This window comes from uncultured Oceanicoccus sp., assembly GCF_963968385.1.
In the GTDB taxonomy this organism is placed as follows: Bacteria; Pseudomonadota; Gammaproteobacteria; order Pseudomonadales; family Dasaniaceae; genus Oceanicoccus.
Map to the genome: position 1 here is coordinate 1 of NZ_CAXAHB010000004.1, position 55080 is coordinate 55080.

General features: G+C 46.0%; 52 protein-coding genes, 1 tRNA gene and 1 pseudogene. 14 read left to right on the top strand and 40 right to left on the bottom strand.

What is annotated here, in order from left to right; genetic code table 11:
- Nucleotides 1-337: pseudogene (locus AACP44_RS00860) on the top strand (hypothetical protein); the annotation flags it as partial.
- Nucleotides 337-2037, top strand: a complete 1701-nt coding sequence (locus tag AACP44_RS00865) for a BatD family protein (RefSeq protein WP_339338061.1) — start codon at nt 337-339, stop codon at nt 2035-2037. The pseudogene AACP44_RS00860 and the gene AACP44_RS00865, both read left to right, overlap by 1 nt.
- 32 nt (nt 2038-2069) lie before the next feature.
- Here AACP44_RS00865 and AACP44_RS00870 read toward each other — a convergent pair whose 3' ends face one another.
- Together AACP44_RS00870 and AACP44_RS00875 are read right to left on the bottom strand one after the other, a co-directional pair.
- Nucleotides 2070-2699, bottom strand: coding sequence for a phosphoadenosine phosphosulfate reductase family protein (locus tag AACP44_RS00870; RefSeq protein ID WP_339338063.1), 630 nt, complete (start codon nt 2697-2699; stop codon nt 2070-2072).
- Between the two features lie 230 nt (nt 2700-2929).
- The gene (locus AACP44_RS00875) at nt 2930-3157 is read right to left on the bottom strand and encodes a SlyX family protein (protein WP_339338065.1); all 228 of its coding nucleotides are present in this window, start codon (nt 3155-3157) and stop codon (nt 2930-2932) included.
- Between the two features lie 115 nt (nt 3158-3272).
- On the opposite strand from AACP44_RS00875, the gene AACP44_RS00880 reads away from it, so the two are divergent.
- On the top strand, nt 3273-3617 hold the full coding sequence (locus AACP44_RS00880) for a translation initiation factor Sui1 (protein ID WP_339338067.1): 345 nt from the start codon (nt 3273-3275) through the stop codon (nt 3615-3617).
- Between the two features lie 37 nt (nt 3618-3654).
- Nucleotides 3655-4164 carry a hypothetical protein gene (locus tag AACP44_RS00885; RefSeq protein WP_339338069.1) on the top strand — a complete coding sequence of 170 codons (510 nt, stop codon included), beginning with the start codon at nt 3655-3657 and terminating at the stop codon, nt 4162-4164.
- 134 nt (nt 4165-4298) lie between these two features.
- Here AACP44_RS00885 and AACP44_RS00890 read toward each other — a convergent pair whose 3' ends face one another.
- On the bottom strand, nt 4299-6074 hold the full coding sequence (locus tag AACP44_RS00890; protein WP_339338071.1) for an acyl-CoA dehydrogenase: 1776 nt from the start codon (nt 6072-6074) through the stop codon (nt 4299-4301).
- A 57-nt stretch (nt 6075-6131) separates the two neighbouring features.
- The gene (locus AACP44_RS00895; protein ID WP_339338073.1) at nt 6132-7745 is read right to left on the bottom strand and encodes a long-chain-fatty-acid--CoA ligase; all 1614 of its coding nucleotides are present in this window, start codon (nt 7743-7745) and stop codon (nt 6132-6134) included.
- 482 nt (nt 7746-8227) lie between these two features.
- Between AACP44_RS00895 and gorA the strand changes: the two genes are divergently transcribed.
- The 3 genes from gorA to AACP44_RS00910 all read left to right on the top strand — a co-directional run bounded on the left by gorA (nt 8228) and on the right by AACP44_RS00910 (nt 13781).
- Complete coding sequence (gorA, locus tag AACP44_RS00900) at nt 8228-9589, top strand: glutathione-disulfide reductase (protein ID WP_339338075.1); 1362 nt, start codon at nt 8228-8230, stop codon at nt 9587-9589.
- 340 nt (nt 9590-9929) lie between these two features.
- A complete protein-coding gene (locus tag AACP44_RS00905; protein ID WP_339338077.1) occupies nt 9930-10388 on the top strand; it encodes a MarR family winged helix-turn-helix transcriptional regulator in 459 nt (152 codons plus the stop codon).
- A 432-nt stretch (nt 10389-10820) separates the two neighbouring features.
- Nucleotides 10821-13781 carry an insulinase family protein gene (locus tag AACP44_RS00910; protein WP_339338079.1) on the top strand — a complete coding sequence of 987 codons (2961 nt, stop codon included), beginning with the start codon at nt 10821-10823 and terminating at the stop codon, nt 13779-13781.
- A 106-nt stretch (nt 13782-13887) separates the two neighbouring features.
- On the opposite strand, the gene AACP44_RS00915 is transcribed toward AACP44_RS00910, so the two are convergent.
- The 5 genes from AACP44_RS00915 to AACP44_RS00935 form a co-directional block, all read right to left on the bottom strand.
- On the bottom strand, nt 13888-14433 hold the full coding sequence (locus AACP44_RS00915) for a regulatory protein RecX (protein ID WP_339338081.1): 546 nt from the start codon (nt 14431-14433) through the stop codon (nt 13888-13890).
- 21 nt (nt 14434-14454) lie between these two features.
- Nucleotides 14455-15498 carry a recombinase RecA gene (gene recA / locus AACP44_RS00920; RefSeq protein WP_339338083.1) on the bottom strand — a complete coding sequence of 348 codons (1044 nt, stop codon included), beginning with the start codon at nt 15496-15498 and terminating at the stop codon, nt 14455-14457.
- Nucleotides 15499-15669: 171 nt separating this feature from the next.
- Nucleotides 15670-16740, bottom strand: a complete 1071-nt coding sequence (locus AACP44_RS00925) for an alpha/beta hydrolase (RefSeq protein ID WP_339338085.1) — start codon at nt 16738-16740, stop codon at nt 15670-15672.
- Nucleotides 16741-16877: 137 nt separating this feature from the next.
- Entirely contained in the window at nt 16878-17534 is a 657-nt protein-coding gene (locus AACP44_RS00930; RefSeq protein WP_339338087.1) for a 3-oxoacid CoA-transferase subunit B, read from the bottom strand.
- 12 nt (nt 17535-17546) lie between these two features.
- On the bottom strand, nt 17547-18248 hold the full coding sequence (locus AACP44_RS00935; RefSeq protein ID WP_339338089.1) for a CoA transferase subunit A: 702 nt from the start codon (nt 18246-18248) through the stop codon (nt 17547-17549).
- 97 nt (nt 18249-18345) lie between these two features.
- Between AACP44_RS00935 and AACP44_RS00940 the strand changes: the two genes are divergently transcribed.
- Nucleotides 18346-19236: a LysR substrate-binding domain-containing protein gene (locus tag AACP44_RS00940; protein ID WP_339338091.1), complete on the top strand. Its 891-nt coding sequence runs from the start codon at nt 18346-18348 to the stop codon at nt 19234-19236.
- Nucleotides 19237-19257: 21 nt separating this feature from the next.
- Here AACP44_RS00940 and AACP44_RS00945 read toward each other — a convergent pair whose 3' ends face one another.
- The 25 genes from AACP44_RS00945 to AACP44_RS01065 all read right to left on the bottom strand — a co-directional run bounded on the left by AACP44_RS00945 (nt 19258) and on the right by AACP44_RS01065 (nt 40457).
- A complete protein-coding gene (locus tag AACP44_RS00945; protein ID WP_339338093.1) occupies nt 19258-20157 on the bottom strand; it encodes a hydroxymethylglutaryl-CoA lyase in 900 nt (299 codons plus the stop codon).
- 1 nt (nt 20158) lies between these two features.
- Nucleotides 20159-22180, bottom strand: coding sequence for an acetyl/propionyl/methylcrotonyl-CoA carboxylase subunit alpha (locus AACP44_RS00950; protein ID WP_339338095.1), 2022 nt, complete (start codon nt 22178-22180; stop codon nt 20159-20161).
- Between the two features lie 4 nt (nt 22181-22184).
- A complete protein-coding gene (locus tag AACP44_RS00955; protein WP_339338097.1) occupies nt 22185-22967 on the bottom strand; it encodes an enoyl-CoA hydratase/isomerase family protein in 783 nt (260 codons plus the stop codon).
- A 10-nt stretch (nt 22968-22977) separates the two neighbouring features.
- Nucleotides 22978-24585, bottom strand: coding sequence for a carboxyl transferase domain-containing protein (locus tag AACP44_RS00960; protein WP_339338099.1), 1608 nt, complete (start codon nt 24583-24585; stop codon nt 22978-22980).
- 30 nt (nt 24586-24615) lie between these two features.
- Entirely contained in the window at nt 24616-25785 is a 1170-nt protein-coding gene (locus tag AACP44_RS00965; RefSeq protein ID WP_339338101.1) for an isovaleryl-CoA dehydrogenase, read from the bottom strand.
- Between the two features lie 48 nt (nt 25786-25833).
- Nucleotides 25834-26214, bottom strand: a complete 381-nt coding sequence (locus tag AACP44_RS00970) for a MerR family DNA-binding transcriptional regulator (protein WP_339338103.1) — start codon at nt 26212-26214, stop codon at nt 25834-25836.
- Between the two features lie 183 nt (nt 26215-26397).
- Nucleotides 26398-26727, bottom strand: a complete 330-nt coding sequence (locus tag AACP44_RS00975) for an SMR family transporter (RefSeq protein ID WP_339338105.1) — start codon at nt 26725-26727, stop codon at nt 26398-26400.
- Between the two features lie 163 nt (nt 26728-26890).
- A tRNA-Lys gene (locus AACP44_RS00980) sits at nt 26891-26966 on the bottom strand.
- Nucleotides 26967-27037: 71 nt separating this feature from the next.
- On the bottom strand, nt 27038-27724 hold the full coding sequence (gene queC, locus AACP44_RS00985; protein ID WP_339338107.1) for a 7-cyano-7-deazaguanine synthase QueC: 687 nt from the start codon (nt 27722-27724) through the stop codon (nt 27038-27040).
- Between the two features lie 36 nt (nt 27725-27760).
- Complete coding sequence (queE, locus tag AACP44_RS00990; protein ID WP_339338109.1) at nt 27761-28405, bottom strand: 7-carboxy-7-deazaguanine synthase QueE; 645 nt, start codon at nt 28403-28405, stop codon at nt 27761-27763.
- A 29-nt stretch (nt 28406-28434) separates the two neighbouring features.
- Nucleotides 28435-29238 (bottom strand): tol-pal system protein YbgF, encoded by an 804-nt coding sequence (gene ybgF, locus AACP44_RS00995; RefSeq protein ID WP_339338111.1) that lies wholly within the window; start codon nt 29236-29238, stop codon nt 28435-28437.
- 28 nt (nt 29239-29266) lie between these two features.
- On the bottom strand, nt 29267-29773 hold the full coding sequence (pal, locus tag AACP44_RS01000) for a peptidoglycan-associated lipoprotein Pal (protein WP_339338113.1): 507 nt from the start codon (nt 29771-29773) through the stop codon (nt 29267-29269).
- A 301-nt stretch (nt 29774-30074) separates the two neighbouring features.
- A complete protein-coding gene (gene tolB, locus AACP44_RS01005; RefSeq protein ID WP_339338115.1) occupies nt 30075-31364 on the bottom strand; it encodes a Tol-Pal system beta propeller repeat protein TolB in 1290 nt (429 codons plus the stop codon).
- On the bottom strand, nt 31361-32002 hold the full coding sequence (locus tag AACP44_RS01010) for a TonB family protein (RefSeq protein WP_339338117.1): 642 nt from the start codon (nt 32000-32002) through the stop codon (nt 31361-31363). The genes tolB and AACP44_RS01010 overlap by 4 nt, the downstream gene beginning before the upstream one ends.
- A 103-nt stretch (nt 32003-32105) precedes the next feature.
- Nucleotides 32106-32525, bottom strand: a complete 420-nt coding sequence (gene tolR, locus AACP44_RS01015) for a protein TolR (protein ID WP_339338119.1) — start codon at nt 32523-32525, stop codon at nt 32106-32108.
- A gap of 7 nt (nt 32526-32532) precedes the next feature.
- A complete protein-coding gene (tolQ, locus tag AACP44_RS01020; RefSeq protein ID WP_339338121.1) occupies nt 32533-33237 on the bottom strand; it encodes a protein TolQ in 705 nt (234 codons plus the stop codon).
- Between the two features lie 28 nt (nt 33238-33265).
- Nucleotides 33266-33682 (bottom strand): tol-pal system-associated acyl-CoA thioesterase, encoded by a 417-nt coding sequence (gene ybgC, locus AACP44_RS01025; RefSeq protein WP_339338123.1) that lies wholly within the window; start codon nt 33680-33682, stop codon nt 33266-33268.
- A complete protein-coding gene (gene ruvB / locus AACP44_RS01030) occupies nt 33675-34757 on the bottom strand; it encodes a Holliday junction branch migration DNA helicase RuvB (protein ID WP_339338125.1) in 1083 nt (360 codons plus the stop codon). The genes ybgC and ruvB overlap by 8 nt, the downstream gene beginning before the upstream one ends.
- A complete protein-coding gene (ruvA, locus tag AACP44_RS01035; protein ID WP_339338127.1) occupies nt 34757-35362 on the bottom strand; it encodes a Holliday junction branch migration protein RuvA in 606 nt (201 codons plus the stop codon). Before ruvA ends, ruvB begins: the two co-directional genes overlap by 1 nt.
- Nucleotides 35363-35387: 25 nt before the next feature.
- Nucleotides 35388-35909, bottom strand: coding sequence for a crossover junction endodeoxyribonuclease RuvC (gene ruvC, locus AACP44_RS01040; protein ID WP_339338129.1), 522 nt, complete (start codon nt 35907-35909; stop codon nt 35388-35390).
- Between the two features lie 109 nt (nt 35910-36018).
- The gene (locus AACP44_RS01045; protein ID WP_339338131.1) at nt 36019-36762 is read right to left on the bottom strand and encodes a YebC/PmpR family DNA-binding transcriptional regulator; all 744 of its coding nucleotides are present in this window, start codon (nt 36760-36762) and stop codon (nt 36019-36021) included.
- A gap of 18 nt (nt 36763-36780) precedes the next feature.
- Complete coding sequence (gene aspS / locus AACP44_RS01050) at nt 36781-38571, bottom strand: aspartate--tRNA ligase (protein ID WP_339338133.1); 1791 nt, start codon at nt 38569-38571, stop codon at nt 36781-36783.
- Nucleotides 38572-38663: 92 nt separating this feature from the next.
- A complete protein-coding gene (locus AACP44_RS01055; RefSeq protein ID WP_339338135.1) occupies nt 38664-38909 on the bottom strand; it encodes a zinc ribbon domain-containing protein in 246 nt (81 codons plus the stop codon).
- 281 nt (nt 38910-39190) lie between these two features.
- Complete coding sequence (locus AACP44_RS01060) at nt 39191-39733, bottom strand: HU family DNA-binding protein (protein ID WP_339338137.1); 543 nt, start codon at nt 39731-39733, stop codon at nt 39191-39193.
- Between the two features lie 316 nt (nt 39734-40049).
- A complete protein-coding gene (locus AACP44_RS01065) occupies nt 40050-40457 on the bottom strand; it encodes an HIT domain-containing protein (protein ID WP_339338139.1) in 408 nt (135 codons plus the stop codon).
- 125 nt (nt 40458-40582) lie between these two features.
- Between AACP44_RS01065 and AACP44_RS01070 the strand changes: the two genes are divergently transcribed.
- Nucleotides 40583-42313 carry a proline--tRNA ligase gene (locus AACP44_RS01070; RefSeq protein WP_339338141.1) on the top strand — a complete coding sequence of 577 codons (1731 nt, stop codon included), beginning with the start codon at nt 40583-40585 and terminating at the stop codon, nt 42311-42313.
- Between the two features lie 18 nt (nt 42314-42331).
- Here the strand turns inward: AACP44_RS01070 and AACP44_RS01075 are convergent, their stop codons facing one another.
- Both AACP44_RS01075 and AACP44_RS01080 read right to left on the bottom strand, forming a co-directional pair.
- Nucleotides 42332-44494 carry a GNAT family N-acetyltransferase gene (locus AACP44_RS01075; protein ID WP_339338143.1) on the bottom strand — a complete coding sequence of 721 codons (2163 nt, stop codon included), beginning with the start codon at nt 44492-44494 and terminating at the stop codon, nt 42332-42334.
- A 149-nt stretch (nt 44495-44643) separates the two neighbouring features.
- Nucleotides 44644-45189, bottom strand: a complete 546-nt coding sequence (locus tag AACP44_RS01080) for a DUF3833 domain-containing protein (RefSeq protein WP_339338145.1) — start codon at nt 45187-45189, stop codon at nt 44644-44646.
- Between the two features lie 175 nt (nt 45190-45364).
- Here AACP44_RS01080 and AACP44_RS01085 point away from each other — a divergent pair, with 175 nt between their 5' ends.
- The 3 genes from AACP44_RS01085 (at nt 45365) to AACP44_RS01095 (ending at nt 47965) form a co-directional block, all read left to right on the top strand.
- Nucleotides 45365-45907, top strand: a complete 543-nt coding sequence (locus tag AACP44_RS01085) for a glutathione peroxidase (RefSeq protein ID WP_339338147.1) — start codon at nt 45365-45367, stop codon at nt 45905-45907.
- 6 nt (nt 45908-45913) lie between these two features.
- Nucleotides 45914-46420 carry a hypothetical protein gene (locus tag AACP44_RS01090; RefSeq protein ID WP_339338149.1) on the top strand — a complete coding sequence of 169 codons (507 nt, stop codon included), beginning with the start codon at nt 45914-45916 and terminating at the stop codon, nt 46418-46420.
- A gap of 159 nt (nt 46421-46579) precedes the next feature.
- The gene (locus AACP44_RS01095; protein WP_339338151.1) at nt 46580-47965 is read left to right on the top strand and encodes an MATE family efflux transporter; all 1386 of its coding nucleotides are present in this window, start codon (nt 46580-46582) and stop codon (nt 47963-47965) included.
- On the opposite strand, the gene AACP44_RS01100 is transcribed toward AACP44_RS01095, so the two are convergent.
- The 3 genes from AACP44_RS01100 to AACP44_RS01110 all read right to left on the bottom strand — a co-directional run bounded on the left by AACP44_RS01100 (nt 47958) and on the right by AACP44_RS01110 (nt 51007).
- A complete protein-coding gene (locus AACP44_RS01100) occupies nt 47958-48821 on the bottom strand; it encodes a ParA family protein (RefSeq protein ID WP_339338153.1) in 864 nt (287 codons plus the stop codon). The two genes, AACP44_RS01095 and AACP44_RS01100, sit on opposite strands and share 8 nt — an antisense overlap.
- A gap of 75 nt (nt 48822-48896) precedes the next feature.
- Nucleotides 48897-50021, bottom strand: coding sequence for a beta-ketoacyl-ACP synthase III (locus tag AACP44_RS01105; RefSeq protein WP_339338155.1), 1125 nt, complete (start codon nt 50019-50021; stop codon nt 48897-48899).
- Nucleotides 50022-50248: 227 nt separating this feature from the next.
- Nucleotides 50249-51007 carry a sulfite exporter TauE/SafE family protein gene (locus AACP44_RS01110; protein WP_339338157.1) on the bottom strand — a complete coding sequence of 253 codons (759 nt, stop codon included), beginning with the start codon at nt 51005-51007 and terminating at the stop codon, nt 50249-50251.
- A gap of 153 nt (nt 51008-51160) precedes the next feature.
- Here AACP44_RS01110 and AACP44_RS01115 point away from each other — a divergent pair, with 153 nt between their 5' ends.
- A complete protein-coding gene (locus AACP44_RS01115) occupies nt 51161-51634 on the top strand; it encodes a cytidine/deoxycytidylate deaminase family protein (RefSeq protein ID WP_339338159.1) in 474 nt (157 codons plus the stop codon).
- A 46-nt stretch (nt 51635-51680) separates the two neighbouring features.
- On the opposite strand, the gene apbC is transcribed toward AACP44_RS01115, so the two are convergent.
- Nucleotides 51681-52775 carry an iron-sulfur cluster carrier protein ApbC gene (gene apbC / locus AACP44_RS01120; RefSeq protein ID WP_339338161.1) on the bottom strand — a complete coding sequence of 365 codons (1095 nt, stop codon included), beginning with the start codon at nt 52773-52775 and terminating at the stop codon, nt 51681-51683.
- Nucleotides 52776-52954: 179 nt separating this feature from the next.
- Here apbC and metG point away from each other — a divergent pair, with 179 nt between their 5' ends.
- Complete coding sequence (gene metG, locus AACP44_RS01125) at nt 52955-55003, top strand: methionine--tRNA ligase (protein ID WP_339338163.1); 2049 nt, start codon at nt 52955-52957, stop codon at nt 55001-55003.
- Nucleotides 55004-55080: the final 77 nt, after the last annotated feature.

Here is a 55080-nt window from a genome sequence, read left to right on the forward strand (position 1 = left end):
TCAAAATAATTCATCTGACAACGATCAACAAACGAAACAAAATCAGCCAAGGGATAACAAAGAACCAGAATCAGAGCAAAAATCAGAGCAACAGAAACAAGCCAGCGAACAGCAAGCTGCGGAAAAAGATCAAGCAAATCGGCAAGAGCAAAATCAACAACAACAAGCTCAAGCCGTAGCACAAGACCAACAAAGCCAACAGCAAAAACAAGCGATGGAACAGTGGTTACGACAAATACCCGATGACCCCTCCGGTTTGCTACGGCGTAAATTTAATCATCAATCGAAACTTCGCCAACAACAGGGCGAAATTCAGCGGGAGCAACCACAGTGGTAATGCAGCGTTTCATAGCCGTCATCGCTTTTATCGTTGTTATTAGCTTTACTATGATCAGTAACGCTTCGGCTGCCACCCCTATTGCCAAAGTTGATCGCAGTGTGATTGCCATTGATGACACCCTGACACTAACGATACGTATTAATGACGGTGGCTCCTATGCCGGCCCAAATCTTGACCCAGTTAAAACAAATTTTCACCTATTGGGGAATAGTCAAAGTAGCCGTCATATGATTCGCAACGGCCAATCAGAATCATGGACAGAATGGGTAATCACCCTAATGCCGAAACGCAAAGGCCAACTTGAGATTCCAGCTATCGATATCGACGGGCAACGTACCCAAGCTATCACGGTCAGCGTACAACCGAGTATTCCCACTCCGGAAGGCACACTTGAAGCGGTTTTTCTCGAATCTGAAGTCGATATCGACAATGCTTATGTTCAGCAGCAAATTATTTTTACACTGCGTATTTTTCAATCAATTCAGCTCGACAATATGAATATTAGCGAGCCTGAATTTGATAATGCCGCGATGGAAAAACTGGGACAGAATTCTTTTCAACGCCGCATTCAAAATGCTCTTTATCGTGTGCATGAATTACGCTATGCCATCTACCCGCAGGAAATCGGCGAATTAATTATTCCGGAAATGATATTCTCGGCCAACGAGGCAATGGCACGTCAATCGGTATTTAGTTTATCTGCACAAGGTAAACGTATTCGCAAAATGACCAAGCAGCATAAAATTAAAGTCAAAGCACCTCCGTCCAGCTTTACCGGCAATATCTGGTTGCCTGCCAAATCAATCCAGTTAGTTGAAAGATGGAGTGGCAACCCAGATACTATTTCTGTCGGTGATTCGATCACCCGGATTATAACGATTGAAGCTGAGGGTTTATTGGATTCTCAATTACCACCGTTAAGCTTTAATCCAATTGACGGCGCCAAGTCTTATCCAGACAAAGGTAGTAGCGAAACATCTGTCACCGACCAAGGAAGTCTCTCATCCAGAGCAGATAGTGTTGCCATTATTCCTACCCGTGAAGGAAAAGTAACTTTAGCTGAAATACGCCTACAATGGTGGGATACCAAGCTTAATAAAATGCAGGAAGCACTTATTCCTGCACGCACGCTAACGGTTAAACCTGCAATCAATAAAACGCCTAGCGATAGTACGCCACTTGCTATCGATCACAGTCTAACGACACCCAAAGCTTCCACCGCAACAGCAAACTCTGACACAACGCATTTATTATGGCAGTTGATTGCCGGCGGCTTTGCCTTAGCCTGGCTAGTAACGCTTTATCTTTGGCAACAATCAAAAGGCAAGCACTTTACAAAGGTTGAACAACAAAATACGACGGTTAAAAAGTCATTATCAGAGCAGCAGGCGTTTAAGCAACTAAGCAAAGTGTGTCGCGATAATAATATTGGTACCGCGCGCATTGCCCTGCTCAATTGGGCAAGGGTTTATTGGCAAACTAACAATATCCAAAGCTTGCAGGATATTCAGGCACAAAGCGACCACCCCGCTTTAAATATTGCACTATCAGAGCTGGATAATAGGCTTTATGGCCATCAAACGGATGGCCATAGTTGGAACGGCGAAGGTTTACTATCAGTAATTAAATGGATTCGAGAAAGTACAGAGAATAACAGCAGCCAAAATAATGGTTTAAAACCACTGTATTCGAATTAAGTGTCGCTCTCGCCGTAAAGGCAAGCATGATATCAGGCCGACGTATGCAAACCGCATTCACGGCCATCTTCAACTTTGGTGGGGTCAAAATAGTGACGACTGTTTGGCAACTCATGCAGGTTTATATAATCCTGCACTTGCTGTTCAGTCCAGTAGAAAAATGGCGCTACTTTTAAAATACCGCGACCATCTATCGACAGAATATCCAGACTCTTTCTAAACTCGGTTTCTTCACGACGAATACCACTGACCCATACTTCAGGCTGTAAGTCATCCAGCGCCTTTTGAAACGGTTCCAGCTTTACCTGACGGGTAAATTCTTCATGAACTTCAGGATCGTCATCAGGATGGGGGATACCTCCCATAATGGCATTGCGCCGCTCTGCGGTCCATTGCGGGATATAAATCTGCATATTGGGTTTGAGCTTATCGATAATGACTTCGGCCACACGGTAAGTATCTGGCACGTTATAGCCGCTATCGACCCACACGACTGGAATAGTATTATCAACTTCCACCACAACATGTAACATGGCAGCTGCATTTGGTGCAAAACTGGTAGTCGCTATCACCTTTTTACCAAGACCCGCCGCCCACCGCATAATCTCCACGGGGGATAAGTCTCTGAGTTGTTGATTTAGAGTATCCAGATCCAAACTCATGCTGATCTTGCTGCCTTTAACTAGTCTTATTTACTGTTTAATCGTTGTCCGATGATTACAATATGGCCCGATCGCCTCAAACAAGGCCGGCGACTATACTGCAAAGCGCCAGTAAAATCCAATAAATCTAATAAAATCAATCAGTTATAAAAAAAGATTCTAAGCTTATAACAAATTATTTTTATGCTTCAATGATGGCGGGGAAAATTGAAGCCTCTATCAATCAAGGCTTAATAATGCGGCGGTTTTTCTTCCATTAGAGCCCCACCCGCCGCTTCAGTCATCAGCTCTAATTGGGATTTTTGGCTCTCACAGAGTTCATGAAGGTTTTCGATTTGCTGTTGCTGTTTGGTCACTATGTCATTTAACGCTTGCAGGGTATCTTCCTGAAAGGCCAGCTGGCTTTGCAGATCGAATAGCTGTTGTTTGAGTTGATCTAGCTCTGTTAAAGAAGTCACTGGCATCAATACCTTATAAAAGATTCTGAATTACTTGGTTAGGGGTGTGGCGGCCATTATAATCGGCTAGTTTGAAAACTACAGCACAACCCGCTTATAACAACGAGACAGCCATATGAACCGAGTGGTCTACTCCACCGACCAGGGAAGACATTGCCCAGACTGCAGCCGCCCTGTTGACGACTGCCAATGCAAAAAACAAATGGCTGTCGACAGCGGTGATGGTATTGTCAGACTGCAATTACAGACTAAAAACCGTAAAGGCAAAGGAGTAACCCTGATTACTGGCCTACCATTGGCCGGAGCCGAGCTTAAAAAGCTCGCCAAGGAACTCAAGCAACGTTGCAGCACCGGCGGTGCGATTAAGAATGGTGTGGTTGAGATTCAAGGCGACCAACGAAAATTTCTGTTGGAAATATTGCAGGACAAGGGTTACACCGTCAAACTCAGCGGTGGCTGAGAAGCAGCATTAACAATCATTAACAGACGATCTAGATATGGCTAACCTCGACATTATTGACAGTGGTATTATTTTTATTCTGGGTGGCATTTTTGGCGCCGCGGTGGTGTTTTATACCCTGAAAGATAAACGGCAACAGCAACAACAGGCTATGTCTATGCGTCGCATCGGGCTATTGGAGCAAGTGGCCCAACATGTTGGCAAGGTCAGCCATGTGTTTAGTAAGTACGCCTCGCTTGTGGCAGAGATCGGCCCTACAATCGATCGGATTTCTGCCAAGCAAGAACGGGAGCTAGATAGCCTTAGTGAAGAGTTGGTTGAGGTTTACCAAGAGATCTCGATTGCGGAATCCAAGTTACTGTTGCTAGGTGAGCAAAAACTGGAGAAGGCGATGAAGCTGTATACCTCCAAGATGGCTCAATACCGCAAACGAATATATCCCGGCCGTTATAATAAGGTCGATGATGCCAGACAGTTGAAAACTGAGGTTTCTCAAATGCGTGAGCAGTTTTATAACGTGCTTAGCCAACGCTATGATCAAACATAATGTTGAGGTGAAATCCCCCTACATGAAAAATGTTGACTGATTAAATCAATCAGTCAACACAGCATAAGCATCACAATTCGTTGACTTGTTAAAACCGCTTACGCTAGAGTCACTTCAGCTACCAATAACCAGACTTAAAACTGGTCATCCGCCAAAGCCATAGTCATAGCACTACCCGATTCAGTCATTTTTAGGTAGGCATCGGCCCTTGGCATAATTTGCTCGGCGTAAAATCTGGCAGTAATAATTTTGGCACTGTAGAAGCTTTCATCTTCGGCCAGTTTGGCTGAAGCGATAACCGCCCCTTTGGCCAACAACCAGCCACCAATCACCGTTCCTGCCGCCATCATAAAGTTAACTGCAACAGCACCGGGTAGCTGAGGATTATCTATATGATGTTCAATAATCCAATTGGCCACCTGTTGCAAAGCATCGGCTCTTTGCGTCAATGAATCGGCGATGGTTGAAAATTCTCCACCCAAAGCCGCAAGCTCTTTTTGGGTTTCAAAGATTTCAGCGATCAAACGACTGAATTCCTGGCCTTTATCACGAATCATTTTACGACCTATAAGATCATTGGCCTGAATACCTGTAGTGCCTTCATAAATTGTCATAATCCGTGCATCACGAAGGTATTGAGCGGCGCCGGTTTCTTCAACAAAACCCATACCACCGTGGATTTGTATACCTAGCGAAGTTATTTCCTGAGCAATCTCGGTAGACCAGCCCTTGGCAATAGGCGTCAGCAATTCACCACGAGCGTTAGCCTGCGTGCGCGCTTCTTGATCGTTACCGTGGTGAGCCATATCAAAAGATGATGAAGCCACATAACAAAGAGCTCGGGAAGCCTCGGTCATAGAACGCATGACCATCAACATACGACGGATATCCGGGTAACGGATAATAGTGCCTTTTTCTTTATCGCCGGGGGCCAAACCCTGTACACGGTCATTGGCATACGCTACCGCATGCTGATAGGCTCGATCCGATATTGCCACGCCCTGAATACCCGTATTTAACCGGGCATGATTCATCATGGTAAACATATAGGCGAGGCCTTTATTTTCTTCGCCCACCAGATAGCCAACCGCACCGCCGTTGTCACCATAACTCATCATACAGGTTGGGCTAGCATGTATACCCAGCTTGTGCTCAATCGATACCGCATAAGCATCATTGCGATCACCGATAGAACCATCGTCGTTGACTAAAAACTTGGGCACCACAAATAGCGAAATACCTTTGACCCCTTCAGGTGCATCCGGTGTACGAGCCAACACCAAATGCACAATATTATCTGTCATTTGATGGTCGCCCCAGGTGATATAAATTTTGGTGCCGCTGATCAGATAGTGATCACCCTCGGGAACCGCTTTAGTGCGAACCATAGCCAAGTCGGAACCCGCCTGTGGCTCGGTTAAATTCATAGTACCTGTCCACTCACCCGATACCATTTTTTCAAGATAGGTAGCTTTAATCGCATCATCGGCATGTGATTCAATCGCGCTGATAGCACCATCTCCCAACATGGGACACAGAGCAAAGCTAGTATTGGCGGCATTCCACATTTCGCTAGTTGCAACACCGACACTTTCCGGTAAACCCATACCGCCAAACTCGGGATTACAGGATAAAGATGCCCAGCCACCCTCGATAAACTGCTGATAAGCTTGGGAAAAACCCGCGGTTTCCTGTACTGCATTGTCAGCCCATTTTGCTCCTTGAGTGTCACCGACAGTATTTAACGGCGCCAAAACACCACTGGCAAATTTACTCGCTTCCTCAAGCACTGCAGCCACTATATCCCCACTGGAATCTTCAAAGCGCGGCAATTCGCACAGCTCAGGTAAGCCCGCTAACTCATTGAGTACAAAATTTATTTCTTTGACGGGCGCAACGTAATCTGACATAACTATTCTTCTCCAAACTGACTGACTGGTTAAAAATTTTTCCGCCCACTTTTATGTTTATGTGGACAATGAGTAATCTTTATATTGCTCACGCAAATCTTTTTTACTGAGTTTACCGGTACCGGTATGTGGTAATTCTTCGACAAATAAACAATCGTCTGGTATCCACCAATTGGCCACCTTACCGTTAAACCATGCCAACATATCCTCTTTGCTTAGCTCGACATTAGGATGTTTGATCACTAACAATAAAGGCCGCTCAATCCATTTTTTATGGTGTACTCCAATCACAGCGGCCTCAACCACGAAGGGGTGATCAACAGCCACATTTTCTAAATCCATAGAGCTAATCCACTCACCACCGGATTTAATAATATCTTTACGGCGATCAGTAATTTGTAACATACCGGTTGAATCAATTGTAGCAATATCGCCTGTATCAAACCAACCATCGGCATGGTGGGCTTTGCTATGTTCGATTTTGAAATAGCCATCACAAACAAATGGACCACGAATTTTTAGTGCACCAAAGGCTTCGCCATCCCAAGGCAGTTCGTTGTTGTCATCGTCTGTAATTTTCATTTCTATACCATAGATAACACGTCCGGCCTTGACTCTCAATCGGGCAAATTCCTCCTCACCCAAAACTGAACGATCTAAATCGCTATTATAACTACCTAGGGTCGACTCTGTCATACCCCAACCGACATCAGTGTATACACCATACTTATCAAAATCTTCCATAATTGATAGGGGACATGCAGCACCGCCAGTTGTAACTCGCCTTAAAGAATCTACCGTTGCGCCCGATTGTTTGAGGTAATCCAGTAAAGCCATCCAAATTGTCGGCACACCTGCCGAATAGGTGATCTTTTCTTCATTAATCAGTGATGTCAATGTCTCGCCATCGGCCATTTTTCTGCCGGGGAAAACAATTTTTGATCCGGTGACAACACTACAGTAGGGAATACCCCATGCATTGACATGAAACATGGGCGCCATCGGCAGCACCGCATCGTTTTTCCCAAGCCCAAGTACACTGATGCCGGTCATGGCAAACAATACCGTGTTGCGATGATTATACAGGACACCTTTCGGATTACCGGTAGTGCCTGAGGTATAACACAGGCCGGAGGCATCTAACTCATTAAGTTCAGGCCAATTAAACAGATCTGACTCGGCAGCTAACAGCGTTTCATAACAGTGCACGTTTGTCATCGACGTGACCGGCATATGCGCTTGATCAGTCATTACAATAATACCCTTGACGGTGCTTAAGCGATCTTTTAACTTTTCAAGCAGCGGCAAAAAAACAACATCAGTAAAAACAAACTGATCCTCGGCATGATTAATAATGTAATCGATTTGCTCGAGGAACAATCGCGGATTTATCGTATGACAAATCATGCCGGAACAGTTAACTGCAAAATACAATTCGAAGTGACGATGATCATTCCAAGCCAACGTGCCGATACAATCACCAAACTTCGCTCCCAGTCTAGCCAGGGCATTGGCTAGCCGTCGAGCACGCCTAAAAGCATCAGCAAAGGTGTAACGGAACAGGGAGTTATCGATGGTAACCGAGACAATTTCTGTATCTGCATGAATCTTTTCGCCAAATGCCATTAACGAGGTAATCGTTAATGGCGAATTTATCATCTGACCTGTCATACGCAACCTCCAAAATAAGGGTGATATCCTCAATGAGAATCACTGATTATGTGAGTCATGAGCGTAATCAAGGTAATAGTACTAGCCAAGACTATTTTAACTATTTATTGCCATCAATCGGCATTGGGTCAAGGCTATTTTAACTGCTTAGGTCATCGACAGGTATAACGCCACATACCAACAGGACATACTAATTGCACCAATTAGCTACATATCCAGTCATTATTACCCTAGCATAGACGGAACTAGGCCTTCGGATGAAGGCCCATTGCCAAGCTTTTAGTATTTAACCGCCATAGAAATATACCCCCAAATACTAATCAAGTTGGTGCTTTAACCAAAATGACCCTCAGTATGATTCTCGACTTTGTTAATTTACCTGCAGCAAAAGCAACAGCCATTAATAGGTGTATATTTCTACTTTTAGGCCTTATTATCCGCACTTATTTCTGAAATAGACAACGACATAGACGGAGAATAGAGTGAGTACAACAGCATACGATTTTGACCTTCTTGTTATTGGTGCCGGTTCAGGTGGCGTTAGAGCCAGCCGAATCGCTGCATCTTTTGGCGCCAAAGTAGCCGTGGTAGAAGACCGTTATATGGGTGGCACCTGCGTCAATGTTGGTTGCGTACCGAAAAAACTCTATGTCTATGCCTCACAATATAACAACGCTTTTAAAGACTCTCAGGGCTTTGGCTGGAGCGGGACGACAGCCAAGTTTGACTGGTCAACACTGCGCGATAACAAAACCAAAGAAATCTCTCGTTTAAATAACGTCTATGACAATATGCTGAATAACGCCGGTGTTGAAGTAATTCATGGTCGTGGGCGCTTTGTCGACAAGCATACCGTTGTCGTCAATAACCAAACATACACTGCAGAGCGTATCTTAATTGCGACCGGCAGCTGGCCCTATATTCCGAATTTTCCAGGCAGCGAATATGCAATAACCTCTAATGAAATATTTGATCTTGCCGACTTTCCCAAACGCATTGTCGTGGTCGGCGGCGGCTATATTGCCGTGGAATTTGCTGGGATTTTTAATGGTCTTGGCGCTCAAACCACACAGCTTTATCGCGGCCCATTATTTTTACGCGGTTTTGATCGAGATATCCGTGAATTTGCCGCTAAAGAAATTTCCGCTTCCGGTGTTGATTTGCGCTTTAACAGTAATATTGCCGCCATAGAAAAACAAAGCGATGGCAGCTTAAAAGCCTTACTTGAAGATGGCAGCTCAATAGAAGCTGATACCATTCTCTACGCCACGGGCCGAAAACCAAATTTACAGGATCTCGGCTTTGATAATATCAATATTGAACTTGACGATAATGGCACCATAAAAACTGGCGAAAACTTTCAAACCAGTGAAGATAATATTTATGCGCTTGGCGATATTACCGCAGGCATGGATTTAACCCCAGTAGCCTTGGCAGAAGGTATGGCGCTTGCAAAAACACTGTACAACAACGAAAAAATTACCGTCGATTACAACACCATTCCCACCGCTGTTTTTTGTCAACCCAATATTGGCACATGCGGTTTATCCGAAGAAGCTGCTAAAGAAAAATATTCTGACATCACTGTTTATGAATCAAATTTTCGCGCCATGAAACATACTGTTGGAGGTAGGACAGAGCGCACATACCTGAAAATGATTGTAGCAACCAAAACTGATCGAGTGGTTGGTATTCATATGGTTGGAGAAGATGCCGGCGAAATCATTCAAGGCATGGCCGTAGCAATGAAAGCCGGCGCCACCAAAGCGATCTTTGATAGCACCCTTGGCATTCACCCCACCACAGCTGAGGAATTTGTCACCATGCGCGATCCTAGAGCTTAATATAAATGTTAGTAATACAAATGGCCTATTTTTTTTATAATAATCATCAGGTATGGTTTCTATCTAACTAGGCGAACCAGGCAAAAAAAACAAAGCCGATATTATCAATGCAATTTTTAATAATATCCATAGCTCTAATCCAGCCACCTCATAGTCGCTTATTACCATGGGAATCACTAGAACTTAATATAATCGTTAGTAATTCATATGGAGTATTTTTTTTATAGCTATTATGAGGTATGGTTCTTACCAGATAGGGTGAAAAAGGACTTCAACATATCGCTTATATGTAAAATAGCGGTGCTTAATAGGGCATAATTAAATCATATGGACTGATATTATGGATACGAAACCGGATTTCCCACAAAACCAACATCATATTTATCTTGAGTTTTCGCAACAACTATTACGCTACTCTAAGAATTTCGAACAAGAAATAAGCCATCGTTTTCGAAAACACTTCAATCAAAGCTTTACCCGCTTTGATTTACTATGCCAACTCGCCAAGGGTGAAGATCCATGGCAGGCTATTGGCAAGGTCGCGAACCAATTGCTGGCCTCCAATGGCAATATCACTAAATTGGTTGAACGCATGGTAGCCGAAGACTTGTTGATACGTCGCAGTAGCCGCAAGGATCGACGATTGACTGAAATAAGCATGACCATGAAAGGCAAACAATTGCATAGCGAAATGGTAGATGCCAATGCATACTGGACCCAAAGCCTGATGGATAATTGTCTGCCAGAAGATGAAGTGTTACAACTTAACTCCTTACTCAGCAAAGCCAACGCACCTTAATCCGGAATTATTCATAGCTGCGGATGCATTGAACAGCAACGGCACAAGCTTCCGCAGTAGGGTTAATAGGTTTTTACAACCAATATAAAACTTTTGTGATATCAGTCTTGGTCCTACCTTAAACAAACCAACGCCTGTGTTTTGGTTAACCTGAACCACGCACCAAGCTCCATGGTCATCAAATTATCCTATCTAATAGATTTTTTGCGTTATTGATAATGCAATTTAGCGCCATCATCGAATCGGTAAACAGCCTATCAGTCATCTGCAAGCACACTGTTTTTTTTAAAAGCTGTTATTTGTCAGGTAAAATCGACAACTTGATACACTTTAATCAATTCTTTAGATGATTCCATAGAAGCTAAAAATCAGTGCCAGTTTTCAGCATTAGGCGTTACAATACCTGTCTCGTAAAATAATAACGGATAACCAATGACCTCATTCAACCAAGCCATCAATGAGAATCACTCAGACCACCCTGCCTTTGAGTGGATTCGCAGTCAAACCATCGACTCATTGAATATCAGAGTTGAAGAATACCGCCACAGAAAAACCGGTGCTGTCCACTATCATATGGCCGCCAATAATGATGAAAATGTCTTCTTAGTCGCGTTGCGCACTGTACCAATGGATTCTCGAGGTGTTGCTCATATTCTGGAACATACTGCCCTATGCGGTAGCCAGCGTTATCCGGTGCGCGACCCTTTCTTTATGATGATTCGTCGTTCACTCAATACCTTTATGAATGCCTTTACTAGCTCCGATTGGACCGCCTACCCTTTTGCCAGCCAAAACCGCAAAGATTTTAATAATCTGCTGCAGGTCTATTTGGATGCAGTGTTCTTTTCCCGGCTAGATGAGATGGATTTTGCACAGGAAGGCCATCGAGTAGAATTTGCTGAAACTGACAATCCGGACAGCGACTTGGTTTACAAAGGAGTTGTGTTTAATGAAATGAAAGGCGCTATGAGCTCGGTGCCCAGCACCCTTTGGCAAACACTCTGCAAATACCTTTATCCAACCACCACCTATCATTACAACAGTGGCGGTGACCCTGAACATATCCCTGATTTAACCTATCAGCAATTGCTCGACTTTTATCGCAGCCATTATCACCCAAGCAATGCCATCTTTATGACCTACGGCAATATCACAGCTGCCGAACATCATGCCTGTTTTGAACAGCGGGCACTTTCACAGTTTGAGGCATTGGATATCAATATCCATGTACCTGAAGAACACCGTTACAGCGCCCCAATTAGCGCACAGGAGCCTTATGCCTTTGACGAGGAAGGCAGTAGTGACGACAAAAACCATATTGTGATGGGTTGGTTATGGGGCCAAAGCGCTAATTTGCAGGACTTACTGCAAGGGCAGTTACTCTCCAGCGTCCTGTTAGATAACAGCAGTTCTCCGCTACGGCGAGTACTGGAAACCACAGCATTGGCTAATTCGCCGTCACCTTTGTGCGGACTTGAAGACTCTATGCGTGAACTCACCTTTGTCTGCGGTGTTGAGGGAGCTGAGGTAGCCAATGTGGAGGCTGTAGAAGCTTTGATTCTATCGACACTACAGGACGTCGCTGATAACGGCGTACCCCAGCAGCAAGTGGAAGCCGTTTTACATCAGTTAGAGCTGCATCAACGGGAAGTCGGTGGTGATGGCTACCCCTTTGGTTTGCAACTGATTTTAGCGGCAATTGGCAATGCAACCCATCGAGGTGACCCTATCGCTGTACTTGATCTGGACCCAGTACTAGAGCAGCTAAGAGAAGATATTAAGGACCCTGAATTTATTAAAGGCTTGGCGAGAAAATTATTAATCGACAACCCTCATCGCGTAACATTAACGATGACCCCCGATAAGCAACTTTCCGCACAACGGGATGCCGCTGAAGCAGCAAAACTGGCCAATATTAAAGCGGCACTTTCAGCACAGGAAAAACAACAGGTCATCGATCAAGCCAATGCTTTGAATAAACGCCAATTGCAAAAAGACGATGAGTCCGTACTACCCAAAGTGGGTCTTGAAGATATACCCGCCACGATTCGCAATATTACCAGCACAACGGCAACATTGGGGACGATACCCAGCCATAGTTATGCACAGGGCACGAATGGTCTTGTCTATCAGCAACTATTAGTTAACTTACCGGCATTACCCGAAGAATTGGTTGAATTATTACCCTACTATACCAACGCTCTGACTGAACTCGGTATCGGTGACAAAGATTATCTAGCGACTCAGGGCTGGCAGGCCAATATCTGTGGCGGCATTAACGCTTTTACCACCATGCGCAGTGCCATTGATGATGAACAGACTATCAGCAGTTATTTAGTGCTCTCCTCCAAAGCCCTGTCTCGCAATCAACAACAACAAGCTGAACTGATGCAACAAACCTTGAAAAACGTGCGCTTTGACGAATTACCCAGACTACGTGAGTTAGTTGGCCAGCAACGGGCCCGTCGTGAACAGTCTGTCACCAATAATGGTCACAGTTTAGCAATGAGCGCTGCTAGCTCCGGAATGAGCCCAGCAGCTCAACTGAGTCATCAACTGAGTGGTCTGGCAGGTATTCAAGCGGTTAAACGACTCGATGAAAGTGTGCAAACTGATGACGGCTTACAAGCCTATGCCGACAAACTAACGATTTTGCACAGGCAGATACTAGCGGCGCCCAAGCAATTAGTACTGGTTGCTGAAGCTGAGAAATTGACCGAATGCCAGCAGAGCATCAGCCAGCTGTGGGAGCATGCTGAAATCCATCAAAACACCACACACTTTAAGCCGGAAAAAATTCGCAAAACCAACAAACAATTATGGATAGCCAACACCCAGGTTAATTTTTGTGCCAAGGCCTATGCCACCGTTACCGTTGAGCATCCGGATGCCGCGCCACTAACGATTTTGGGTGGTTTTCTTCGTAATGGTTATTTGCATCGGGCTATTCGTGAACAAGGTGGTGCTTATGGCGGAGGTGCCGGCCAAGACTCCAATACGGCTTCTTTCCGGTTTTACTCTTACCGCGACCCGCGTTTAGAAGAAACTTTGGAAGATTTTGATCATGCAATTAGCTGGCTACTGGAAACAAAACATGAAGATGAGCAATTGGAACAGGCAATCTTGGGCGTTGTTAGTAGCATTGATAAGCCAGGCTCTCCTGCGGGGGAAGCCAAGCAATCATTCCATAATAATTTGTTTGGGCGCACCCATAAACAGCGCAGTGCTTTTAGGCAACGAATTCTTAAGGTGTCGCTAGATGATTTAAAGCGTGTTGCCAACACCTATTTGACGCCGGATAGCGCTAGTATTGCAGTCATTACCAATCAGTCCACTGCAGAACAATTGAATGATTTTATAAAAAATCATGGCATTGAGACCCAGACTGTTTAGATATCACTATGATCGCTTCGGCATAGCAAAAAAAAAACACAACAGCAATAAATTGGTCATTGTCGATATTAACATGTAACACTCTTGACGCAGGGTGACAGATTTACTAACAGACAATAGATCTTAGTAATTCGTGGGGAAACCCACGATACACCAAAAACCGTAGACGCTTGGTTTTTTCTTGATAATTTTTTGACTCACCCTGACCAAATTTTTTCAGATAGACCTGACGGGCCAAACTCTCCCACTCCTCAGAGGCTTCATTCAGATAGTTATTAATCAGCTGGCTACTGACCTGCTTTTGTTCAAGCTCGCGGCGTATCCTTATTGGCCCCTTACCCTGCGATTTACGGCCATTAATAAAAGACTCAACATAACGCTCATCACTTTGCAGATTTTCATTTTTAAGAATAAGAATCTGATCGAAAATCAGCTCAAGCAGACTTGCTTTCTCGATAGCATAGCCATAATCAGAATAACGAAGGAATTTGGTGCTAAGCTTGTTCACTAACTCTTGGAAGGCATGTTCCCTTCGCGCCAGCAAATCCATTGCTGCACACCGAATATCCATGGGCTTTATTGTTTTGCGTTTGACAAGCGCCGAGGCCTCATCATCAAACAATGCCGAAGCCTCTAACTCTATTTCAGACATGCTTAAACTAAAAGCCGTGATTTATTCAGCAGCTTCCATATCCTCAACAACCTGTAACTCAGGCGCACCGGTAATAGCACTACCTAATAACTCGCTACGAATTTTGCCTTCAATGGCTTCGGCAACATCGAGATTATCGAGCAGGTATTTAGCCGCATTCGCTTTACCTTGGCCAATTTTGTCACCATTGTAGGCGTACCAGGCTCCGGCTTTATCAATCAAGCCCTGTTTAACACCAAGGTCAATAACTTCACCCATACGGTAGATACCTTTACCGTACATAATTTGGAACTCAGCCTGTTTAAAGGGCGGTGATACTTTGTTTTTAACCACCTTGACGCGAGTTTCGTTACCAATCACCTCATCACCATCCTTAATGGCACCAGTGCGACGAATATCCAAACGGACAGAAGAGTAAAATTTCAAGGCATTACCCCCAGTTGTAGTTTCCGGGGAGCCAAACATAACGCCGATTTTCATACGAATCTGGTTAATAAAGATAACTAGGCAGTTAGCGTTTTTGATATTACCGGTCATTTTCCGCATCGCCTGTGACATCATACGTGCCGCCAGACCCATATGTGAGTCGCCAATATCCCCTTCAATTTCGGCTTTGGGTGTCAGTGCAGCCACAGAGTCGACAACAACAACGTCAACAGAGCCGGAACGTACTAGCATATCGGTAATTTCCAATGCCTGCTCGCCGGTATCGGGCTGGGATACCAGCATATCGTCAATATTTACCCCCAGCTTTTCCGCATAGGAAGGGTCTAAGGCATGCTCCGCATCAATAAACGCACAGGTGGCACCATTCTTTTGTGCTTCGGCAATAACGCTAAGGGTCAGTGTGGTTTTACCAGATGATTCAGGGCCATAAATTTCAACAATACGACCTTTAGGTAAACCGCCTATACCTAAAGCGACGTCCAAACCTAGAGAACCTGTCGAAATCGCTGGAATGGCTTCTCGCGACTCTTCGCCCATTTTCATAATCGAACCTTTACCAAATTGACGCTCAATTTGGGACAGGGCGGCTTGTAAAGCTTTTTCTTTGTTGGTATCCATAATCGCTCTCTCTTCTATCGTTGGCTAAATATCGTTGCTGGGCACAAGTGGATTGATAGCTTGCGGCGGGTACCTAGCGAAATATTAAGTCTGTGTGGCCCGATTTCGAAACACTGTACACATAAACAGTATCATAGACAATCTTTTTTTATCTGCAAGTACTATTTTTTATTAGGCTCGACGAGAGTGTTGTTTCAGAAATTGCTCAACCTCGGTAAAGGCATGTTGTGCTTCGGGAACGTGGTCTACGAACAGATGCCAGACGTGGATTAACCCTTGCCAGACCTGTATCGACACTGGCGAACCTGCCAAGCACGCTTTATTCACATAACGTACGCTATCATCCAGTAACATTTCACTATCACTGACATGCACCAGAGTTGGAGGCAAGTTGGCGAGATCGGCAAAAACTGGCGATATACTGTAGTGCGAGGGCCGAATGCGCGTTTGTAATACGGTGAACCATACCCGAAGGATTGGAGGAAGCTTGATCAATTTACCCGCCAAGGGCGCCAACATGACATCGCTGGTGACATTAGCATAAAGGCTAGGACTCGAATAAGTGCTATCGGTTAACGGCGCCAGAGCCACGATAGCCTCAGGCATACGCAAACCCTTGTCACGAATCCAAAGACTTAATGCCAACGATAAATTCCCACCCGCTGAGTCACCGGATAAATACAGGGTATTTAACGGACAAGACCCCTCCGGGCCCTGTTCAAGAATCCATTGATAGGCAACACGACAGTCGTCAATACTGGCTTGTCGCCGATGCTCCGGCAGCAAACGATAATCCAACGAGAATACAGCACCACCCGTAATCTTGGCATACCGTGCAGTAATCGCCCGATGGCTTTTTGCACTGCACATAAAAAAAGCACCACCATGAATATAAAGCATTCGGGTCCGGTGATCCGCATTGGCCGGTACCAACCACTCACCTTTAATACCCTGACAATCAACAGCGATAATCTCACCATCAAATTCAACAGCATCACCCAATTGATCCAAGCGTTCGCGCATGGCGTGCAAATTGCCCTGCTTATGACGCTTGGTCTGGCCATTCATAATTCGCAACAATGACGCTACCGCAACAGCATGCTCCTCGCTGGGTCTGGCGCCTTTATTCATGACCTCGAAACGAGGGTGCTGATATCGAGATAAATCTTCCCCCTGAAAATAAAGCTGCGTAACAATAAATAAAAGTAATAAAACACCAAAGACTGACAACAACACAATCACGACTGACCTCCATATATCAACATGCCCACATCGACAGCATTATCACAGTGAGATGGGCAGCAAAGCGGTAACACTTTCTCCTAGCACTCGAAGAAGATACTGCAACACAGGAGCCTAATTTGAACCACCTCAGTTAGCTAAAAGGTCATTTCAGGCACACGGTCCGGAATAACCAGCTCACCGGCCGTTAATGCCCGAATCTCTGCAACGCTCACCCCTGGCGCGCGTTCGCGAAGAATAAACCGGCCGCCCTCAATATCCAGTAACGCCAGATCGGTCAGCACGCGTCTAATACAAGCTTTACCAGTCAGGGGTAAGGTACATTGGGATAATAACTTGGAATCGCCCTGCTTAGAGGCATGCGTCATGGTGACGATAATATTGTCGGCACCGGCGACTAAATCCATCGCTCCACCCATACCTTTAATTAATTTGCCAGGAATCATATAAGAGGCAATATTGCCGTTAACATCAACCTCAAAAGCGCCGAGAACGGTTAAATCAACATGGCCACCGCGGATCATGGCAAAGGATTCTGCCGAAGAAAATAGCGATGCACCTTCGGCCATAGTAACGGTTTGTTTGCCGGCATTAATCAGATCAGCGTCGACATTCTGCTCTAGTGGAAACGGCCCCATACCCAACAGCCCATTTTCTGACTGTAACATCACTGAGATATTTTCAGGGATATAGTTAGCCGCCAGTGTAGGAATACCTATACCCAGATTGACGTAGTAACCATCCCGAAATTCCTGAGCCACGCGCTGGGCGAGTTGTTCTCGTGTCAATGCCATGGGCCATTCTCCTTATGCCGTTCGCACAGTACGTTTTTCAATGGTTTTCTCAAAACTACCTTGAATCAGGCGGTTGACATAGATACCGGGCAGATGAATTTCATCCGGATCCAATTCACCGACTTCAACAATTTCTTCGACCTCTACCACTGCAATTTTTCCAGCCGTGATCGCCATAGGATTAAAATTACGGGCCGTTTTTCTAAATAAAAGATTACCCTGACGATCAGCTTTCCATGCCTTGGCGATTGAAAAATCGCCTTTAATGGCTGTTTCCAAAATATAATGACGACCGTTGAATTCACGCACTTCTTTGCCCTCGCCCACCGGTGTTCCATAACCTGTTGCGGTATAAAAAGCAGGAATACCGGCACCACCGGCGCGCATTTTTTCTGCCAGAGTACCCTGCGGTGTAAGCTCCACCTCAAGCTCCCCGCTCATCATCTGCGCCTCAAATAACGCATTTTCGCCCACATAGGAGGCAATCATTTTGCTAATCTGCCTATCTTCAAGCAGCAGGCCAAGACCATGACCATCAGTGCCGGCATTATTGGAGGCAACAGTTAGACCGCGGGTACCACGGCATTTAATGGCTTTAATCAGATTTTCGGGAATTCCACACAAACCAAAGCCCCCGGCGACGATGGTCATATTATCTTCAAGCCCTTCAAGGGCAGCTTTATAGCTATCTACTACCTTGTCAAAACTGGACACTAGCATCTCCTATGCAGGTTGGATTTGCATAGCATGCAGTAGCTAGTTATATTTAACAAATTGTATTTTTTTATAGATTAATAAAAGAGTTAAATATATGTCGGTCTCTATTAATCAGTTGCAAGCTTTTGCCGCGGTGGCTCGTCTGGGTAGTTTTGCCGAGGCGTCCGAATTGATTCATTTATCGCAACCGGCTTTGAGTATTGCTATCAAAAATCTGGAATCTTCGCTCGGCGGTAAGCTGTTTGACCGCACCACCCGCTCGGTCGCATTAACTCCGGAAGGGAAAGCTTTTTATCCTGTAGTAAAAAGACTGCTGTCGGATTGGGATCAAAGCCTAGAAGATGTGCGCAACCACTTCACCCTGCGCAAGGGCAAGCTGGACATAGCCGCGATGCCAACCTTTACCAATAGCATGCTGCCTCGGGCATTAGCCGATTTCCATGATCAGTATCCGGAAATTCATATCGGCATACATGATGTAACCGCTGAATATGTAGTGGATTTAGTGCGGGAAGGTCGTTGTGAACTGGGTATTACCTTTAATCCCGGTGATACCCCAGATCTTAATTTTTACCCACTGTTCCGCGATCGCTTTATGGCCATCCTGCCTGAGGATCACCCGCTGTTGAAAAAATCTCAACTGCGCTGGAAAGATTTACAACACTACGCCTATATTGCGCTGCAAAGACCGGCCAGTACGCGGCATCTTATTGATAAGGCATTGGCAGAAAAAAAACTGGCATTAACGCCGGCTTTTGAAGCACACCAGCTAGTAAGTATTGGTCGTATGGTTAGTGCCGGACTGGGTGTCAGTGTGGTACCAACAATGAGTACAGCTCAAATGCAGGAAATGGGACTGGAGTGCCGGCCTATTGCTTACCCAGTCATTACCCATGAGGTGGGGTTGATTAGCCGACATCATCACGCTTTGTCGGTATCAGCACAAATCATGTCGGAGGTGATTGCACAGCATTGTAAAAAATAGCGATTATTGCTTTGCTCAACGCTAGCCGGACAGTGCTCGCGCTACTTTTGAAGCAGACTGTCGACCCAACTGATCGCAAATCCAATGACCCGTGGTAATTAGGGTCTGCAAGTCTACTCCCGTCTCGATATCCATGCCATTAAGCATATAAACGACATCTTCAGTGGCAACATTTCCCGTAGCTCCCTTTGCATAGGGGCAACCGCCTAAACCGGATACCGAACTATCAATGACTGCAACCCCTATTTGCAACGCTGCTAAAATATTGGCCAGGGCCTGACCATAGGTATCATGAAAATGTACCGCCAGTGTTTCAACTGGTACCACTGTTAAAACATGTTGCAACATCGCCACAACCGATGCTGGAGTGCCAACGCCGATGGTATCCCCTAAAGAGATTTCATAGCAACCCATAGCCAGCAATTTCTCTGCCACATAACTCACTTTCTCCGGCGTAATCTCACCTTCATAGGGGCAACCAACCACACAGGAAATATAGCCGCGCACTGGAATATTGGCAGCGCTGGCGGCGTTAATAACATCTCTGGCGCGTTCAAGGCTTTGATCGATGGAACAATTAGTATTTTTTTGGGTAAAGGCTTCAGAGGCAGCACAGAATACAGCAACCTCGCTGGCATTAACCGCAACAGCTCGTTCAAAACCTTTTAGGTTAGGCACTAAAGCGGCATAAACCACATTGGGGTCACGTGCTATCCTGTTAAACACATCATCACTGCCAGCCATTTGTGGCACCCACTTGGGGTTTACAAAAGCACCGGCTTCACAATATTGAATACCGGCTTGGGTAAGCCGCTCAATTAATTGTATTTTGGTATCGGTATCAACCGGCTGCTTTTCATTTTGCAAACCATCGCGAGGCCCTACTTCCACGATGCGAACTTTTTTGGGTAGCTTTGTCATATTAATCAGCCGCTTGAAAATTAACCAGCTCTGTACCACCATCGACCAGATGACCAGGCTGATAATAAAATTCTAGCACTTTACCATCAGCCGGTGCACGAAGGGTATGCTCCATTTTCATTGCTTCCATCACCAGTAGTGCATCACCTTTTTTCACCTCAGCACCAACCTCGGCTAACAATGTCACCATGGTGCCATTCATTGGCGCTGTTAAACCACCACCATCAGCACTATCGTCAACCACACCCCAATCAGGTTCAACCTGACTAAAAGTTAAAGCACTGTCCTGCGTATAAAGACTGTAGCAGCCATGATGATCTGCCACCGATGCCCGTAACTGGTGACCATCCAATGTGGCGCTTAGTTCATTGTTATCCAATCGACCCTGCGCTATCACTGTTTTACCATTGACAGTGATGCTGTAGCGCCTTGTTGAGCCTTTATCGAATTGCTCAACCGTAACCGCAAATATCTGTTGCTGAATCTGTAACTCAAAACAATAAGTAGACCTTTCATTTAAACGCCATGCACCGGCATCAAACCAGAAAGAGTTGGCATCGGTGGAATTAGCCCGCTGTATATCAGCCCGTTGCTGCTGTTTTAATAACAGGTAAAGACTGGCCAGTGGCAGTTCTTTTTCAAGCTCAGCTTCACCGGTATGAAAAATAGCTGCGTGGTGTTTTTCGATAAAACCGGTATCTAAATCAGCGCTACGAAAAGCTTGGCTATTGGCCAAGTTGTAGAGAAAATCAATATTTGTCGTCATACCGCCAATACGATAATCCTTTAATGCCTTGGTTAAACGCTGCAAGGCTTTATCGCGGTTTTCATCCCAGACAATCAACTTGGCAATCATCGGGTCGTAATACACGCTAACCTCATCACCCTGTAATACGCCGGTATCTACCCGCACCTTGTCAGAGGTCTCTGGTAGTTGCAAAAAAGACAGTGTGCCCGTTACCGGAAGAAAATCATGCTCCGGATCTTCTGCATAGATACGTGCCTCAAAAGCATGGCCACGCAGAACCAAGTCCTGTTGCTTGGCGGGCAAGGGCTCTCCAGCGGCAACACGTAACTGCCATTCCACCAAATCCTGACCGGTAATCATTTCTGTTACGGGATGTTCCACCTGCAGACGGGTGTTCATTTCCATAAAATAAAATGCACCATCGCTATCTAACAAAAATTCTACGGTACCAGCACCTTCATAATTAATCGCCCGCGCTGAACGAATTGCCGCATCGCCCATTGCAGCGCGCAGGGAGTCCGACATTCCAGGGGCCGGCGCTTCTTCAATGACTTTTTGATGACGGCGCTGTACCGAGCAATCCCGCTCAAATAAATACACCGCATTGCCGTGCTGATCACAGAACACTTGAATTTCAACATGACGGGGCTGGGTTAAATATTTTTCTACCAACATATCGTCGTTGCCAAAGGCGTTCATTGCCTCACGCTTGGCCGCGGCAAGCGCTTGATCAAATTCAGCCTCACCCCAGACCTGACGCATGCCTTTACCACCGCCCCCAGCCACAGCTTTCAATAGCACTGGGTAGCCCATCTCGTCCGCGGCCTGCTTAAGCACGCCTCTGCTCTGGTCATCACCATGATAACCAGGCACCAAAGGGACGGCGGCTTGCTCCATAATATTTTTTGCTGCCGACTTTGAACCCATCGCTTCAATAGCAGCTACTGGCGGACCAATAAAAACTATGTCATTGTCTTTACAGGCTCGGCAAAATTCAGCATTTTCAGAAAGAAAACCATAACCGGGATGAATCGCTTCAGCTCCTGTTTTTTTCGCCGCTTCGATCACTCGCTCATACACCAAATAGGAATCCTTTGATGGCGCCGCACCAATATGAATAGCTTCGTCGGCCATAGTGACATGTAGGGCATCTTTATCCGCATCACTGTAAACAGCCACGGTACGGATACCCAGTTTGCGAGCCGTGCGAATTACCCGACAAGCAATTTCACCACGGTTGGCGATCAGTATTTTATTAAAGTTCTGCATTGACATCGGCCTACCTGACCCAAGTCGGTGAACGTTTTTCCAAAAAAGCACTCAACCCTTGCTGCCCTTCGGGAGATACCCGAATATCAGCTATGCGCTCACAGGTTTGCGCTATGACTGTGTCGGTAATATTGTTACCCACATCGAACAGCAATTGTTTGGCCGCCGCTACCGCTTGCGGGCCGCTAGTTAATAGCTGCTTAACTAGTTGCGCAACGGCGGCATCAAGCGCTTGTTCATCACTTGCCAGCTGTGACACCAGTCCGAGATTTAAAGCCTTATCAGCATCAAAACGCTCTGCCGTGGTGAAATAGCGGCGGCAGGCTCGCTGCCCAATGGCTGCGACAACATAGGGAGCTATAGTGGCTGGTATTAAGCCAATTTTTGCTTCGCTCAAACTAAACACGGTCGTTTGAGTAGCAACAGCTAGATCACAACAGCTCACCAACCCTACCGCACCACCAAAGGTAGCGCCCTGCACTCTGGCAATAGTCGGCTTGGTCATAAAGTTTAATGTTTTTAACATATCGGCCAGAGCGGCGGCATCGGCCAAATTTTCTTGCCGACTATAGTTGGCCATGCGCTTCATCCAGTTTAAATCTGCGCCCGCAGAAAAACTTTTTCCAGTAGCAGCCAGAATCATCACACGAACATCTGCATTGCTATCAAGTGTTTTAAATATTTGTGTTAACTCACCGATCATCACATCATCAAAAGCATTATGCTTGTCAGGGTTATTTAACGTAACGGTGGCTACGCCGCGATCATCAATCGTAGTTGTCACAAAATTCATAATGGCTCCATTACATTCTGAAAACACCAAACTTGGTATCTTCAATCGGTTTATTCAGGCTGGCGGAAATGGCAAGGGCCAAAACTTCACGGGTTTGCGCAGGGTCAATCACACCGTCATCCCATAAACGGGCAGAGGCATAATAGGGATGTCCCTGACGTTCGTAGTTATCAATAATCGGTTGCTTGAATGCCTTCTCTTCCTGTTCAGGCCACTCCTGCCCAGCTTTATTTTTCTGATCGCGTTTTACCTGCGCTAGAACACCGGCAGCCTGCTCACCGCCCATGACCGAAATACGTGCATTGGGCCACATAAACATAAAGCGTGGATCATAGGCTCTGCCACACATACCATAATTACCAGCGCCAAATGAGCCGCCGATAAGTACGGTAAATTTTGGCACCTGCGCGGTGGCAACCGCAGTTACCATTTTGGCACCATGTTTGGCGATACCATCGTTTTCGTATTGTTTGCCAACCATAAAACCGGTGATATTTTGTAAAAACACCAGTGGGGTTTTTCGCTGGGCACACAATTCAACAAAGTGCGCCCCTTTTTGTGCAGACTCGCCAAATAAAATGCCGTTATTGGCAACAATACCTATCGGATAACCGGAAATACGGGCAAAACCACAGACCAATGTGGCACCGTAGAGAGCTTTAAACTCATCAAAGTTAGAGTCGTCAACGATACGCGCAATAATTTCTTTAACATCGTAGGGTTGGCGAGGTTCTTTGGGGATAATGCCGTAAATTTCACGGCCATCAAACCGTGGTTCAACCGATTCTTTTACTTCTAGCGCAATGGATTTGACACGATTGAGTCTGGCTACGGCATTTCTGGCTAACTCTAAGGCGTGATGATCATTTTGTGCCAAATAATCGGCAACACCGGAAGTACGACAGTGAACATCCGCCCCACCTAAATCTTCTGCAGACACAATTTCCCCAGTAGCGGCTCTTACCAAGGGTGGGCCACCCAAAAAAATCGTGCCTTGCTGTTTAACAATAATGGATTCATCCGCCATTGAGGGAACATAAGCACCCCCTGCGGTACAGGAACCCATAACGACGGCTATTTGAGGAATATTCAATGCCGACATATTGGCCTGATTAAAGAAGATACGACCGAAGTGATCGCGATCGGGGAAAACTTCATCTTGGCGAGGGAGGTTAGCACCACCGGAATCGACCAAATAAATACAGGGCAAATGATTTTCCTGAGCAATGGTTTGGGCCCGTAAATGTTTCTTTGCCGTCAGTGGATAATAACTGCCGCCCTTAACGGTAGCATCGTTGGCAACGATGATACATTCCTGACCACTGACCCTACCAATACCGGTAATAATACCTGCGGCATGAACCTCTTCATCGTAGACGTCCATCGCGGCTAGCTGCGACAGCTCAAGAAAAGGCGAACCGGGATCTAACAAACTTTTCACACGATCACGTGGCAACAATTTACCGCGGGACAAATGACGCTCGCGTGATTTTTCACCGCCACCTAGCTTGATAATTGCCAACTTCTGACGCAGATCATCCACCTGTATCTGCATATGTTCGGCGTTGGTAATAAACTCGGCAGAGCGAGTATTAATGTTTGACTGAATCACTGGCATAAATGCATCCTGGCTTTTAATTACAGTAAATTATGCAGTTTGATTAAATAATTCACGGCCAATTAACATACGGCGTATTTCAGAGGTACCTGCACCAATTTCATAGAGCTTGGCATCACGCAGTAAACGACCAGCGGGAAATTCATTGATATAACCGTTGCCGCCGAGCAGCTGAATGGCATCTAAGGCTTTTTGGGTGGCGCGTTCAGCGACAAATAGAATCACCCCGGCGCAATCCTTACGACTTTCCTGTCCTCGATCACAGGCTTGCGCCACGGCATATAAATAGGCACGGGAGGCGGCCAGCTCTGCATACATATCGGCAATCTTGGCCTGCACTAACTGAAACTCACCAATGCTGCGATTAAATTGTTTGCGATCGTGAATATAGGGTATGACCAAATCCAGACAGGATTGCATAATACCTAAGGGACCAGCGGCCAATACGGCTCGTTCAAAATCCAAACCACTCATTAATACGGCAACACCGCCACCCTCTTTACCGAGGATGTTTGCTGCCGGAACTTCAGCATTATCAAACACCAGTTCACAGGTGTTAGAGCCGCGCATACCTAGTTTGTCGAGTTTTTGGTGTTGGGTGAAACCTTGGGTATCGCGCTCAACGATAAAGGCGGTAATACCACGAGAACCTGTGTTGAGATCGGTTTTTGCATAGATCACATAGGTGTCGGCATCGGGACCGTTGGTGATCCACATTTTGTTGCCGTTAAGAAGATATTTATCGCCCTGTTTTTCGGCTGTTAATTTCAGGCTGACTACATCGGAGCCAGCATTGGGTTCAGACATTGCCAGAGCGCCAATATGCTCGCCAGAACAGAGTTTAGGCAGGTATTTTTCTTTTTGTGCCGAGGTGCCGTTTTTATGAATCTGGTTGACACATAAATTGGAGTGAGCGCCATAAGATAAACCCACTGAGCCGGAGCTGCGAGAGATCTCTTCCATCACCACGACATGAGCCAAATATCCCATATTGGTACCACCGTATTGTTCTGCAACGGTCATACCCAACAAACCCATATCGCCAAACTTCTTCCAAAGATCCATGGGAAAGGTATTATCAGTATCAATCGCATCGGCACGGGTCGCGATTTCATCCTGACAAAACTTGTAAACCGCATCGCGAAGCATGTCGATCTCTTCGCCAAGATTAAAATTCAAGGTGGGGTAGCTTGTACTCATAAATGTTTAGCCTCCATATTGCTAAAAACATATATCGTTCAAAACTATTTACGAATTGTTTAAGGTCTCCACAGCGCGTTGCTCAACCTGCTCCAGTTCAAGCATCATTAACTGTATATCTTCCAGTTGATTGGACAATTTTTCACGCCGAGAGTGGATCATGGCGATTAATTTCCTAAGCTGTGTCTTGTTGCCCTGTGCAGGATCGTACAAACCAATAATTTCACCGCTTTCCTCCAGTGAAAAACCAAGCCGCTTACCTCTGAGAATCAGCTTTAACTTGATGTGGTCAGTACTGTTATAAATGCGACTAGCTCCCTGCCTGCTCGGCACTAGCAATCCCTTCTCTTCATAGAAGCGGATAGTTCGGGTGGTAACACCAAACTCGGCCGCTAATTCTGAAATATTGTACTGCTTGGGTTCAGCCATCAGAGAAAACCATTACTGTAGACACCCCCATACCATAACTTACGTTAACGTAAAGGTCAAGTCAGCTGGCGGTACATCCTACAGCCGCGGTAGACCTTATCTATAGCAGGCTTCTGGTTAACAATAAGAAAATTAGCACCTTGGTGCCACCAACTGACCAAGATCGACAAAAAGGCTACTCTATTAGCGCCCAACTGATTTGGAGAATATATTAATAACAACAACACCGCTGATAATAAGCAATAACCCGATGACCGCCGGAAAATCGATCGTTTGATCAAAGAACAAGATGCCTACAATAGCCATCAGCACTATACCCATCCCGGCCCAAATTGCATAGGCAATACCAACCGGAATGGTTTTCAAGACCAGCGACAGAAAGTAAAAGGCTGCGCAATAACCGAGCACCACTAGAACACTGGGCAATGGTTTTGAAAACCCCTCAGATGCCTTAAGTGCTGTCGTCCCTATAACTTCGGCAATAATGGCTAAAGTCAGATATAGATAACCCATCGTTTTCCTCTAAAAAGCTATTGATTAAATCGTGCATTATCCGTCTGATAGTGTTGCTGAGAGTGGCACGCAAGCTGATAGTCAAAGCTTAAATCTCACCGCTATTTTTATGCCAATAGACAATAAAAGAATCCGTGTTAAGTGAGGTGTTTACCGAGGGAAATGGTGGGCCGTGCTGGATTCGAACCAGCGACCAATTGGTTAAAAGCCAACTGCTCTACCAACTGAGCTAACGGCCCCAGAAGGAGGCGCACATGATAATGTTTTCAGATAAAAACACAAGCCTTTTTCGATTAAATCCTCACCTTTTTCAATGATTTATATAACGGGTGGGGTCAGTCAAACCGGCCTGCTCAAAACCTTCTTTACGCAGGAAACAACTATCACATTTACCGCAGGCTTCGCCCTGCTCGTTGGCTTGATAGCAGGATACTGTGAGGCTGTAATCCACACCTAATTTGCTGCCTTTTTGGACAATTTCACCCTTGGTCAGGTGCATTAGCGGGGTACGGATTTTTAAGCTGCCGCCCTCTACACCGACTTTGGTAGCCATATTGGCCATTTTCTCAAAGGCGGCTATGTAGTCCGGACGACAATCCGGGTAACCGCTATAGTCAACCGCATTGACCCCGATAAAAATATCATTGGCACCTAACACTTCGGCCCAGCCCAAGCCGATGGAGAGGAAGACTGAGTTTCTAGCTGGAACATAGGTGACGGGTATGCCCTCGGCATCGTCATGGTGTTCAGGCACCTCAATAGTATTGTCAGTCAGCGCTGAGCCGCCAATGCTACTGAGATCGAGCTTGATGACTTTATGCTCGACTGCGCCCATTTGACGGGAAATATCTTCGGCGGCAATCAGCTCTGAATGGGTACGCTGGCCATAGTCGAAACCCAGCGTATAGCAACTATAGCCCTCGGCAATAGCCATGGCTAATACGGTGGCCGAGTCCAAGCCACCGGAGACGAGAATAACGGCTTTTTTGTCTTGCATGGGCTTTCTCTATCAGTACGGTTTGAGAGGTAAGGCTTAATGTCCTGCGGCATCATCCCATAGCAGTTTGTGCATTTGTAGCTGCAGGCGTACCGGCAGATTATCGGCCAATACCCACTCGGCCAGTTCTCTGGCATCAACTTGGCCGAAGCTTGGGGAAAAGAGGATATCACCGACTTTATCAGCCAGACGATATTGGTCTACTTTGAATCGGGACCACTCGTAGTCACCGCGGTCGCAGATAACGAATTTGACCTGATCATGACTCGATAATTGGTCAATATTTTCATAAAGATTACGTGATACTTCACCAGAGGCGGGAGTTTTTAAATCCATCACGATAACCACTCTCGGATCAATGCCAGCTAGTGTGATTGCGCCGCTAGTCTCTAAGGAAACTGTATAACCTTGATCACAAAGCTTTGTGAGAAGTGCCAAGCAGTCAGGCTGTGCTAACGGCTCACCACCAGTAATGGTGACATAACGCGGATTATGACTGGCCACCTCTTCGAGGATGGAGTGTTGTGTGCGTTTTTCACCACCATGGAAAGCGTATTCAGTATCGCAGTAACCACAGCGCAATGGGCAACCTGTTAGACGCACAAAAACCGTAGGCAAGCCCACAGTTCGGGTTTCTCCCTGCAGGGAGTAGAAAATTTCAGTAATTCTTAGATCGGTCATGAATCGTTGTCGGGGAACGGAAAAACAAGTTAATAATTAGCGTTAATAAACTGTCGCGCTTTATCCGCTGCAGATGAATTGGTGCCTTTACTGTAGTTTGCAATAACTTGTTCCAATAGGGTGCGGGCTTTGTTTTTATCACCTTTAAGGAAATACACCTTACCCAGCTTATACATCGCGTCAGGCACTTTAAAATGGCTTGGATATTGATCCAGTAATTGAACAAAGGATTGTCTGGCAGCTTCCAGATCTGGCGGGTTAATGACCTGGTAGAGCTCACCCATCCAATAGTAGCTATTGGGGCTGTATTTACCCTGCGGAAAATCTACTAGAAATTGTCCGAAGGCTTCTAGTGCTTCATCGAAACGACGCTGCTTCACTAATAGATAGGCGGCATCATAAATTTCGCGCTCGCCAGCAGCAGCGACAACGGTTGGTGCAGTCTCAGTAGTTACACCAACGCCGAGATTAGTAGGGTTTGCTGTCGTTGCAGTAGGCGCTGTCACGGTTGCCATTTCACCCAGACGACGATCCATATCAATATAACGCTTCATATTTTGTTCTTTTACCTGTTTTAACAGGTAGGCTTGCTCTTCTACCACACCGCGCAATTGCATAACTTCCTGTTGCAATAGTTGCAACTGATAAAACAATTCACCTTGCCCGCTAGTCTCAGCGGATGCAGATGTTGTATTGGCATTGAGAGCTTGTCTATCGATTGCATGAGTATTACTGGCATCCACGACGGGGGCCTGGGCTAATACAACGCTACTAAAAACAAAAGCCGCGCTAACAAGTAGCGCGACATAGTTTTTTACCCTTCTTATAGACATAAGGCTGGTTCAGTTATCAGTATCAAAATTATTTAAGTTCAACGCGACGGTTTTGGCTCCAGATTGAATCATCTGAGCCGGGATCCATCGGACACTCTTCACCATAGCTGACAGCTTCAATACGGTAACGAGCCACTCCGTTGATGACTAGGTAGTTGGCAACCGCATTGGCACGACGCTCACCCAAAGCCATATTGTATTCACGCGTACCGCGCTCATCAGCGTGACCTTCCAAACGAACTTTGGCGTTACTATCTTTCAGGACAGCTATCTGAGCATCCAAAGCTGCACGAGTGTCAGCCGATAGCGTAGCTTGATCAAAATCAAAGTAGAAAATGCTTTGCAGGCTGGCAGCTTCTTCAGCCGCTTTGCGAGCAGCCTCTTCTTCAGCGGCCTTGGTGGCAGCGGCTTCAGCAGCGGCTTGTTCTGCAGCAATCGCCGCGGCAGTATCATCAGACGTATCGGTGCTGGCACAACCTACTAATAAAGCGGTAGCGAAAACAGCACCTAGTAATTTAGTTTTATAGATTTCCATAATCATTCCTAGATAGTCAGGTTAGCAAAAAGGGTATTTAATTTTCATCATTTTGTCATATTACAATAAGTCATTTTTTTCTTTTAAATTGCCTGTAAATGATTGGCGCTAGAGTTTTTGAATCATCAAAGCTAAAGCATAGTCTAGCTGTAAATTAACTGATCGGCCATAGACCAAGGGCCAATGTTGATGCTTATTTGTTACATTTTACGGTGATCAGATTCAAAGTCACTAGCAATTAACAAAATTTAGCAATGGCATTATCTCAACATAGCCGCATATAATGCAGACGATTTTACGCTTAATGGTCAATATAGGATGACCAAGCTGGCTCTCTAACCTCGCCAAATCGAGAGGGCAAACGAAACTTTACTCCCCCATCCAAAGATACGGCTGCCAGAATACCCTTGCCCTGATATTTGGTGGCATAAAGTAGCATAGCACCATTGGGTGAAATGCTGGGCGATTCGTCCAGACTGGTTTTGGTCAGAATATGTATAGTACCTCGTTGGATATCCTGCATAGCAATATGGTAATTACCCTTTTTGCGATGCACCATAATAATACCACTGCCATCAGGCACGACTTGCGCTCTGGCATTGTAATCACCCTCAAAAGTCACTCGTTCTTCATAACCATTGGCCAGTGTTACCTGATAAATCTGCGGTTTACCGCCTCTATCGGAGGTATAGATAAGTGATTTGCCATCAGGCATCCAAGAAGGCTCGGTATCAATCGCAAAATGGCGAGTGACCCGCTTTAACTCGCGAGTAGCGATATCCATCACATAAATATCGGGGCTACCATCTTTGGATAAGACCATCGCCAACTGCTTGCCATCGGGAGACCATGAAGGCGCACCATTTAAACCCTGGTAATTGGTGAGCTGGGTACGCTCACCAGTTTTCAGGTTGTGCATAAAAATAGCTGCACGATTGGTTTCAAAAGAAACATAGGCAATGCGCTCTCCGTCAGGGGCCCATGACGGAGTCATTAGCGGATCATCACTTTCAAATACAACACGCTCATTGGCACCATCAACATCAGCCACCAGTAGTCGATAGTTAACGTCACCACTGCCCTGCTCAATAGCCGAGATATAGAGCAAGCGGGTGCTAAATGCACCGCGAATACCGGTCAACTTTTCATAAACGCTATCGCTAATGCGGTGAGCAATACCACGCCATGAACCAATATCGTCCGCCACGCTAGCGCTCAGTACTTTTTTCTGGGTATAGATATCGAACATCTCGTATTGGGCAACCAAGCCTTTTGCGGTTGGCAGCACTTTCCCAACAACCAGATAATCCACATCAAGGGCGCGCCAGTCACGGTAGAAAACCTCGCTAGCTTGTTGCGGTCTGCTCAGCATATCGTCACGGCCAACCGGAGCAAACTGACCGGTGCGTTGCAAGTCAGCCTCAATAATTGCCGCCACATCTTCTTGAGCCACCCCCGCCCCCTGCCAATCAAAAGGCACAATGGCAATGGCAGTGGGGTTATCACGACCTTGAGTGATTTCAATGGTTAACTGTGCCCACGAAGCGGAGCCAGCAAATAGGGATAAAGTAATGACTATAGCGCGTATCACAGGCGCAAATCCTCCGGTTTAAATTTTAATCGTAAACGGCGAAAATATTGTTCAAATACTCTGGCAGGCAGTTGTTGGATTTCCGCAAAGCGCTCGGCTTTAAGCACAGCGGTTTCCGCAGAGCGATCAAAGGCCTCATTGCCACTGCTGCGAACAATTTTAACGCTAACCACTTCACCCGTTGGCACCATTTGTACTATCAGCTCTGCCTCCATACTATTGCGAGCGCTGGGTGGACGATTCCAGTTCCGCTGTATTACATCGGTGATAAGGGCAATATAGCTGTTAGCCATTTCGCTGTCGTTTACAAATTGTTGTTGGGCATTTTCCTGCGCAATAGCATCGGATAATTCGCGCTCTGATTCACGTTGTAACCGTTGCTGCTCTGCCAAGCGATCCGCTTCTTGCTGTTTGATGCGCTGAGCTTCAACGACTTTTTGCTGTGGCTGTTTTTGTGGTCTCACTTTTTGCTGTGGCTGACGTTTTGGTTCGATTTTTTTCTTTTGCACAGCGGCTTTTTGTTTGGCTTTGTTGGGGTCTTTTTTGTGAATCACTTTTTTGGGCTTTGGTATGACTTTAGGTTTTTCCAATATCACCAACTCTGCCCGAATATATTCGCTGGCTGCTCGCTTCACCATCGACTGAGATTCCGGCATATCAACTATAACAAGTGCCAGAAGAACACCATGAATAAGGAGAGTAACGAGTAACGGTAAAGTCAGTGACTTATACATAATCCGTTCAGGGATTTTCCGTAACCAGACCAACCGCTGGCGCTCCAGCGGATTGCAAAGCCGCCATCAGTTCGACCACATTACCGTAGGCGACGCTTTTATCGCCCCAAACCAAAACGGCAGTGTCCGGTTTGCGACGAATAATTTTGCTAACTTTATCTTGCAGCAATGCTAAAGAGAGGGATGTTTCTTCATTTTCACCGAGATTCAAGTAGTAACTGCCATCGGCTTTAATCGAAACAATTAAGGGTTCATCCGTCTGTTTACCCACGGGAATCGCGGCAGCTTTTGGCAACTCGACTTTGACACCCTGCATTAACATCGGTGCTGTCACCATAAAGACAATTAATAGCACCAGCATTACGTCGATATAAGGTACGACATTAATTTCCGCCATGGGCTTACGTCGTTTATGTCGTCTGGACATGATTAACCTAGCCTTGCAAGCCTGCAATACGATGGGCTTGTCGATTCAGGATACTATAAAACTCATCGGCAAAGGTTTCATATTTATTAAGCAGCATATCTACTCTGGCCGAATAACGGTTATAAGCAACCACTGCCGGTATCGCAGCAAAAAGACCCATGGCGGTAGCCACTAAGGCTTCGGATATACCCGGTGCTACCGTTGCCAGCGTGGCTTGTGACATCGTGGACAGTGCCTGAAATGACGTCATAATTCCCCAAACAGTACCGAACAAACCAATATAAGGACTAGTAGAACCGACGGTGGCAAGAAATGGCAGGTGTTTATCCATTTGTTCTTCTTCACGGGCACTGGCTACACGCATAGCCCGTTGCGCCCCTTCCATGATTGCATCAGCATCAACACCCTTTTGCTGCCGCAGGCGGGAAAATTCTTTAAAACCTGCACGAAAGATACTTTCCATACCGACCAAGCTATGACCGGAACTATCTGCTTGCGCCGAGCCCTGACGATACAGTTGACCAAGATCCATACCCGACCAAAATTGCTGCTCAAAATTAAGCCGAGCTCGGGTGCAGGCGCGAAAATAAAAACCTCGCTGAATAATCATAAACCATGAAATAACCGAGGTGATGGCTAAAATCAACATCACCGCTTGCACCGTGATACTGGCACTGGCGATTAACTGCCATACCGATAATTGTTCAGTCACTGCTGCTAGCTCCCCTCTCTGTTTTTAATTAATTGCTTAATACCGATAGCAGTTCGGCAGGTATTCGCTTGGGCTTAATGGTCTGTTTATCAACACAGGCCAATTTGACTTCAGCGCGGCATAGCAGTTCCCTGATCTCACTATTCTGTCGATACACCCGTTGCTCCATAAGCATATAGGCTTTGCCATGCCGAGTGACTTTGGCAGTTACCACTAACTGATCATCTAAGCGAGCTGGTTTTAGATATTCGCTATTTAGGCCATGAACCACAAACATTAAATCCGCATCAAAAATACATTGTTTCTCAAAACCCTGACTGCGCAGTAGTTCAGTACGGGCTCGCTCCATAAATTTTAGATAATTAACGTAGTAAACAATACCGCCGGCATCGGTATCTTCGATATAGACTCGCAGCGGCCATTCAAAAATCGCCGTCTTATTCATCGTCAATCAGCGGTTGTTGGTGCAGGGTTTCATCGATACTGCTGAGCATTTTTTCCTGATCGTTATTTTGCGGCATATCTAGGCCAAAATGCAGGTAGGCATTGCGGGTTGCCATACGGCCACGCGGTGTTCTAACAATATAGCCTTGCTGTATTAAATAGGGTTCTAACACATCTTCGATAGTACCCCGCTCTTCACTAATCGCCGCGGCCAGACTATCAACACCGACTGGGCCACCATCAAATTTTTCAATCAGTGCCAGCAATAAACGACGGTCGAGATGGTCAAAACCATGTTGGTCGACATTGAGCATATCCAATGCTTTATCAGCGATCGTTTTGTCCACAGTGCCATTGCCTTTTACTTCAGCGTAGTCTCTTACCCGTCTTAATAACCGGTTGGCGATACGCGGCGTACCTCTTGAACGGCGAGCAATTTCTCTGGCACCACCTTTATCCATCTCGACCTCTAAAATATCCGCTGAGCGGCCAACGATATGGGTTAAATCTTCAGTATTGTAAAACTCCAGACGCTGCACAATGCCAAAACGATCTCGAAGCGGTGATGTCAATAGCCCTGCTCTAGTAGTAGCGCCGATCAGGGTAAAAGGAGGCAAATCTAATTTGATCGAACGAGCTGCCGGCCCTTCGCCAATCATAATATCCAGCTGGTAATCTTCCATCGCCGGATATAACACTTCTTCTATATGAGGGCTTAAACGGTGAATCTCATCGATAAACAGCACATCACCCGGCTCAAGGTTAGTCATCAAGGCGGCTAAGTCACCGGCTTTTTCCAGCACCGGACCGGAGGTGGTTTTTAATGACACCCCCATTTCTGTTGCAAGAATGTTGGCCAGTGTGGTTTTTCCCAAACCCGGGGGACCAAAAATAAGTGTATGGTCCAATGGCTCGCTGCGCAGCTTGGCGGCACTAACAAAAATATCCATTTGCTCGCGCACCACCGGTTGACCTACATATTCCGCCAGACTTTTCGGGCGGATAGCGCGGTCATTGATCTCTTCACTACCAGTAGTGTCGGCAGCCGCTGAGACTAAGCGATCTTGTTCTATCATTAAGACACCATATTTTTCAGCGCCATACGAATCAGCGCTTCACTGCTATCCATACTAGCATTATTCACCGCGGCAATCGCCTTACTGGCTTGTTGTGGCTTATAGCCTAATGCGATCAGGGCACTTTCGGCCTCAGCCATCATATCGTTAGAAGACACCGTACTACTATTGTTATCACTAATAGCAGCACCGTCGATAGACCAATCCTTGAGTCTATCTTTCATTTCTACCAGCAAACGTTCTGCTGTTTTTTTGCCAACGCCTGGCAATCTTACCAACGAGACCGTATCGCCATCGCGAACACAACGCACAAAATCGTCAGACTCAATACCCGACAAAATCGTCAGCGCCAGTTTGGGACCAACCCCGTTCACTTTGATCAGGGTGCGAAATAAACTACGCTCGCGAAGATCGGCAAAACCATAAAGTAGCTGTGCATCCTCGCGCACCACAAAATGGGTATGTAAGGTTACCGGCTTACCAATCTCTGGCAATTGATAAATAGTGGTCATAGGTGCCTGCACCTCATAGGCCACACCATTAACATCAATCAGTAGTTCGGGTGCTTGTTTGTCCAGAATCACACCGTGCAGTCTGCCAATCATACACTTTCCTCAATATTTTCTAGCATTAGCGCATGCGCCCTCTTCTGACCCGACTCACCCCTGCCAGATTAATTAAACTGGCCTGTGTATGGGCATGACAAATAGCCGCCCCTAAAGCATCTGCCGCATCTTCCTGCGGCATAGCCGGAAGTTTTAACAGAACTTTGACCATATGTTGCACCTGCTCCTTATCAGCCGCACCGCTGCCAACAACCGCCTGTTTAATTTGTCGGGCAGAATACTCAGCCACTTCTACATGTTGCGCCACACAGGCGGCAATGGCCGCACCGCGCGCCTGCCCCAACTTTAAAGCGGAACCGGCGTTTTTAGCCATAAATACCTGTTCAATAGCAACCTGTTGTGGGCAATGAGTTTCAATAATCTCGGCGAGGCTTTGTATCAGCACTTTAATACGTTCGGGCAGTTCTTGTTCAACAGGCAGACGGATTACGCCACTGGTGACATAATCATGCTGGTTACCGGTAACATTGATAATGCCGTAACCTGTTTTTCTTGAGCCGGGGTCAATCCCGAGAATGAGTGCCATAAAGCCGGTTTTTTTGCCGTTATAATGCGGCTATTCTGGCAGTTTGAGGGGGGTATAACAATAGTTTGACAGCAAATGACTGTATTTTTATTCAGTGGTCTAAAAAGGCTTATTCCATGGCCTCAAGGATATGATCAGGGATATCGGCATTGGTATAAACATGTTGGATATCATCCAGATCTTCCAACATATCAACCAGACCCATGACTTTTTCGGCGCCGTCTTGATCTAGTTCAACGGTGGTTGATGGCAGCATGGTGACTTCGGCATGATCAGGTGTTAAACCCGCCGTAACCATTGCCTCTTTGACCGACAAAAAATCTTCAAAAACGGTCATCACATCCATCGAGCCATCGTCGTTGACCACAACATCTTCAGCCCCGGCTTCTAGCGCAACTTCCATAATTTGGTCTTCATCGCCTTGCGCAAAGCTAATTTGACCAGTGCGAGTAAATAAATAGGCAACCGAACCGTCAGTCCCTAAATTACCACCGCGCTTGCTAAAAGCGTGGCGAACTTCAGCGACAGTCCGGTTGCGATTATCAGTTAGACATTCCACCAATACCGCGACACCAGCAGCGGCATAACCTTCATAGGTAGCGGCTTCGTAATTATCTTCATCGTTGGTGCCAGCGCCACGAGCCACCGCTTTATCGATAGTATCGCGCTTCATATTAGCCGTCAGCGCTTTGTCGATAATCGCTCTCAGGCTGGGGTTATCATCGGGGTTAGGACCACCGGCCTTGGCAGCAACGACCAATTCACGAATCATTTTTGTAAACACTTTACCGCGCTTTGCATCCTGCGCGGCTTTGCGATGTTTAATATTCGCCCACTTGCTATGACCGGCCATTGACTAAGCCTCCAATGTTTATGCGCCGGCTTTAGGCTCGCTCGGCTTGGATTTTTCGCGCAGTTTGATATTGAGTTCACGCAGCTGTTTATTATCAGCCATGCCTGGTGCATCGGTCATCACACAAGCTGCCGTTTGTGTTTTCGGGAAGGCAATAACATCACGAATGGATTTAGCACCGGTAATCAACATCACCAGACGATCCAGACCAAAGGCCAAACCACCATGGGGTGGCGCACCATATTTTAATGCATCCAATAGGAAACCAAACTTTTCCTCAGCCTCTTCATCACTGATACCTAGCACGCGAAATACCGCTTGCTGCATTTCCGGTTGATGAATACGAACGGAACCGCCGCCTAATTCAGTACCGTTTAACACCATATCGTAGGCAATGGATAAGGCCTGTTCAGGGTTTTGTTGCAGCTGTTCAGGTGAACACGCCGGAGCAGTGAATGGATGATGTAATGAGGTCAGATTGCCTTCGCTGTTTTCTTCAAACATTGGAAAGTCAACAACCCATAGTGGCGCCCAATCACCTTCAATCATCTCGAGATCTTCGCCAATTTTAACCCGTAAAGCACCTAGGGCTTCGTTGACAATGCTGGTCTTATCGGCACCAAAGAAAACGATATCGCCGTCAGCGACAGCTAAACGCTCCATCATTTGGCTAACGATATCATCAGGCATAAATTTCAGGATCGGTGACTGCAATCCTTCAAGGCCGGCAGCGACATCATTGACCTTGATCCACGCCAAGCCTTTCGCACCGTAAATACTGACGTATTGGGTGTAGTCATCAATTTGCTTGCGGCTAATTTTAGCACCACCCGGTATTTTTAACGCAGCGACACGACCTTTGGGGTCGTTGGCGGGACCGTTAAATACTTTAAAATCGACCTGCTGCATCAGATCATTAACATCAACCAGCTCGAAAGGAATACGCAGATCAGGCTTGTCGCTACCAAAGCGCAGCATCGCTTCGGCGTATGGCATACGAGGAAACTCGCCCAAATCAACATCTAACACTTCTTTAAAGAGTTCTCGAATCATCCCTTCGGTGATCGCCATAATTTGCTGATCGTCCATAAAGGAAGTTTCGATATCGATTTGGGTAAATTCCGGCTGGCGATCGGCACGCAAATCTTCATCGCGGAAACATTTGGCGATTTGGTAGTAGCGATCCATACCCGACACCATCAATAGCTGCTTAAACAGCTGTGGTGACTGCGGCAGCGCAAAAAACTTACCCTCATGGGTTCTTGATGGAACTAAATAATCGCGGGCGCCTTCTGGCGTCGCTTTAGTCAGGATAGGGGTTTCAATATCTAGAAAACCATTATCATCAAGAAAACGGCGAATAGAGGAAGTTACTTTTGAACGCAGCTTTAGCTTATCCAGCATTTCTGCGCGACGCAGGTCGATATAACGGTACTTTAAACGGACATCTTCGCCCACTTCAATATGGTCATCTAACTGGAACGGCGGTGTAGCAGCACTGTTAAGAATTTCTAGCTCTTTACCCAGCACTTCAATTTCACCAGTCGACATATTGGCATTGACGGTGCCTTCGCCTCGAGCCCGCACCCGACCTTTTACCTGCAACACATATTCACTACGGACTTTGTCGGCACGCTCAAAATGCTCATTGGTATCGGGGTCAAAAACCACCTGCACAATCCCTTCACGATCACGCAAATCCAAAAAGATCACCCCGCCATGATCGCGACGACGATCAACCCAACCGTAAAGAGTGACTTCTTCATCGATATCTGCCGAGCGTATATTTCCGCAATAATGAGTGCGCATTGTGACTATGTTCCCGTATGCCTATAGATAATAATTCTGATACAAGCTGGCAGTCGTTGAAAAGACTGGCAACCCATTAATTTGTCTCGCCGTCAATCGCTGGCGGCTGAACCGCCAGAGCTGCTATCTCCGCTGCTGGCTAGATTCTTTTTATTGCCGGTTTTGAAGTCAGTTTCATACCAGCCGCCACCCTTAAGTCGAAAACCCACCGCAGATATTTTCTTTTTCAGTGTGGAATTGCCACATGCAGGGCAATCGGTAGCAGGAGCATCGCCCAATTTCTGCAATATTTCCAAGCTGTGCCCGCAGTCCTGACACTGATACTCATAAATGGGCATAGATAAAACCTCAATAATCAAACTACAGCTATTGTTGCCGCTGTAAAAACGCGCGCGATTATACCCTAAAACACTGGCCATCGTATAAGTGCTAACCAAGGCGGCGCCATAGTATCGCAATCAAAATAGAATTGTTATGGTAAATCACTGAAAAAAAACAAATTTTACATTAATCGGTAGAAAGGAAAGTCATCTGGAGGGGATACAAAAAGACAAAGAAACCTGACACCTCACTACAACAGAGAGGCGTCAGGTGTAGAAATCACTGTCAGTGTTCGCTATTACTTAGCAGCGTACTCTTTCAGTTTCTTCAAAGGACGAACCTTAACCGCCATGCTGGCAGGCTTGGCTTTAAACATCTGCTCTTCACCAGTGAAAGGATTGATACCTTTACGGGCTTTTTTGGCAGGCTTTTTAACAGTAGTTATTTTCATCAAGCCCGGTACAGTAAATTCACCCAGACCACGCTTGGCAATACTGCGGCCAATCAATGACTCTAACTCATCAAAAACTGCTGCAACCTGTTTGCGACTCAAATCAGTAGCTGCACCAATATCGGTGAGAATCTGACTCTTAGTCATTTTAGCTTTGATAGCACTGGCTGCTTTTTTCTTAGCAGCTGGCTTCTTAGCTACCGCCTTTTTCTTAGGCGCCGCTTTCTTAGCAGGTGCTTTCTTAGCGGCTACTTTTTTCTTGGCTGGTGCCTTCTTAGCTGCTACTTTTTTCTTGGCCGGAGCCTTCTTAGCCGCTACTTTTTTCTTGGCAGGTGCCTTTTTCTTTGCAACTGCCTTCTTCTTTGGTGCTGCTTTCTTTTTAGTCGCCATGTTGGTTAGCCCTTATGGTTGTTAAATGATGAGTTAGCTCAATATTATGTTCAAATTTATAGGTCACTCAAACACCGATTTACAAATTTCAAAAACTATTTCAATCTATATATACAGTGTCACAAATCTGTATAGACCAGAAAATACTGCAATACAAGGTTTTTTGTGGGAATTAGGCGATTAAATGGCGAAAAAAAGCATTTTTTTTCAAAATCCATTAATTATCAGTTTTTAAGCTAAAAAATCGCTAAAAATAATAGGGATTAAGCCGGTAAGAGCTGCCTGATTTTTAGAAAACAACAATATCCCGAAGTCATTAGTCGAAACTGATAATCGACTGAAGTATTGCTATCAGATCGTCTAATTCGGTTTTATTATAGGGTTTTGCCGCTACCGCGCCCCAAATTGGGTTGGGCCAACTAACGTCATTTTTGTAGCGCACTATATGATGAAGATGTAATTGCGGCACCTTATTTCCCAATGCGGCCACATTCATTTTATCGGCCTTAAAATAGGTCGCCATCGCCTCAGATAATGTGCTGGATTCTGCCAATAATTGGCGCTGGTCTTCATCACTCAATTGGAAAATTTCGTCAATATTTTCACGTCTGGGTACAAGAACTACCCAGGGATAATGACTGTCGTTCAATAACAGTACTTTGCTAAGGGGGAAATCCCCCACTTCAATACAGTCTTTGGCCAATTGTGGGTGGAGTTCAAACATATTCGTTACCGTATTACTCATATTTAAGGGCTAAAACACACTTTACACTGTACCGTATGGATGATCAGACGTAGAATGCTTGCTGATTACTTTCACCCATACTACAAAAAGAGCCAGTATACACAATGCGCGCCAGCCAGTTTTTAATTGCCACTGTTAAAGAAACGCCATCCGATGCTGTTGTTATCAGCCATCAACTGATGCTGAGAGCCGGCATGATCCGCAAACTCTCTTCGGGGTTATATAGCTGGTTGCCGATGGGCTTGCGCGTGTTGCGTAAGGTTGAAGCGATTGTTCGCGATGAAATGAACAAGGCTGGAGCACAGGAGGTGTTAATGCCTGTAGTGCAACCGGCTGAGTTATGGCAAGAATCCGGCCGTTGGCAGCAGTATGGACCCGAATTATTGCGTATGGCTGATCGCCATAAAAATAGCTTTTGTTTGGGTCCTACCCACGAGGAAGTGATTACCGATTTAATTCGTCATGAAATCAAAAGCTATAAGCAATTACCCGCCAACTTTTATCAGATCCAAACCAAATTTCGCGATGAAATCCGCCCTCGGTTCGGGGTGATGCGCTCGCGCGAATTTATTATGAAAGACGCCTATTCTTTTCATAAAGATCAACAGTCATTACAAGACACTTATAACATCATGCATAGCGCCTATAGCAATATCTTTAACCGTTTGGGTTTGCAGTTCCGGCCGGTCATTGCAGATACTGGCTCTATTGGTGGCAGCACTTCACATGAGTTCCATGTATTAGCCGATTCCGGTGAAGATGATATTGCCTTTAGTAATAGCAGTGACTTTGCTGCCAATGTTGAAATGGCAGAAGCATTGGCACCTGCGAGTAAGCGCCCTGCCGCTAGTAGCGATATGGAAAAGATAACCACTCCGGGTCAGCATACCATTGAGCAAGTGAGTGCTGGTTTAAACGTCAATGCTGACCAGATAGTTAAAACCCTGATAGTCATGGGCGAAGCAGCAGACGAAGAGAATGAAACACCGTTAATTGCCCTGATCGTGCGTGGCGACCATGAGCTAAACGCTATTAAAGCAGAAAAACTTGCCGGTGTTGCCAACCCCTTGGAGTTTGCCAGCGAAGAGACTATCAAGGCTGTATTAGGATGCTCTGTGGGCTCAATTGGCCCGGTTAATCTATCGATTGAAACCATTATTGATCGCAGCGCGGCGCATTTAGCCGATTTTGTCTGTGGCGCCAATGAAGATGGCTTCCATTTAACCGGAGTAAACTGGGAGCGTGATGCCAAAACAGACCGCATTGAAGATATTCGCAATGTGGTTGAAGGCGACCCTAGCCCAGACGGCAATGGCACATTGCAGATTAAGCGCGGCATAGAAGTCGGCCATATTTTTCAGCTTGGCACCAAGTACTCAGAGGCTCTAAATGCCACCGTGCTGAATGAACACGGTAAAGATCAAATCATGTTAATGGGCTGTTACGGTATCGGTGTTAGCCGTATTGTTGCCTCAGCCATTGAGCAAAATAATGACGATAAAGGCATTATCTGGCCCGACAGTATCGCCCCCTTCCAAATAGCTATTGTGCCCTTAAATATGCATAAGTCTGAAGCGGTGGCCGAACAATCGAATAAGCTTTATGACCAACTCACCGCGCTGGGTTATGACGTACTATTGGATGATCGTAACGAAAGACCCGGGGTTAAATTTAACGATATGGAATTGATGGGTATCCCTCATCGTATCGTTGTTGGTGACCGTGGCTTAAAGGAGCAGCAATTGGAATATAAAGGCCGTAAGGATAGCGATAATCAGGATATTGCTATTAGCGATATTATTGATTTTGTGCAAAGGATCGTTACCAAACAGTAACTAAGGCCTATGCAGCGGTCATTTCTCGGCAAGTTTTTGCCGTTGCAAAAAAAGGCTTTGCATAATCTCTCGCAGTATCGATTGCAGGGCTTTTTTCCCGCTTAACTCGGCACCCTGAACAACTGCGCTTATAGATTGTTGCTGCAGTACCCTCATCACTAAAATATGTTTGTGCTGGTCAGACAGCTCCTTGACTATTTCTCGACTAGATAAAACCAATACAACTAATTTCCACAGTGATAAATAGCAGGTTTTGTATTGCCGATACCCCAACACAAAGGCTTCAATATCCAACCAGGCTTGCTGATCCATGTTAATCGCATGAGTGTCGTGATTGAGTAGCAGCTCTATTACTAGTTCAGGCTCTAACTGTTGGTATTGCATCGGCAAATCACGCGGAAAGCACTCACCGAATCTGTAGCGCGCCTTGGTTAATAGCTTTTCCCCTTCGATACTCAGTGCCGAAAGTACTAATGCAGAATAACAACCACTACTGGCATCACGACTGGTTCCCAGACGCACGGGAATACATTGCACAGACTGCCAAAATTGCAATACATCAGCCGTTGCAGCAAAACTTGAGCCGATAAAATCAACTCTCTCTTGACGAGCCTGCAAAACAATTTCGGCCACAAGCTGTTTGCCAATGGATTTTCGCTGCACTAAGGGATGCACAGCAATACGCATTACCCGCTGATAACGCAACAGCGGCGCTGCTTTAAAACCACAATGGGCGGATAGGGATTGTGCGACTAGATGACCTTGGGGTCGCCGTTTGCCCTGCCAGATTAACTCGGATAAAGCCTGATCAAAGCCTCCCTCATCAGCCACCAATGCGGCGGCGATAATCTGTCCTTGGTAACGACTCACCCAAACCGAAATATTAGGGCCATCCAGCATATTACGTAAGTCGGCGGGAGAAGTTTGATAATGGGCAGAGACCAACAAACTAAATAATTGTTCTAAATCGGTATTATTAGCTAGCAACTGATCTCGATTAAGTTTTTCACTAACACATAGCTTAAGCTCGCAGCCTGCTAATACCGTTTTATCAACACTACACTCTTTAAGTAGCAAGCTATTAAACAACCAAGTCTCAACTGGGTCGTTTTCCGCCCACCGAACAGGCTGTTTTAAGAAACAGGATTGCCACTGAGGTGTTTTATTATCCAATGTTTGCGTAAATCGAATATCAAAGCCGCGACCACTACCCTCATAACCCTGCACCGTGGTTGAAAAAACGATTCGCTTATAGATCGTTAAATACTGCTCCAGCATAAAGGCGGGGATAGCAGCTGCTTCATCCACCAATAACAGATCAGCTTGCGGTTTGTTGCGAATTAATTCATCAACCGCCATAAACTCTAGCCGGGACTGTTGATAATGAATGCTTCCGCCAGATGGCGCCACACCCAATAATCGAGCAGCATGCTCGAACACCGGCTGCACCGATGCCATTAGCGGTGCGGTAATCACAATATTGCAATCACCCTGTTTTATCAAAGCAGCACTGGCGATACCCAGTGCCGATGATTTTCCCCGCCCCCGATCAGAACGAATCACTAAAGGCCGTCGGCTTCGCCCTTTTGATACCGCGAAGATCGCTTTTACCGCTTGAGATTGATCGACGGTCAAACAATGATCATCCATTGGCTCTGGCAACAGGGCTGGTATGTTATCGGCTGATATAAAATCAATCGCCTGATTTTGCTCAATCAACAAGGTATTTTTATCGGTCTGTAGATGACCAATAATATGCCGAATAAAGCGACCGGAGATATCCTCGGCTTGAAAAGGGTAAACTAATAACCGCTGATAGGCAGGGTCGGCATATTTTGGCCACTCGGCCAATGGAGGCACCACCAACACCAATAAACCACCACCTACCAGTGCGCCAGACACCGCAGCCAATGCATCAGGATCAAATCCGGCCCAAGTATCATAAATCAGGCTATCAAGTTCCCGCCCCAACCATTGGCGGGCTTGGGTTCGTTCTATAGCAGTAGCATTGGCTGGTGCTTGATCGGAAATCCACAGCGGGTCTAGTAATGTGCATTGGGCTAATAGCTCACAGGCCCAGTCACGCTCGCCGGACAAGACCAGCAATCGGCGCTGTCGTGATTGGCGAGCATCCGTCTGTAATTGTTCTATTGCGGCTATTGGCTGGGATAGGGACGGCAAGATCGATGGCTCTGTGTTTAAAACATCAGGTTATCAATCATTGGCTGGAGAAACAATGTAGCGATACTGCCAGCAGGACAAGATATTAGTGTTTAGAAAATGCCGCAAACCCATCCATGGGAGAGGTCATTGGGAATGAAGAAAAGCACTTACTCAAGCCGCTGAATCACCAACAGCAATGTCCCGACATTAATTCCAAACTTGGACATACCAGACTCATTTATCAACACGCTCGGCGATACCAGATACATACGGTCATCGATAGCAATATCTATGGTGCCATCACCATAGGGAATACGAAGTACATAATCCAAAAACATACTGTTACCAGAAATCTGAATCTCGGATTCACCAATGACATCACCGGCAGTGCCAATATAGCGGTTATCACCATTGGGGGTTAAGGTCCAAACCCGCCGCTGTTTTTCGCCATCATCAAAGACAAAATCTTCTTCCAGTGTTCCAATACCATCGTTCCAATAGGCTTTAATATCAGCAGTAAAATAGCGGATCACCTTGCCCGAACGGTCCTTGAGAATGCCATCTGCTCTTAACTGACCTTCAAAAAAAGACTCAGCAACCAGCTTGGGCTGGTTGTTTGCATAATCAGTCACTTCAATGGAACCACAGGAAGACAGCAATAGGGCCAAGATCGCAATAAGACTGGCCATTTTTGTAACAGGCGAAATAGACATAAGTAACTCCTTATCAATTATCCTTGGTACGGCAAACGGCCAAAGCCGGTTTAATCATCTAGCCTGAACCATAGTAATATAGCGCCACCAGCAGGGTTTAACATCCAAATTAGCACCCTGTACGTAACCATGTCAGACCTGGAACTTTCATGCACAAAACAAGGGACAAATTACCATGACCTTTCGACTATTAGCGGCGATTAGCAGCCTGTTTTTCAGTCAACCAAGTCTGGCCAACTGCAACAATTTGCTAGACTATGAACCGCGAAAGCTGCGCTCTGATGAAACGGTTAATCTCTGTGAAGACTATAAGGATAAAGTGATTGTGGTGGTTAATACGGCCAGCCAATGCGGTTATACCTCACAATTTAAAACACTGGAAGCACTGTATCAGCGCTACAAAGATCAAGGTTTGGTTGTGCTGGGCTTCCCCTCCAACGATTTTTATCAAGAGCATCGCAACGAAGAGAAAACAGCCAACGTCTGTTATGTTAATTACGGTGTAACTTTCCAAATGTTCGGTACCACACGGGTAAGAGGTAATGATGCCAATCCTGTATTTAAAGCTCTGGCGCAACAAACTGGTAAAGCGCCACGCTGGAATTTTACCAAGTATGTTATTGGCAAAGATGGCAAAGCGATTGCGGCCTTCCCCTCCAGCGAACAACCTCTAGGTGGAAAGCTTGAGCAAACCGTTATTCAAGCTTTAAAATTATAGCTCGTTATGAGCAAGCACATTATTGTTAATGACACCATGCAACAAGGCTATAGCTATACCTTGGAGCAGCCCGAAGGCAAAAACTTTGATCCCGATTTCTACCCTGAACTCAGCCCCAAAGAATTGCTGGCGCTAGGAATTTTTGGCGGCAAATATATGAATGACTGCCAGGATGAATTCCCCAAATCGTGGTTTCGTCAGGCGATACTATCCCCCGCAGTAAAAGACGTGTCGCTAAATTATTTTCGTGTTGATGCTTCGCTTCCGCTAAGTCACTGGCAAGATAAAGGGTGGATTTATCATCTAGACCCCAGAGGTTGGTTTCAATGGTATTGCCGCTATTACCGCGGTCGTCGCATGACTCAAGAAGATCAACGCCAAATTAAACGCTGGAAATCCATGCGCCGTCATATCGGTGCCATCAAAAAAAATTGCGGCCCAGGAGACTGCGATTGCCGAAGGAAACAACGGCAGGCCTTGTTACATTGGGCCTATGATTCCCGGGTAATGTAAAGAGCAGTCTGATACAGCTCGCTGCAGCCACGCTTTTTGTTCTATGTCAGTGGATATAGCCCACCAGCCAGCCACTAATCATGATACAATCCCGGTTTGTGAAATTTCCCATAATCACTTCATCAATGCCTAGCCCTAATAAATCGAGCCGTCACTACCATGATTGATAAAACTGGCGAACCAGCACTACCCGCCAAATTTATTGACGGCTCTATCATGCGCCATATTTGGGTGATGACCAGCACCAGCGCACTGGGTTTGTTGAGTATATTTATTGTCGACCTTATCGACATACTGTTTCTCAGTATGCTGGGCAGCGACGACATTATTGCCGGTGTCGGCTTTGCCGCCAGCATCTCCTTTTTTACCGTTTCTTTAAGTATTGGTATCACCATATCCATGGCCGCCTTGGTATCGCGGATGATTGGCCAGCGCAAGATAGATCAGGCCAGACGCTATGTGGTGAATGTCACGGTATTAGCACTAACACTGACTGGTACCATGTCCTGTGTCATCTGGTTTAACCTGCCGTTGTTATTTCAACTACTGGGTGCCGATCAAGGCGCTCTCAATGTCGGTGTTAGTTACCTGCAAATAGTACTACCCTCGTTACCCATTCTGGCGACAGGAATGGCAATGTCGGCAGCACTGCGCGCTGTGGGCGATGCCAGACTTTCCATGCTAACGACTTTAGTTGGCGGTGGTGTTAATGCAGTACTCGACCCGATTTTTATTTTTGCTTTAAGTATGGGCGTGGAAGGTGCAGCTGTTGCTTCAGTAATCGCCCGGTTTGCCGTAATGGGCATTGCCTTTTATGGCGTCACCCGCAAACATAAATTGATGAAGAGTTTTGTCGTTAAAGACCTGATCGACGACTTTAGACCGATTTTTAAAATCGCCGGACCTGCAATGCTCACCAATCTAGCCACCCCCATCAGCAATGCGATTGTGATCAAAGCGATAGCCCAATTCGGCGGCGCTTATGTCGCAGGATATGCCATTATTGGTCGGATATCGCCGGTCGCCTATGCCCTAGTGTTTGCGCTTTCAGGAGCTATAGCCCCAATCATTGGCCAGAATTATGGTGCGTTTAACTTTACTCGTATTCGTCAAACAATGCGTAATTCGCTGATCTTCAATGCGACCTATGTCACGCTAGTCTCTACTCTGCTATTTATGTTGCAAGATCCTATTATCGCGCTATTTAAATTAACAGGAGAAGCCGCTGAATTGATGCGAGTTTTCTGCACATGGATAGCCATCACTTTTATATTTAATGGCATACAGTTTATCTCTAACTCCATGTTTAATAATCTAGGCAAACCGATGTATGCCACATGGTTTAATGTCGGCAAATCCACGCTGGGGACACTGCCGTTTGTTTATTGGGGGGGTCAAATAGCAGGAGCTACCGGGGTGTTAATGGGACAAGCCGTTGGCGGAATGATTTTTGCGCTAGCCGCTGTGACGTTTGCCTTCAGACATATTAGTAGCCTAGCAAATGCTCACCAGACCACGATTAATCAGCAAGCAGCTATTAAATAAAGAGTGAAGAAATTTTATTTTCAGCCGCAACTTCTGGACGCTTAATCACCGGCTCATCACTGAGTTCGCGATATAGGCGCTCAAACTCTTCGGATAACTTATGCTTGGGATAACAGTATACCAATGGAGTTTGCATAGCGTGTGATTCCTTCATTTTAACGGATGAAGAAATATAACTGGATAAAATCGGGTAAGACTCATTAATCAACTCACCCACCAACTGCTTAGGAAAACGAGCCTGCTTGTTAAATTGATTGACGATAATGCCACCAATGCGCAATTCAGCATTATGATCCTCTTGTAACTCACCCACATTTTGCATCAAACCGTAGAGCGCCTGACGAGAAAACGTATCGCAATCGAATGGAATCAACACACTATTAGCAGCAATCAGGGCAGATTTACTGTAGAAATTAAATACCGGAGCCGTATCAATATAAATATGGTCAAAAGTCTTGTTTAACTCAACCAACGCTTCACGCAATTTGTAGATTTTGTAGCGAGACTCAAGCTCACGCTCCATCAAATCCAGAGCAGGGCTGGATGCCATCAGGTATAGATTTTCAAACGTTGTTTCAGTCACATAGTCCATCGGATCTTGCTTTGGCGTATGCATATCGATGGATTGTTTAAATAGACCAACTATCGAGCCTTCACTCAGCATGTTATGGCCTTGATCGTGGGCATAGGCTAGGTTAAGGGGTTGCTCATGACCCAAGTAATAACTACTATTGGCTTGAACATCTAAATCAACTACCAGTGTTTTATAACCGCGGCTGGCACTAATGGCAGCCAGATTACAGGTAATGCTGGATTTACCAACACCACCTTTTTGATTGAAGATCACTCTTCTCATCAGCAAGCTCTCTCGTTTTATTTATTATTAAATTATGAGTAAAAACTTTTAGTAACGATGGTTTAAACAAATATGTTAGCCCTTACGAATCACTAAACTTCCTATGGAATAACCCGCACCAAAGGAACAAATAACACCGTAATCACCAGTCTGTAGATCCTCGTGGTGTAAATTAAAAGCGATCAATGATCCCGCTGATGCGGCGTTGGCATAACGATCCAAAACAATCGGCGCCTCTTCAGGCGTGGCATCACGTCCCAATAATTTTTTGCTAATCAATAAGTTCATGTTGATATTTGCCTGATGCAACCACCAACGACTGATATCAGTGGAGCTTAGCTGATGACACTGCAGATGCTCGGTAATATGTTTAGCCGCCATTGGGCACACTTCCTTAAACACCTTGCGACCATTTTGATGAAACAATCGATCCGCTGAATAAGGGTCAGCATCATTGGCGCGACTCACATAGCCAAAATTGGAGCGAATATTATTAGAATAACTGGTCACTGCTTTGGTGCTGAGAATTTCATAGCGATGGTCCGAGATGCAGGTTTCAGCGGACTCCACCACGGTGGCCATACCCACATCACCAAAAATAAAGTGACTATCGCGGTCACCCCAATTGACCTGTGGTGAGGTCAACTCCGGATTAATCACCAATACCGATTTGGCGGTACCGGCAGCAACCATTTCATAAGCGCGATGAATACCAAAGGTGGCCGCAGAACACGCCACCAACATATCAAAACCAAAACCTTCTATAGCCAGTGCCTGCTGTATCTCGATGGCGATAGCGGGGTATGAACGCTGGGTGTAAGCACAGGACACAATCACTGCATCGATATCAGCAGCGGATTTATTGGCGGCAGCCAATGCCAATTTGGCAGCATTAACGCCGATCTCTGCCTGATCCGATAACTCATCGTCGTCACGCTCAGGAATATTGGGGCGCAGGCGCTCAATATCGAGGATGCCGTCCTTTTTATAGACAAAGCGGCTTTTAATACCGGAGGCTTTTTCAATAAATTCTGCACTGGAATGGGGTTTGGCGGCAAGCTCTCCGGCCTCAATCGCAGCGGCATTATCTGCATTGAACTGGTCAGCATGAGCGTTATAGGCGGTGACTAATTCTTCATTGCTAATGGTATGGGGAGGATTCCATAAACCGGTGCCACTTATAACAACTGAGTTTGGCATAGAGTTGATTCCAGTTAAAAGAGAAGAAAGGCTTTATAGCCTGCAAATTAGGCGGCAAGCTTACCGTTTTACAATAAAAAAGTCACTGTTGATGGGCATACTCAGTTGCCCTCTATAATACTTATTAAATTTTGGGCGTGTTGTGACACCTCGATACCCCGATGAAAACGAATATGGCATCACTATTACTTTTTTTATAATGCCAGCACAGCCTAACACAGGCTTGTTTAAAACCATAACACTGCCGCACTGCCACAGAGGGTCATAATCAATAAAAACCACTTGAGGGTTGAAGTCTTGGCAGTAATAGCAAATCTCACCGCAAGGTAGGCGCCAACCATACTGCCAGCAGCCAAAATCAAGCCCGGAATCCATAACACCTGACCTCTGGCAGTAAAGACAGCCAGAGCCACAAGGGTGGGTAACAAAACGCAAACCACTTTTAAGGCATGAGTTCTCACCAGATCATAGCGCAGCACACCGGCCAAGGCAGTGATCAAAATAAACCCCACACCTGCCTGAATAAAACCGGCATAAAAACCCGCCCCAGCCAACCACCACCAAGAAGAGGGTTTTTCTTTCACTTTATGGGCAATGGTGCCGGGCGGCGGCGATATAACACTCGGTTTGACTAGCATAATGATCGTCATGGTAATCATCACCGCCAGTAACAAGGGCTTTAATATCCATTCCGGCGCATAGGATGCGCCAATAGCACCGAAAAAACCTCCGATTAAGGTCGGTATTAAAATAGCGCCCAGATCATCCGTGGGTAATTTATCGTATTGATGGAAACTGCGTATCGCCACAACATTTTGCAAGCCCACTGCAACACGATTGGTCGCGTTAGCGATATCGGCAGGCATCCCCATCACCATCAATGCCGGCAGCGTTAAATTGGAACCACCGCCTGCCAAGACATTGATCACCCCCGCCAAGAGACCGGTAATAAGCAGTAGTAAAATATGCTCTAAGGCAATATCCATTTAACTATCTCTTTCCAGCACAAAAAATCATTTAAACAATCACCCCATACTAGGCTGAACCGCAGCCAATCTTAACAAGCGCGACAGCATAAGTAACTGTTATACTGTCGGCGATTAATCCCCTATCCACATTACCAATAGGCTGTTAAGACCATGAGACCAGACTGGGATAATTATTTTATTGATATGATGGACACTGTCGGCAAGCGAGCGACATGTGATCGCGGCAGATCAGGCTGCATTATTGTCAAAGACAGACGTATTATTTCCACCGGCTATGTCGGCTCTCCTTCCGGTTTACCCCACTGCGATGAAGTCGGCCATCTGATGAAACAAGTCATCGATGACGATGGCACTACTCGCCAACACTGTATGCGAACCATCCACGCCGAACAAAATGCTATCTGCCAGGCGGCCAAGCATGGTATCTCACTGGAGGGCAGCACGCTTTATTGCAAGATGGAACCCTGCCGCGTTTGCGCTATGTTAATTATTAGCTGCGGCATTAAAAAGGTAGTGGCTAAGTCGCTGTATCATGCTGCTCAAGAAACACGAGATATGTTTAGACAGGCTGGCGTAGCTATGGTGGTACTCGACAACACCGTTGAAAGCTACGACCATCAGTAACGTCGTGGCTGCAAAACCAAGCCGCCCCGCGCGAATAAAATACCCGTTAATCGTTGTTAATCTCGATATTAGGAAAAGCTGGCCCGGCATTAGCCTGACTGGCTAGTTGCACTGCCATATCCCTTGCGATCTCAGCATAAATCAAAGCTTCATCACTATCCGGCTCAGCCACAACGGTCGGCGCACCCGCATCAACCTGCTGACGAATGGCTAGCGACAACGGCAAAGAGCCCAATAGCGGCACTTGATAGGCTTGCGCAATACGACTGCCACCGCCATCGCCAAAAATATGCTCCTGATGGCCGCACTGGCTACAGATATGCATCGCCATATTTTCTACCACACCCAGTACCGGCACCTCGACCTTGGTAAACATCTCGATACCTTTTTGCGCATCCATTAAAGCAATATCCTGAGGCGTAGTGACGATCACTGCACCGGCCACCGCGGCTTTTTGCGAAAGCGTTAACTGAATATCGCCGGTTCCCGGTGGCATATCAATAATCAAATAATCCAATTCACCCCACTGGGTTTGCGCCAATAACTGGTTAAGCGCACCACCGGCCATAGGGCCGCGCCAAACCATCGGGGTTTTATCCGTCACCAAATAACCCATCGACATAGTCTTTAAACCGTGGGCCTCAATGGGTAATAAAAACTGCTGATTGGCTGATTCGGGCCTGGCGTCTTTGTCCACACCCAACATCATTTGCTGGCTAGGGCCGTAGATATCGGCATCTAACAAACCGACTTTGGCGCCATCTTTGGCCAGCGCTAACGCTAAATTCACTGAGGTCGTTGATTTGCCAACCCCGCCTTTCCCCGAGGCTACCGCAATAATGTTTTTTACCTTACCCATACTGCGCATATCTGGCTGACTCTTGATAGCAGCAATAGTCCAGCTGATGTCAACACTGACATTGTGCACAGCGGGAATTTGTTGGACCAGCGCGATAATTGCCTTTTGCATCGCGGCCTTAATAGAGGCCACAGCAAAACCCAACTCAATCACGATGGTCACCATAGCGCCATCAATGGTGATTGACTTCAACACATCAGCCGCCAATATATTCTTATTCAGGTGGGGAATTACATACTGCTGCAGGGCTTCCTCTACCTGAACCTGCGTTACTTCAGACATACTTTCTCCACAAAGCATTCAATCAAAACCAAGTATTTTACTTGGTTATTACCTAAGGGACAAAAAATAATAAATGAAACATCGACTTAGCCACGTCAAGTGGATGAAAAGTCAGCTTAAAAAGGCTATAGTAGCGCTCTTTAAAGCCACCTCAAAACACAGACTTCTTTACAACGGTTATGCCACAGACATCATCACCTGCAACTGCACGCAAAATGCTGGTTACCAGCGCCCTGCCCTATGCCAATGGTTCCCTGCATTTAGGTCATCTGCTGGAGACTATTCAGACCGATATCTGGGTGCGCTTTCAACAGCAACAAGGTAACGAATGTATCTACGTCTGTGCCGACGATGCTCATGGCACCGCGATTATGCTGACAGCGGAAAAAAATGGCATCACTGCGGAGCAACAAATTGCCAATGTGCAGGCTGAGCACGAGAAAGATTTGGCGGGCTTTTTAATTAATTTTAATAATTATCACTCCACGCACTCCGAAGAAAATAAGCATTACTCGGAACTGATCTATAAAAAACTGCGCGATAATGGTCATATTGTCAGCCGCGAAATTAGCCAACTCTATGACCCCGAAAAAGAACTGTTTCTGGCAGATCGCTATATCAAAGGCACCTGTCCAAAATGCAAAGCCGAAGATCAATACGGTGATAACTGTGAGGTTTGCGGTGCAACCTACAGCCCAGCCGATTTAATCAATCCCAAATCAGCCATCTCTGGCGCGACACCGGTAGAAAAAGCCTCAACGCATTACTTTTTCACCTTGCCGGTGTTTGAGGATATGCTGAAACAATGGACCCGAAGCGGCCGCCTGCAGACTCAAATTGCCAATAAATTGGGCGAATGGCTGGATGCCGGCCTACAACAATGGGATATTTCCCGCGATGCCCCCTATTTTGGTTTTGAAATTCCCGATGCTCCGGGAAAATACTTCTATGTCTGGCTGGATGCACCGATAGGCTATATTGCCAGCTTCCAAAACTACTGCGATAAAGCCGGCATCAATTTTGATGATTACTGGGCAGAAGATGCCGATACCGAGCTCTATCACTTTATTGGCAAAGACATTATTAACTTCCACGGTTTGTTTTGGCCGGCCATGCTGCACTCAGCAGGATACCGCACCCCCACAGCAATATATGCGCATGGTTTTGTCACCGTTAACGGTCAGAAAATGTCAAAATCTCGCGGTACGTTTATTAAAGCATCAACTTATCTAGAGTATTTGGATGCCGAATATCTGCGTTACTACTACGCCGCCAAACTCTCGGCTTCGGTTGATGATATTGATTTAAACCTCGAAGATTTTGTACAGCGGGTTAACTCAGACTTGATCGGTAAAGTGGTCAATATCGCTTCACGCTCTGCCAAGTTTATTAGCAAAGGTAGTGACGGCGTGATGTCAGCTGAGTTGGCCGACAAAAAACTGTGGCAAGATGCGGTCGCCAAAAGCGCCACCATTGCCGCGCTTTATGAACAGCGAGAATACAGCAAAGCCATCCGTGAAATTATGGCTATTGCCGATGCCACTAACGAATACTTCGATAGTCAGGAACCCTGGAAACTGGCCAAAGAAGCGGGCAAAGAACAGCAAGTGATCGCGGTTGCCTCACAGTGCGTCAATTTATTTCGTTTGATTATGATTTATCTTAAGCCGGTGTTACCTGTAACCGCTGATAAAACTTGCCAATTTTTGAATGCCGATTTAGCCTGGCAAACAACTATCGAGCCGCTACTCAATCACCAAATCAAACCATTTAAACCGCTAATGACTCGTATCGATAAAGACAAGGTCGACGCTATGATTGAAGCCAGCAAAGACACTGCCAGTGCTACAGCCGAAAAAAAATCCAAAAAGACAAAACCGGCTAACAATGATGCTCCGGCCACCATCGAATTTGATGATTTTGCCAAGGTGGATTTACGGGTGGTTGAAATTATTGCCGCCGAGGCCGTTGCCGGTGCAGATAAACTACTGCAACTAACACTTAGTCTTGGTGATCAAGGCAGCAAGCAGGTTTTTGCCGGCATTAAAGCCGCCTATAAGCCGGAAGATCTAATCGGCAAGCACACGGTTATGGTCGCCAACTTACAACCTCGAAAAATGAAATTTGGCGTTTCCGAAGGTATGGTATTAGCCGCAGGCCCCGGTGGTGAGGATATCTGGTTGCTGGAGCCTGACAAAGGCGCCAAAGCCGGCATGAAAATACAGTAATCTATGGCGAGCCGAAAGACACTTTTGGTCGATCTAGCACTTGGTCGATCTAGCACAATGACAATGACAATGACAAT

Bases quoted from the DNA above. Each gene is read 5' to 3' on its own strand.
- AACP44_RS00865 (WP_339338061.1), top strand. From the start codon at position 337: ATGCAGCGTTTCATAGCCGTCATCGCTTTTATCGTTGTTATTAGCTTT.
- AACP44_RS00870 (WP_339338063.1), bottom strand. From the start codon at position 2,699: ATGAGTTTGGATCTGGATACTCTAAATCAACAACTCAGAGACTTATCC.
- AACP44_RS00880 (WP_339338067.1), top strand. From the start codon at position 3,273: ATGAACCGAGTGGTCTACTCCACCGACCAGGGAAGACATTGCCCAGAC.
- AACP44_RS00885 (WP_339338069.1), top strand. From the start codon at position 3,655: ATGGCTAACCTCGACATTATTGACAGTGGTATTATTTTTATTCTGGGT.
- AACP44_RS00890 (WP_339338071.1), bottom strand. From the start codon at position 6,074: ATGTCAGATTACGTTGCGCCCGTCAAAGAAATAAATTTTGTACTCAAT.
- AACP44_RS00895 (WP_339338073.1), bottom strand. From the start codon at position 7,745: ATGACAGGTCAGATGATAAATTCGCCATTAACGATTACCTCGTTAATG.
- AACP44_RS00905 (WP_339338077.1), top strand. From the start codon at position 9,930: ATGGATACGAAACCGGATTTCCCACAAAACCAACATCATATTTATCTT.
- AACP44_RS00910 (WP_339338079.1), top strand. From the start codon at position 10,821: ATGACCTCATTCAACCAAGCCATCAATGAGAATCACTCAGACCACCCT.
- AACP44_RS00915 (WP_339338081.1), bottom strand. From the start codon at position 14,433: ATGTCTGAAATAGAGTTAGAGGCTTCGGCATTGTTTGATGATGAGGCC.
- recA (WP_339338083.1), bottom strand. From the start codon at position 15,498: ATGGATACCAACAAAGAAAAAGCTTTACAAGCCGCCCTGTCCCAAATT.
- AACP44_RS00930 (WP_339338087.1), bottom strand. From the start codon at position 17,534: ATGGCATTGACACGAGAACAACTCGCCCAGCGCGTGGCTCAGGAATTT.
- AACP44_RS00940 (WP_339338091.1), top strand. From the start codon at position 18,346: ATGTCGGTCTCTATTAATCAGTTGCAAGCTTTTGCCGCGGTGGCTCGT.
- AACP44_RS00945 (WP_339338093.1), bottom strand. From the start codon at position 20,157: ATGACAAAGCTACCCAAAAAAGTTCGCATCGTGGAAGTAGGGCCTCGC.
- AACP44_RS00950 (WP_339338095.1), bottom strand. From the start codon at position 22,180: ATGTCAATGCAGAACTTTAATAAAATACTGATCGCCAACCGTGGTGAA.
- AACP44_RS00955 (WP_339338097.1), bottom strand. From the start codon at position 22,967: ATGAATTTTGTGACAACTACGATTGATGATCGCGGCGTAGCCACCGTT.
- AACP44_RS00960 (WP_339338099.1), bottom strand. From the start codon at position 24,585: ATGCCAGTGATTCAGTCAAACATTAATACTCGCTCTGCCGAGTTTATT.
- AACP44_RS00965 (WP_339338101.1), bottom strand. From the start codon at position 25,785: ATGAGTACAAGCTACCCCACCTTGAATTTTAATCTTGGCGAAGAGATC.
- AACP44_RS00970 (WP_339338103.1), bottom strand. From the start codon at position 26,214: ATGGCTGAACCCAAGCAGTACAATATTTCAGAATTAGCGGCCGAGTTT.
- AACP44_RS00975 (WP_339338105.1), bottom strand. From the start codon at position 26,727: ATGGGTTATCTATATCTGACTTTAGCCATTATTGCCGAAGTTATAGGG.
- queC (WP_339338107.1), bottom strand. From the start codon at position 27,724: ATGCAAGACAAAAAAGCCGTTATTCTCGTCTCCGGTGGCTTGGACTCG.
- queE (WP_339338109.1), bottom strand. From the start codon at position 28,405: ATGACCGATCTAAGAATTACTGAAATTTTCTACTCCCTGCAGGGAGAA.
- ybgF (WP_339338111.1), bottom strand. From the start codon at position 29,238: ATGTCTATAAGAAGGGTAAAAAACTATGTCGCGCTACTTGTTAGCGCG.
- pal (WP_339338113.1), bottom strand. From the start codon at position 29,773: ATGGAAATCTATAAAACTAAATTACTAGGTGCTGTTTTCGCTACCGCT.
- AACP44_RS01010 (WP_339338117.1), bottom strand. From the start codon at position 32,002: ATGGTGAAGCGAGCAGCCAGCGAATATATTCGGGCAGAGTTGGTGATA.
- tolR (WP_339338119.1), bottom strand. From the start codon at position 32,525: ATGTCCAGACGACATAAACGACGTAAGCCCATGGCGGAAATTAATGTC.
- ybgC (WP_339338123.1), bottom strand. From the start codon at position 33,682: ATGAATAAGACGGCGATTTTTGAATGGCCGCTGCGAGTCTATATCGAA.
- ruvB (WP_339338125.1), bottom strand. From the start codon at position 34,757: ATGATAGAACAAGATCGCTTAGTCTCAGCGGCTGCCGACACTACTGGT.
- ruvA (WP_339338127.1), bottom strand. From the start codon at position 35,362: ATGATTGGCAGACTGCACGGTGTGATTCTGGACAAACAAGCACCCGAA.
- ruvC (WP_339338129.1), bottom strand. From the start codon at position 35,909: ATGGCACTCATTCTCGGGATTGACCCCGGCTCAAGAAAAACAGGTTAC.
- AACP44_RS01045 (WP_339338131.1), bottom strand. From the start codon at position 36,762: ATGGCCGGTCATAGCAAGTGGGCGAATATTAAACATCGCAAAGCCGCG.
- aspS (WP_339338133.1), bottom strand. From the start codon at position 38,571: ATGCGCACTCATTATTGCGGAAATATACGCTCGGCAGATATCGATGAA.
- AACP44_RS01055 (WP_339338135.1), bottom strand. From the start codon at position 38,909: ATGCCCATTTATGAGTATCAGTGTCAGGACTGCGGGCACAGCTTGGAA.
- AACP44_RS01060 (WP_339338137.1), bottom strand. From the start codon at position 39,733: ATGGCGACTAAAAAGAAAGCAGCACCAAAGAAGAAGGCAGTTGCAAAG.
- AACP44_RS01065 (WP_339338139.1), bottom strand. From the start codon at position 40,457: ATGTTTGAACTCCACCCACAATTGGCCAAAGACTGTATTGAAGTGGGG.
- AACP44_RS01070 (WP_339338141.1), top strand. From the start codon at position 40,583: ATGCGCGCCAGCCAGTTTTTAATTGCCACTGTTAAAGAAACGCCATCC.
- AACP44_RS01080 (WP_339338145.1), bottom strand. From the start codon at position 45,189: ATGTCTATTTCGCCTGTTACAAAAATGGCCAGTCTTATTGCGATCTTG.
- AACP44_RS01085 (WP_339338147.1), top strand. From the start codon at position 45,365: ATGACCTTTCGACTATTAGCGGCGATTAGCAGCCTGTTTTTCAGTCAA.
- AACP44_RS01090 (WP_339338149.1), top strand. From the start codon at position 45,914: ATGAGCAAGCACATTATTGTTAATGACACCATGCAACAAGGCTATAGC.
- AACP44_RS01095 (WP_339338151.1), top strand. From the start codon at position 46,580: ATGATTGATAAAACTGGCGAACCAGCACTACCCGCCAAATTTATTGAC.
- AACP44_RS01100 (WP_339338153.1), bottom strand. From the start codon at position 48,821: ATGAGAAGAGTGATCTTCAATCAAAAAGGTGGTGTTGGTAAATCCAGC.
- AACP44_RS01105 (WP_339338155.1), bottom strand. From the start codon at position 50,021: ATGCCAAACTCAGTTGTTATAAGTGGCACCGGTTTATGGAATCCTCCC.
- AACP44_RS01110 (WP_339338157.1), bottom strand. From the start codon at position 51,007: ATGGATATTGCCTTAGAGCATATTTTACTACTGCTTATTACCGGTCTC.
- AACP44_RS01115 (WP_339338159.1), top strand. From the start codon at position 51,161: ATGAGACCAGACTGGGATAATTATTTTATTGATATGATGGACACTGTC.
- apbC (WP_339338161.1), bottom strand. From the start codon at position 52,775: ATGTCTGAAGTAACGCAGGTTCAGGTAGAGGAAGCCCTGCAGCAGTAT.
- metG (WP_339338163.1), top strand. From the start codon at position 52,955: ATGCCACAGACATCATCACCTGCAACTGCACGCAAAATGCTGGTTACC.